The sequence below is a fragment of the uncultured Acetobacterium sp. genome (genome assembly GCF_927416815.1).
In the GTDB taxonomy this organism is placed as follows: domain Bacteria; phylum Bacillota; class Clostridia; order Eubacteriales; family Eubacteriaceae; genus Acetobacterium.
Map to the genome: position 1 here is coordinate 57,672 of NZ_CAKMJU010000030.1, position 57,671 is coordinate 115,342.

At 44.2% G+C, this 57,671-nt stretch carries 54 protein-coding genes, 5 tRNA genes and 1 other annotated feature (1 of these 60 only partly in view); of the genes, 45 read left to right on the forward strand and 14 right to left on the reverse strand.

The genetic code is table 11. The annotated features are described in order from the left end of the window. Positions 1–2,075, reverse strand: partial view of an ABC transporter ATP-binding protein gene (locus QZ998_RS05660; RefSeq protein ID WP_296558766.1) — the 5' portion only. Its footprint begins 160 nt before the window's first position; only the first 2,075 of its 2,235 coding nucleotides appear in the window; it begins with the start codon at positions 2,073–2,075; the stop codon falls past the left edge of the window. After that, positions 2,072–2,599: a MarR family transcriptional regulator gene (locus QZ998_RS05665; protein ID WP_296558767.1), complete on the reverse strand. Its 528-nt coding sequence runs from the start codon at positions 2,597–2,599 to the stop codon at positions 2,072–2,074. Before QZ998_RS05665 ends, QZ998_RS05660 begins: the two co-directional genes overlap by 4 nt. Before the next feature lie 186 nt (positions 2,600–2,785). Here QZ998_RS05665 and QZ998_RS05670 point away from each other — a divergent pair, with 186 nt between their 5' ends. The 4 genes from QZ998_RS05670 to QZ998_RS05685 are packed head-to-tail and all read left to right on the forward strand — an operon-like array spanning position 2,786 to position 5,547. After that, the gene (locus QZ998_RS05670) at positions 2,786–3,628 is read left to right on the forward strand and encodes an HAD family hydrolase (RefSeq protein ID WP_296558769.1); all 843 of its coding nucleotides are present in this window, start codon (positions 2,786–2,788) and stop codon (positions 3,626–3,628) included. A 10-nt stretch (positions 3,629–3,638) separates the two neighbouring features. Beyond that, positions 3,639–4,343, forward strand: coding sequence for an AzlC family ABC transporter permease (locus QZ998_RS05675; RefSeq protein ID WP_296558774.1), 705 nt, complete (start codon positions 3,639–3,641; stop codon positions 4,341–4,343). Then, positions 4,340–4,675 carry a branched-chain amino acid transporter permease gene (locus QZ998_RS05680; protein ID WP_026393457.1) on the forward strand — a complete coding sequence of 112 codons (336 nt, stop codon included), beginning with the start codon at positions 4,340–4,342 and terminating at the stop codon, positions 4,673–4,675. The genes QZ998_RS05675 and QZ998_RS05680 overlap by 4 nt, the downstream gene beginning before the upstream one ends. Positions 4,676–4,713: 38 nt before the next feature. Further along, entirely contained in the window at positions 4,714–5,547 is an 834-nt protein-coding gene (locus QZ998_RS05685) for a MerR family transcriptional regulator (protein WP_186894334.1), read from the forward strand. Positions 5,548–5,575: 28 nt separating this feature from the next. On the opposite strand, the gene QZ998_RS05690 is transcribed toward QZ998_RS05685, so the two are convergent. Further along, on the reverse strand, positions 5,576–5,932 hold the full coding sequence (locus tag QZ998_RS05690) for a helix-turn-helix domain-containing protein (RefSeq protein ID WP_296558776.1): 357 nt from the start codon (positions 5,930–5,932) through the stop codon (positions 5,576–5,578). A 137-nt stretch (positions 5,933–6,069) separates the two neighbouring features. On the opposite strand from QZ998_RS05690, the gene QZ998_RS05695 reads away from it, so the two are divergent. Together QZ998_RS05695 and tsaA are read left to right on the forward strand one after the other, a co-directional pair. Beyond that, positions 6,070–6,378, forward strand: a complete 309-nt coding sequence (locus tag QZ998_RS05695; protein WP_026393459.1) for a pyridoxamine 5'-phosphate oxidase family protein — start codon at positions 6,070–6,072, stop codon at positions 6,376–6,378. A 265-nt stretch (positions 6,379–6,643) separates the two neighbouring features. Next, entirely contained in the window at positions 6,644–7,120 is a 477-nt protein-coding gene (gene tsaA / locus QZ998_RS05700) for a tRNA (N6-threonylcarbamoyladenosine(37)-N6)-methyltransferase TrmO (RefSeq protein WP_026393460.1), read from the forward strand. 9 nt (positions 7,121–7,129) lie between these two features. Here tsaA and trmB read toward each other — a convergent pair whose 3' ends face one another. The 3 genes from trmB to QZ998_RS05715 all read right to left on the reverse strand — a co-directional run bounded on the left by trmB (position 7,130) and on the right by QZ998_RS05715 (position 10,531). After that, the gene (gene trmB / locus QZ998_RS05705) at positions 7,130–7,786 is read right to left on the reverse strand and encodes a tRNA (guanosine(46)-N7)-methyltransferase TrmB (protein WP_296558780.1); all 657 of its coding nucleotides are present in this window, start codon (positions 7,784–7,786) and stop codon (positions 7,130–7,132) included. A gap of 29 nt (positions 7,787–7,815) precedes the next feature. After that, complete coding sequence (gene abc-f / locus QZ998_RS05710; RefSeq protein ID WP_186894356.1) at positions 7,816–9,294, reverse strand: ribosomal protection-like ABC-F family protein; 1,479 nt, start codon at positions 9,292–9,294, stop codon at positions 7,816–7,818. A 331-nt stretch (positions 9,295–9,625) separates the two neighbouring features. Next, on the reverse strand, positions 9,626–10,531 hold the full coding sequence (locus QZ998_RS05715; RefSeq protein WP_026393463.1) for a radical SAM protein: 906 nt from the start codon (positions 10,529–10,531) through the stop codon (positions 9,626–9,628). Between the two features lie 175 nt (positions 10,532–10,706). Between QZ998_RS05715 and QZ998_RS05720 the strand changes: the two genes are divergently transcribed. After that, positions 10,707–11,852 (forward strand): transglutaminase domain-containing protein, encoded by a 1,146-nt coding sequence (locus tag QZ998_RS05720; RefSeq protein ID WP_296558781.1) that lies wholly within the window; start codon positions 10,707–10,709, stop codon positions 11,850–11,852. A 63-nt stretch (positions 11,853–11,915) separates the two neighbouring features. Here QZ998_RS05720 and QZ998_RS05725 read toward each other — a convergent pair whose 3' ends face one another. The 3 genes from QZ998_RS05725 to thrC are packed head-to-tail and all read right to left on the reverse strand — an operon-like array spanning position 11,916 to position 14,743. Beyond that, a complete protein-coding gene (locus QZ998_RS05725; protein WP_026393465.1) occupies positions 11,916–12,350 on the reverse strand; it encodes an ACT domain-containing protein in 435 nt (144 codons plus the stop codon). Between the two features lie 4 nt (positions 12,351–12,354). Next, a complete protein-coding gene (thrB, locus tag QZ998_RS05730) occupies positions 12,355–13,245 on the reverse strand; it encodes a homoserine kinase (RefSeq protein WP_296558785.1) in 891 nt (296 codons plus the stop codon). Continuing rightward, a complete protein-coding gene (gene thrC, locus QZ998_RS05735) occupies positions 13,238–14,743 on the reverse strand; it encodes a threonine synthase (protein ID WP_296558787.1) in 1,506 nt (501 codons plus the stop codon). The genes thrB and thrC overlap by 8 nt, the downstream gene beginning before the upstream one ends. A 150-nt stretch (positions 14,744–14,893) precedes the next feature. Between thrC and QZ998_RS05740 the strand changes: the two genes are divergently transcribed. Together QZ998_RS05740 and QZ998_RS05745 are read left to right on the forward strand one after the other, a co-directional pair. Continuing rightward, a complete protein-coding gene (locus QZ998_RS05740; RefSeq protein WP_296558789.1) occupies positions 14,894–16,147 on the forward strand; it encodes a homoserine dehydrogenase in 1,254 nt (417 codons plus the stop codon). 20 nt (positions 16,148–16,167) lie between these two features. Next, positions 16,168–17,376 (forward strand): aspartate kinase, encoded by a 1,209-nt coding sequence (locus QZ998_RS05745; RefSeq protein WP_296558790.1) that lies wholly within the window; start codon positions 16,168–16,170, stop codon positions 17,374–17,376. A gap of 152 nt (positions 17,377–17,528) precedes the next feature. On the opposite strand, the gene QZ998_RS05750 is transcribed toward QZ998_RS05745, so the two are convergent. Next, positions 17,529–18,353, reverse strand: coding sequence for an alpha/beta hydrolase (locus tag QZ998_RS05750; RefSeq protein WP_296558792.1), 825 nt, complete (start codon positions 18,351–18,353; stop codon positions 17,529–17,531). A 380-nt stretch (positions 18,354–18,733) separates the two neighbouring features. Here QZ998_RS05750 and QZ998_RS05755 point away from each other — a divergent pair, with 380 nt between their 5' ends. Continuing rightward, entirely contained in the window at positions 18,734–19,141 is a 408-nt protein-coding gene (locus tag QZ998_RS05755) for a hypothetical protein (protein WP_296558793.1), read from the forward strand. 187 nt (positions 19,142–19,328) lie between these two features. Here the strand turns inward: QZ998_RS05755 and QZ998_RS05760 are convergent, their stop codons facing one another. Beyond that, complete coding sequence (locus QZ998_RS05760; RefSeq protein ID WP_296558794.1) at positions 19,329–20,777, reverse strand: TrkH family potassium uptake protein; 1,449 nt, start codon at positions 20,775–20,777, stop codon at positions 19,329–19,331. Continuing rightward, positions 20,774–22,147, reverse strand: coding sequence for a Trk system potassium transporter TrkA (trkA, locus tag QZ998_RS05765; protein ID WP_296558795.1), 1,374 nt, complete (start codon positions 22,145–22,147; stop codon positions 20,774–20,776). Before trkA ends, QZ998_RS05760 begins: the two co-directional genes overlap by 4 nt. A 273-nt stretch (positions 22,148–22,420) precedes the next feature. Here trkA and QZ998_RS05770 point away from each other — a divergent pair, with 273 nt between their 5' ends. After that, entirely contained in the window at positions 22,421–24,085 is a 1,665-nt protein-coding gene (locus QZ998_RS05770; protein ID WP_296558797.1) for a GspE/PulE family protein, read from the forward strand. 9 nt (positions 24,086–24,094) lie between these two features. Next, on the forward strand, positions 24,095–25,321 hold the full coding sequence (locus QZ998_RS05775) for a type II secretion system F family protein (protein WP_296558799.1): 1,227 nt from the start codon (positions 24,095–24,097) through the stop codon (positions 25,319–25,321). A gap of 52 nt (positions 25,322–25,373) precedes the next feature. Here the strand turns inward: QZ998_RS05775 and QZ998_RS05780 are convergent, their stop codons facing one another. After that, entirely contained in the window at positions 25,374–25,658 is a 285-nt protein-coding gene (locus QZ998_RS05780; protein WP_296558801.1) for a hypothetical protein, read from the reverse strand. A gap of 428 nt (positions 25,659–26,086) precedes the next feature. On the opposite strand from QZ998_RS05780, the gene QZ998_RS05785 reads away from it, so the two are divergent. The 27 genes from QZ998_RS05785 to QZ998_RS05915 all read left to right on the forward strand — a co-directional run bounded on the left by QZ998_RS05785 (position 26,087) and on the right by QZ998_RS05915 (position 50,488). Further along, positions 26,087–27,280, forward strand: a complete 1,194-nt coding sequence (locus tag QZ998_RS05785; RefSeq protein ID WP_296558802.1) for an FprA family A-type flavoprotein — start codon at positions 26,087–26,089, stop codon at positions 27,278–27,280. A 41-nt stretch (positions 27,281–27,321) separates the two neighbouring features. Beyond that, positions 27,322–28,398, forward strand: a complete 1,077-nt coding sequence (mnmA, locus tag QZ998_RS05790) for a tRNA 2-thiouridine(34) synthase MnmA (RefSeq protein ID WP_296558804.1) — start codon at positions 27,322–27,324, stop codon at positions 28,396–28,398. 311 nt (positions 28,399–28,709) lie between these two features. Next, the gene (locus QZ998_RS05795) at positions 28,710–30,653 is read left to right on the forward strand and encodes a hypothetical protein (RefSeq protein WP_296558806.1); all 1,944 of its coding nucleotides are present in this window, start codon (positions 28,710–28,712) and stop codon (positions 30,651–30,653) included. A 12-nt stretch (positions 30,654–30,665) separates the two neighbouring features. After that, on the forward strand, positions 30,666–31,349 hold the full coding sequence (locus QZ998_RS05800; RefSeq protein WP_296558808.1) for a response regulator transcription factor: 684 nt from the start codon (positions 30,666–30,668) through the stop codon (positions 31,347–31,349). Positions 31,350–31,440: 91 nt separating this feature from the next. Further along, on the forward strand, positions 31,441–32,649 hold the full coding sequence (locus QZ998_RS05805) for an ATP-binding protein (RefSeq protein ID WP_296558809.1): 1,209 nt from the start codon (positions 31,441–31,443) through the stop codon (positions 32,647–32,649). Then, positions 32,646–33,785 carry an iron-containing alcohol dehydrogenase gene (locus QZ998_RS05810; protein ID WP_296558810.1) on the forward strand — a complete coding sequence of 380 codons (1,140 nt, stop codon included), beginning with the start codon at positions 32,646–32,648 and terminating at the stop codon, positions 33,783–33,785. Before QZ998_RS05805 ends, QZ998_RS05810 begins: the two co-directional genes overlap by 4 nt. Before the next feature lie 88 nt (positions 33,786–33,873). Next, positions 33,874–36,081 (forward strand): UvrD-helicase domain-containing protein, encoded by a 2,208-nt coding sequence (locus QZ998_RS05815; protein WP_296558812.1) that lies wholly within the window; start codon positions 33,874–33,876, stop codon positions 36,079–36,081. 25 nt (positions 36,082–36,106) lie between these two features. Further along, on the forward strand, positions 36,107–38,098 hold the full coding sequence (gene ligA, locus QZ998_RS05820; RefSeq protein WP_296558814.1) for an NAD-dependent DNA ligase LigA: 1,992 nt from the start codon (positions 36,107–36,109) through the stop codon (positions 38,096–38,098). A gap of 173 nt (positions 38,099–38,271) precedes the next feature. Then, a complete protein-coding gene (gatC, locus tag QZ998_RS05825) occupies positions 38,272–38,559 on the forward strand; it encodes an Asp-tRNA(Asn)/Glu-tRNA(Gln) amidotransferase subunit GatC (protein WP_296558816.1) in 288 nt (95 codons plus the stop codon). Between the two features lie 9 nt (positions 38,560–38,568). Further along, a complete protein-coding gene (gene gatA / locus QZ998_RS05830; RefSeq protein WP_296558817.1) occupies positions 38,569–40,041 on the forward strand; it encodes an Asp-tRNA(Asn)/Glu-tRNA(Gln) amidotransferase subunit GatA in 1,473 nt (490 codons plus the stop codon). A 3-nt stretch (positions 40,042–40,044) separates the two neighbouring features. After that, positions 40,045–41,481 carry an Asp-tRNA(Asn)/Glu-tRNA(Gln) amidotransferase subunit GatB gene (gatB, locus tag QZ998_RS05835; protein WP_296558818.1) on the forward strand — a complete coding sequence of 479 codons (1,437 nt, stop codon included), beginning with the start codon at positions 40,045–40,047 and terminating at the stop codon, positions 41,479–41,481. Positions 41,482–41,591: 110 nt separating this feature from the next. Further along, entirely contained in the window at positions 41,592–42,350 is a 759-nt protein-coding gene (gene rph / locus QZ998_RS05840; RefSeq protein ID WP_296558819.1) for a ribonuclease PH, read from the forward strand. A gap of 13 nt (positions 42,351–42,363) precedes the next feature. Next, positions 42,364–42,963, forward strand: coding sequence for an RdgB/HAM1 family non-canonical purine NTP pyrophosphatase (gene rdgB, locus QZ998_RS05845; protein ID WP_296558820.1), 600 nt, complete (start codon positions 42,364–42,366; stop codon positions 42,961–42,963). 57 nt (positions 42,964–43,020) lie between these two features. Beyond that, positions 43,021–43,506, forward strand: coding sequence for a metallophosphoesterase (locus tag QZ998_RS05850; protein WP_296558822.1), 486 nt, complete (start codon positions 43,021–43,023; stop codon positions 43,504–43,506). A 27-nt stretch (positions 43,507–43,533) separates the two neighbouring features. After that, on the forward strand, positions 43,534–44,439 hold the full coding sequence (locus tag QZ998_RS05855; protein ID WP_296558823.1) for an ABC transporter ATP-binding protein: 906 nt from the start codon (positions 43,534–43,536) through the stop codon (positions 44,437–44,439). An 8-nt stretch (positions 44,440–44,447) separates the two neighbouring features. After that, positions 44,448–45,230: an ABC transporter permease gene (locus QZ998_RS05860; protein WP_296558825.1), complete on the forward strand. Its 783-nt coding sequence runs from the start codon at positions 44,448–44,450 to the stop codon at positions 45,228–45,230. A gap of 143 nt (positions 45,231–45,373) precedes the next feature. Continuing rightward, positions 45,374–45,447, forward strand: a tRNA-Gly gene (locus tag QZ998_RS05865). A gap of 19 nt (positions 45,448–45,466) precedes the next feature. Continuing rightward, a tRNA-Arg gene (locus QZ998_RS05870) sits at positions 45,467–45,543 on the forward strand. Positions 45,544–45,576: 33 nt separating this feature from the next. Further along, positions 45,577–45,653, forward strand: a tRNA-His gene (locus QZ998_RS05875). 25 nt (positions 45,654–45,678) lie between these two features. Further along, a tRNA-Gln gene (locus tag QZ998_RS05880) sits at positions 45,679–45,755 on the forward strand. A 42-nt stretch (positions 45,756–45,797) separates the two neighbouring features. After that, positions 45,798–45,873: transfer RNA gene (locus tag QZ998_RS05885), tRNA-Lys, on the forward strand. A gap of 148 nt (positions 45,874–46,021) precedes the next feature. After that, the gene (locus tag QZ998_RS05890; RefSeq protein ID WP_296558826.1) at positions 46,022–46,762 is read left to right on the forward strand and encodes an alpha/beta fold hydrolase; all 741 of its coding nucleotides are present in this window, start codon (positions 46,022–46,024) and stop codon (positions 46,760–46,762) included. 1 nt (position 46,763) lies between these two features. Beyond that, complete coding sequence (gene msrA, locus QZ998_RS05895) at positions 46,764–47,303, forward strand: peptide-methionine (S)-S-oxide reductase MsrA (RefSeq protein WP_296558827.1); 540 nt, start codon at positions 46,764–46,766, stop codon at positions 47,301–47,303. 80 nt (positions 47,304–47,383) lie between these two features. Continuing rightward, the gene (locus tag QZ998_RS05900; RefSeq protein WP_296558828.1) at positions 47,384–47,752 is read left to right on the forward strand and encodes a YccF domain-containing protein; all 369 of its coding nucleotides are present in this window, start codon (positions 47,384–47,386) and stop codon (positions 47,750–47,752) included. A 132-nt stretch (positions 47,753–47,884) separates the two neighbouring features. Continuing rightward, the gene (locus tag QZ998_RS05905; RefSeq protein ID WP_296558864.1) at positions 47,885–48,916 is read left to right on the forward strand and encodes an ATP-binding cassette domain-containing protein; all 1,032 of its coding nucleotides are present in this window, start codon (positions 47,885–47,887) and stop codon (positions 48,914–48,916) included. Continuing rightward, complete coding sequence (locus tag QZ998_RS05910; protein WP_296558829.1) at positions 48,906–49,565, forward strand: methionine ABC transporter permease; 660 nt, start codon at positions 48,906–48,908, stop codon at positions 49,563–49,565. The genes QZ998_RS05905 and QZ998_RS05910 overlap by 11 nt, the downstream gene beginning before the upstream one ends. Positions 49,566–49,675: 110 nt before the next feature. Further along, a complete protein-coding gene (locus QZ998_RS05915) occupies positions 49,676–50,488 on the forward strand; it encodes a MetQ/NlpA family ABC transporter substrate-binding protein (RefSeq protein WP_296558831.1) in 813 nt (270 codons plus the stop codon). Between the two features lie 138 nt (positions 50,489–50,626). Here the strand turns inward: QZ998_RS05915 and QZ998_RS05920 are convergent, their stop codons facing one another. Then, the gene (locus tag QZ998_RS05920) at positions 50,627–50,938 is read right to left on the reverse strand and encodes a hypothetical protein (RefSeq protein WP_296558834.1); all 312 of its coding nucleotides are present in this window, start codon (positions 50,936–50,938) and stop codon (positions 50,627–50,629) included. Positions 50,939–51,160: 222 nt separating this feature from the next. Here QZ998_RS05920 and QZ998_RS05925 point away from each other — a divergent pair, with 222 nt between their 5' ends. From QZ998_RS05925 to QZ998_RS05950, 6 genes are all read left to right on the forward strand, one after another. Further along, positions 51,161–51,832 carry a response regulator transcription factor gene (locus QZ998_RS05925; protein WP_296558836.1) on the forward strand — a complete coding sequence of 224 codons (672 nt, stop codon included), beginning with the start codon at positions 51,161–51,163 and terminating at the stop codon, positions 51,830–51,832. 23 nt (positions 51,833–51,855) lie between these two features. Beyond that, entirely contained in the window at positions 51,856–53,475 is a 1,620-nt protein-coding gene (locus QZ998_RS05930; RefSeq protein ID WP_296558838.1) for a HAMP domain-containing sensor histidine kinase, read from the forward strand. Positions 53,476–53,552: 77 nt separating this feature from the next. Next, complete coding sequence (gene cobT / locus QZ998_RS05935; RefSeq protein WP_296558840.1) at positions 53,553–54,605, forward strand: nicotinate-nucleotide--dimethylbenzimidazole phosphoribosyltransferase; 1,053 nt, start codon at positions 53,553–53,555, stop codon at positions 54,603–54,605. Positions 54,606–54,651: 46 nt separating this feature from the next. Beyond that, positions 54,652–54,918 (forward strand) — a binding site (T-box leader). Between the two features lie 77 nt (positions 54,919–54,995). Continuing rightward, complete coding sequence (locus QZ998_RS05940; RefSeq protein WP_296558841.1) at positions 54,996–56,294, forward strand: phenylacetate--CoA ligase; 1,299 nt, start codon at positions 54,996–54,998, stop codon at positions 56,292–56,294. Positions 56,295–56,305: 11 nt separating this feature from the next. Beyond that, positions 56,306–56,743, forward strand: coding sequence for an ACT domain-containing protein (locus QZ998_RS05945; RefSeq protein ID WP_296558842.1), 438 nt, complete (start codon positions 56,306–56,308; stop codon positions 56,741–56,743). Between the two features lie 127 nt (positions 56,744–56,870). Beyond that, on the forward strand, positions 56,871–57,518 hold the full coding sequence (locus QZ998_RS05950) for a TetR/AcrR family transcriptional regulator (protein ID WP_296558844.1): 648 nt from the start codon (positions 56,871–56,873) through the stop codon (positions 57,516–57,518). The last annotated feature ends 153 nt before the right edge of the window (positions 57,519–57,671 follow it).

Consider the following 57,671-nt stretch of genomic DNA (forward strand, 5'->3'; position numbering starts at 1 on the left):
ACGATCAGCACGGTACTGTTGCCAGTGTACTCTTTTAAGGCTCGCCGTAGCGCTACATCGGTTTTATAGTCCAAGGCCGAAAAGCTGTCATCAAAAATGTAGATGTCCGGTTTTCGTACCAGCGCCCGTGCAATCGACAGACGTTGCTTTTGGCCACCGGAAACATTGCTGCCCCCTTGGGCAATTTCCCGCTCAAAGCCGTCCGGACTGCTCTCGATAAAGTCGCTAGCTTGGGCAACCGTGGCGGCAATGAGCAGGTCTGCTGCATCGGCGTTCTGATCGCCATACTTAAGGTTAGAAGCGACGGTGCCGGAAAACAGCACGCCTTTTTGGGGAATATAGCCGATTTTTTCGCGCAGATCGTGCTGAGTGACTTCCCGGATATCCAGACCATCAATTTTAACAGTACCTGAAGTGACATCGAAAAACCGTGGGATCAAGTTAATTAAGGTCGACTTTCCCGAACCAGTCGAGCCGATAAAGGCGGTGGTTTGCCCCGGCTTGGCGACAAAGCTGATATCAGAAAGAACATCTTCCTCAGCCCCTTCATAACGGAAATAGACATGGTCGAATTCCAGCGTGGTTTGAGCCTTCATCGGCATTTTTTTTGGTGTGACTGGATCGATAATGCTCGGTTTGACTGCCAGCACTTCCTGAATCCGATCACCGGAAACAGCGGCCCGGGGAATCATGATAAACATCATCGACATCATCAGGAAGGAGAAAATAATCTGCATGGCATATTGCATAAAGGCCATCATATCACCAACCTGCATGGCCGAAGCGGCGATTTGCTGAGCCCCGACCCAAACAACCAGGAGGGTGACCCCATTCATGATAAACATCATCGTCGGCATCATAAAGACCATGACCCGGTTTACAAAGAGATTATTGGCGGTGGTATCCAGGTTTACCGCATCAAAACGTTTTTCTTCAAATTTCTGGTTCCCGAAAGCCCGGACTACCATCAAGCCGGTCAGGCTTTCCCGGGTAACCAGGTTCAGTTTATCAACCAGTTTCTGGATTAGCTTAAAACGGGGCATGGCGACGGCAAAAACAATGCCAATAATCAGCATCACTGCGATAACCGCGACGACGATAATCCAACCCATCGAGGTGGTCCGTCGCAGCGCCATAATAATCCCGCCAATGGCCAGAATCGGTGAATAGATGAGAATCCGAATACCCATAATCAGCATCGTCTGGATTTGGGTGATGTCATTGGTATTTCGGGTAATCAGTGAAGCGGTTGAAAACTTATCAAACTCGGTATTGGAGAAGCATTGCACTTTGCGAAAAACATCCCGACGCAGACTTTGCGAAACTCCGGCGGCAATTCGGGCCGAAAAAAAGCCAACACCGATGGCGGCTGAAATAGCGATTAACGAAAGCAGCAGCATCATTGCGCCAATTTTTAAAATGTAAAGATTTTGAATCGCACCAACGTCAACTCCCAGTTCAGTATAGAATTGTTTGGTGAATTGGACGGCAGTCTGTGCCTGCATCGATTCCGGGGTCTGGATAGCCTGTTCCCGAGCCTCGTCAAAGGTGGCCGGGGGTAGCTGGGAGAGCATTGGCAGGGCCTCATAAATCTGGCTAAAATCCAGATCGGTCATGCTTTCGGTAGTGCTGGAATCGGTGGTGCCGGTATCCAGAGAACGCATGTAATTAATAAAAGTCCAGGTTGCTGCTCCGAAGATGGGATCCAGGGTGTCAAAGGTTTCAGCACTGGTATCTGTCAGGACATAAATCGACTCGGTTTCCAGTACCGGGAATTTTTCTAGCGTGGCTTGATAGTCGGGATTGGTGGTGTCACCCGGACTCATCAGCAGATAGTTATCTGCCACGGTTTGTTGATCGGCGGGGGGCATAAAGGTCGTCATCAGGGCATAGCCGTCTTCGCTGATGGCTTCCGGAGTCGCGTGTTCGATCCCGTTCTGCTGAATCCCCACGTTGACAATGTCAGACATGTAGTTGGGCAGATTCAGGTCGGAAATGGCCTGCACGAATAGCAGCGCCAGGGTGATGAAAAGGACCCCGAGATAGGGTTTTAAATAACGTGAGAGCTTGATCATGTTGTTTTCCTTTCTGCTTTTTCTTTTTGTTCCAGGTCGCATTGGCTTCGATCAATCTGATCAAAAGCACCCGCTAATTTGTCTAATAAAAGTACCAGGGCCAGGGTGTCTTCTTGACCTAGAAGGGTGGCCGCCTCATCATAGATTTCAAAACAGGAGTTCGATACATCGGTTTCCAGCTGGCGGCCGGCCTCGGTGAGGTTAACGTAAACCAGGCGGCGATCCTTGCTTGAAGCAATCCGTTCCACATAGCCATGCTTTTCCAAAGTTGAGATCGTTTGAGAAACACCGGGCATCGAAATGGCGGTTTCCCGGCTCAGCTGGGAGATTTTGACGCCGGGAGCCGAGGGGAGACCGTTTATTTGGGCTTCTTGTTCTTCCTCATCGTACATTTTTTTAAGGGTTATTAGCATAAAAAATTCATGGGGTTTGAGATCTTTCATCAGGCATTTGTGAATACGCCCCATGCTTGATTTCTTAATGCGATGAAAAGCCTTAAACAGTTCGTGTCCGTTTATATTCAATGATAGCTCCTTTCATAGGTTAATGTTTAAGTAGAATAATATTTAATCTAATTAAGTATTGTTAGTATAACTCAAAAATCTGAAGTTGCAAGAAAAAATTCAAATTGAAAAGGTTTAGCTAAAAAAATATGTTATAATAAATGCTTAAATTAAGAAAAATAAAGGAAATGGAGTAATTTTAAGACGATGTCAATAAAAATGATCGTAACTGATTTGGATGGGACCTTGTTAAATAATCGTAACACGATTTCAGATAAGAATATTCAGGCATTTAGAAACGCAATTAATTTGGGAATTATTCCGGTGGTGGCCACAGGGCGTATTGACAGTGAAGCCTTCTTTTTCGCTCGGACTATTGGAGCAACAGATTATCTCATTTCAGGTAGTGGCGGTATGATTAAGGATTATAAAAATGAAAAGATCATTCATAGAGTTGAGTTAGATAATGATAAAATACAAGCGTTTCTAAAAATTATTGAACCCTACGACGAAATATTTGCTCAGGCGTATACCGTCGAAGGCTGTGTTTGTACAGAGAAGTCTTTTTCATGGATGGATCGATCGGGGTGGGCAAAAGCTCATGTGGATGAATTCAAGGAAAAGCAGATTGTGGTAACGGATGTGCATGCCTATGTTGTACAAAAAAAACTGGGTATTAGTAAATTTGTCCTGTCCTCAAAGAATTATGCTTTGCTTGATGAACTGATGGAAAAAGTAGCTATGATTTTTGGAGTAGAAGTGGTTCGGCCGATGGACTATTGTGTGGAGTGTATTCCAACTGGGGTGGATAAAGGTTTTGGTTTAACCAAACTGTGTGAATATTTAGGGATTGATCTGGAAACGGTGATGGTGATCGGAGATAGCGACAACGATAAGGAAATGTTTGAGGTTCAGGGACCATTAAAAATAGCCATGGGAAATGCGCGGGATTCAATTAAAGAACTTGCCACCCACATTGTTGCTAGCAATGAAGAGGATGGCGTGGCTGAAGCCATTTATGAGTTTGTTCTTGATAATAGAGAAGCGTAAGCAGGTTGGTATGAAAAGAGAAACTTTAAAATATGCATTTATTCAAACCCTACCGGTTCTTTTCGGCTATGTTTTCATGGGCATGGCCTTTGGTATTCTGCTGGAAAAAGCGGGCTACAATTTTATCTGGGCATTTTTCATCAGTCTGATTATATATGCCGGTTCGATGCAATTTGTGTTGATTAGTATGCTGGGTGGCGGCATGGGTTTGTTATCGATGATTGTCCTAACTCTGTCGGTCCAAAGCCGTCATATTTTTTATGGCTTATCCTTTATTGAAAAATTTAAAGCGATGGGAAAATGGGGCTGGTATATGATTTTTTCACTTACCGACGAGACCTATTCGCTGCTGTGCGGGATGAATATTCCCAAAGAACTCAATCAGAAGCAGGTGTTTTTTGCCGTGGCAGCGCTGGACCAAAGCTATTGGATTATCGGCTGCACCCTGGGTGCGATTATTGGCAGCTTCATCGGTTTTGATACCACCGGCATCGATTTTGCCATGACCGCCCTGTTTGTGGTTATTTTCATTGAGCAGTGGTATAGTTATCAATCCCATCTGCCGGCTCTGGTGGGAATGGTTTGCGGGGTGGCATCACTGGTCATCTTTGGCGCCGGTGCTTTTATCTTACCAGCCCTGATCGCTTCGGTGTGTTTGCTGCTGGTCTTTAAAAACAGTATTAAACAAGGGGAGAATCAGGAGGTGTGTCAATGAGTTCGGATTTTTTAACACCTTTTTTAGTGATCCTAGTGGTCGCCGCCTGTACTTTTCTGACCCGCTTTCTACCCTTTGCCCTTTTTGGCGGTGGTAAGGAAGTTCCGGCTCTGGTTAAAAACCTGGGCGATCTGCTGCCACCGGCAGTCATTGCCATTCTGGTGGTTTATTGCTTAAAAGGAGTTAGCTTTATGGTACCGCCGCATGGTTTCCCGGAGTTTATTTCGGTGGGAATTGTGGCCTTGCTCCACATCTGGAAGCGCAACAACCTGTTGAGTATTGGCGGGGGAACACTGCTATATATGGTACTGATCCAAATGGTATTTATCTAGTCGGAAATAAAAGAGGAGACAGATGAAAAGAGGTCGTGATGTTTAAAATCGGTGAGTTTTCTAAATTAACCCAGGTATCGATTCGGATGCTTCGCTATTATGATGAAAATGATTTACTCAAACCGGCTCAGACAGATCCTTTTAGCGGTTATCGTCTTTATTCGGTGGAGCAAATTCCGCGGCTGCAAAAGATTATCTTCTTAAGAGATATCGGCTATACCGTTGCGGAGATCAAAGGTGCGCTGGAAAATTGGAGCGGCGATTTTATGGCCGATCAATTAAAAAACAAACAAATCGAAGTACAGCGATCGCTCGAACAAGAACAGGAAAAGCTAATCAAAATCGAAACAGCTTTGGACAGTATTAAAAAAGATGAAATCGGTATTCGCTACAACTTTACCATTAAGCAGATTCCTTCATACCCGGTTATTTCATTGCGACGGGTGATACCAAATTATTTTTGTGAGGATAAGCTTTGGCAAGAATTGACTGAACGTATAGAATTATCAAACAAAAGTAAAATTGAACTAGCAGTAACTGACCAGTGTTTTGCTGTTTATCACGACAATGAATTTAAGGAAGCCGATGTGGATGTGGAGGTCTGTGTGGTGGTTACAAAGGCTGTGGCGGTGGCTGAACCGCTGTGTTTTCGAAGGACAGAGGCGGTGGCGATGATGGCCTGCACGATGGTTTATGGCCCCTACGAAAATATCTCTGGGACTTTTCGCGCCTTGGCCTATTGGCTGACTGAACATGTCAGATATAGAATGAAAGGAAAAGACCGGCAGATCTGCCATCGGGGGCCCTGGAATGAGGAAAACCCGGCTCACTATCTGACTGAAATTCAGATTGAACTGGAAAAAGTAAATTGAAACATGGGGATAGTTTTTAGAGTATTAATCAGTTTTTTATTTCCTTGCCCCATGCAGAAAGACTTCCCAGAATTGGAATAAGACGATTCGTGTTTTTGGTTAATTCATACTCGACTCTTAAGGGCATTTCGTTGTATTGCGTGCGGAGGATGAGACCATCCGCTTCGAGTTCCTTCAATGAGGAAGCGAGCATGGTGTTGGTTAGGCCCTTAATTTTTTTTCTTAACGCATTATAACGTGTCGGCCCGTCGTTATACAGTGAACATAGGATGGGAATCTTCCATTTGCCGCCAATGATTTCAAGGGCAGCTGAAAGTGGGCATTTTTCTTGGCACGGGCAGACATTCCCGGAACATAAGGAAGTTGTGTTTTCAGAGGTAGTCATTTTTTTCTTATCTACTTTCTATTTTCGTATTTGATCATATTTTTTTGCGTAGTTTACAGGCATTTATGTTGGTACTATAATTGTATCAGGTAGTAATTACGGAGTCAATTGCTATACTAAACTTTGGAGGAATTAAAATGGTAATTAATGAGGAAATGAAAAGTGTTATCGAAAACTCGGCGTTCCTGACAATTGTAACAATGTGTCCAGATGGCAGCCCACATCCAATTATTGTTGGTGGTGGCACAGTTGAAGGGGACAATGTTTCGGTCGGAGTCTATGCAATGAAGGTTACACAGGAAAATATTAAGAAAAACGACTGTGCGATGTTGTTGGCAGCTCAAAAATTTGAGGGTGGAGCCAAAGGTTGTCGTTTTACCGGCAACGCAAAAGTTATTGACGGGAAATTTGTATTTACGGCAACAAAGGCAGAATCCCTTATTTAAATCAATGAGGATAAGACCGTTATAAAAAAAACCGCTGATTATGTGAGACCTTGATAGTCTTTGTAATCAGTGGTTTTTAATTGGGCACCAATATGTTAATGCGATTTTCAGGATGAAAAAGATTTTGATTTAGTTTTGCAGAGGTGCTTTCTTCCAATTATAATTATGATTTTTTTATAGTTATGATTTTTATTGACTCTCACATGGTGTCAGGGTCTATGATAAAAATATAAAAAATTGATAATATAACTATGGAGGTAAGCGAATGGAACAAGGTTACGTAAAATCAATTGGCACAATTCATGTTCAGGGTGGGAACGTCTTTATTGAACTGGAAGAAGCCTATCGTGAAGGGCTGGAAGGACTGGCTGGATTTTCGCACATCAATGTATTCTGGTGGTTTAGTGAGTTTGACAACGAAGAGGCCAGGAAGGTTCTCTCTGGACACCAACCCTATAAGCAGTCCCCGGAGGTGATGGGGGTATTTGCCACCCGATCACCGCTTCGACCCAATCCCATTGCCTTAACCCCGGTTTCTGTGCTGGAGATTAACTATCAGAAGGGAATCATCCGAATTCCATACATTGATGCCAATGATGGTACCCCGGTGCTGGATATCAAACCCTATACCCCCAGTTTGGATCGGGTAGAAAATCCCAAGGTGCCGAGCTGGTGCGATCATTGGCCTAAAAGTGTTGAAGGGTCCGGAAATTTTAATTGGGAAGATGAGTTTAATTTCTAAAAGTTAAGACTAACCGATTGTGGCAATTAAAAATTTAATCTTAATCCCCTCCTCGGCAAACATTTTTTCGTGCTCGGTTTCGATATTGCCGGGGTAGTCGGTGGCGTGAAGATCGGAGATCAGGGTTGTGACGGCAAATCCTGCTGCTTCAAAATAGTTGATGGAGTCGCCAAATAGGTCATCATTGTCGGTCTTAAAATAGATTTCGCCGTTTTCTGATAAGAGTTTTTTATATTTTTCCAGCTGTTTGCTATGAGTCAGGCGTTTTTTCTGGTAACGGCGCCGGGGCCAGGGATTACAGAAATTAATGTATATCCGTTCGACACCATCATCCGGAGCGAGAATCATATCAATGCGTTCAATATCCCAGGACATGATCTGGACATTGTCAATGGCTCGGTTCTTGTTAGTATAGGCCGATTCAATATTGCGTTTGGTCAAACCCAGCACCGCGTCAATCAGGTCAATGGCCAGATAGTTGATCTCTGGATGGCGGCTGCCCAACGCCGCAATAAAGGTTCCTTTACCGCAGCCCAATTCAATATGAAGGGGCTGCTTTTTTTTAAATAACGGTTGCCATTGCCCGCGATGATCCGGGGGATAGGCCTGAAAAAATCCGCAGGCCTCCAGTTCCGGACGGGCCCAGGGTTTTGGTCGTATATGCATGGTGTTGCTCCTTTGATAAATCGTTGTTTTTAGAGTTCTATAATTTTTGTCGCCACATGGTCAATAAAGGACCGGTCATGCTCGACAAAAATCATGGTTGGAGGGGTCTGTAACAAAAGTTCTTCAATCTGTATCCGGGAGAGCACGTCGATATAATTCAGCGGTTCATCCCACAAGTATAAATGGGCTGATTGACAAAGGCTGCGGGCTAAATAGACCTTCTTTTTCTGTCCCTCACTGAAGCTGCCCAGACTTTTTTCAAATTGCTCCCGGTTGAATCCCAGCTTTCGCAAAATGGTTTTAAACCGACTTTCGTCAATCCTTTCACCGTGGGAAAAATCACGGAGATCCCCGGTCAGCAAGTCGGTGTCCTGCGGAATTTGCGAAAGCTGCAACTGGCTGCCCAGCTCCAGACTGCCGGAGTAGCGGATCGGTTCGCCCAGTAGCAGTTTAAGCAGACTGGATTTTCCCGAGCCGTTCGGACCGACAATGGCAATCCGGTCGCCCTGGTTGATCTCGAAACTTAAATTTTCAAGAATCGGTTGATCACCATAGTAAAGGGACAGATTATTGGCTGAAATCAGCCGGTTTTTTTGATAAGATCGGGGTCGGATCTGGAGCGCATCTGCCCAGTCAATGTTCTTCAGCAGTTTTTCTTTTGACTCAACACTTATTTGCTGGCGTTTTTCCAGCGACTTCGATCGTTTCATCATTTTGGCCGACTGATGGCCGATGTGGCCGCGGTCGGGACGAAGACCCGAAACCCGTTGGCCGTTTTTTGACTTCTCAACGGCATTAGACCAATTTTCAGTGCGCTTGGCGGCGGTTTTTAATTGTCCAATTTCTTGTTTGAGTTTCTTATTCTGATTGAGTTCAAACTGATCCTGCCGCTGTTTGTTAAAGAGCCAGGTGGAATAGTTGCCTTTCTGGATATCAATGTTCATTTTATTAATCGACAAGACGTGATCCACGCAGTTATCCAGAAAGGTGCGGTCGTGGGAAACCAGAATAAAACCCTGCTTTTTATTCAAATACGCACTGACGATTTGACGGCCTTCCAGATCCAGATGATTGGTGGGCTCATCGATTAACAAAAATTGATTCGGTTTTAAAAACAAGACCGCCAGTAATACCTTGGTTTGCTCGCCCCGGCTCAGGGTTTCAAAGGGCCGCTCCAGCAATTCCGGATCCAGGTTCAGCAGTGACAGTTCCCGTTGCAATTCCCACAGCGGATAATCATCATAAATCGCATCGACAATGGTCTGAGTTAGTTGGGAAGGATCCTGAATCGCAAAGGGGAAATACTCAAAATCGACCGATGCAGCGATCACCCCGGCATAGTCATAAAGACCCATCAGAAGTTTTAGAAAGGTTGTTTTGCCGCGGCCATTTCGGCCGATAAAGCCTAGTTTCCAGTTGCTGTCAATGGTAAAAGAAACATCTTCAAAAATGTTTTCGTAACTGCTTTCGTAATTAAAGCTTAGGTGTGATATGGAAATTTGTGACATCATTGTACCTCCGTTGCCAAGCCTGATGAGAGCGACTTGGACACTAAAAAACCGCAAGAAAATTATCCTGCGGCTCAATGATGGACAGCCCAAAAAATCCATATAAAAGGAGTTAATGATGCTAAAGAGGCAGTGCTTTTCTTGTAATTTTCTTGCTTAAGCGCACCAAAACAAGAGGTTTAACCTCGGGCTTTGAAAACACTTTCCAATTGTTGGTTAGCAAGATAAATTACGCATCCTCTTTACTCCTTTTCGTATTTTGATTACAGTCTAACATTTTTTTCAAAAGAATTCAATCCCAAACCGTGTAATTAGTATTTAATGTAGAATCTTATGAAGGTGTTAAAAACGAAACCTGTTCTTCTGACGGGGGATAGACTTTTAGTTTCGCCTTAATCGGCTTGCTGTAGCTGTTGGACAGGCCAAAGGACTGGCGCAGGGGATTGAGTCTGCCGTAGAGCTCGTCCTTATATTCTTTGGGAGCACCGCCTTTTTTGTACAGGTTCCACAGGGTGTCATATTTTTCGGGATAGCTGGTTTTAATGAAGTCGAAAAATGCTGGTTTGGTGGCCCCGCGCAGGTAAAGGGCGCCGGGCAGCACATAATCGATACCAGCATCCTGGCCGGCTTCAAATAAGGCAGTCAGGGTTTCGGAATCATCGGTGAGGGTGGGAATAATCGGCATCAGATGGTGACCGACGGAGGCATTGGTTTTTCTGAACTGTTTAAGCATCGCAAAGCGGGCCCGGCCCGATACCGCGCCGGGCTCGATTTTTTTTCGAATCGTTTCATCTAAAGTCGTGACCGTGGCCGCCACATTGATGTAGGTAATCCGGGACAACTCATCAATCAGGTCATAATCCCGGAGCACCAGGTCCGATTTGGTTGAGATAATCGCCGGCGTCTTATATTTGATCAGCAGCTTTAATATTTCCGGCATCAGCTGATACTGGGCTTCCGCCGGTTGATAGCTGTCGGTGACACCACCAATATTGACGATTTCCCGTTTCCAGGTTGATGAAGCTAGCTGTTTTTCCAGAACTTCAACGACATTGGTCTTGACCGAGATATTAGTCGAGAAATCAGCAAGACCGGTAAAACCATGGGTTCCCATGGCATAGCAGTACCGGCAGCCATGGCTGCAACCGCGGTAAATATTTAAATCCCAGCCATAAGGGATTTTTCGCTTTAATTCATGCAGGGCAGTTGAGCAGGTGATCTCGTGATACGTTGACATATCGGCCTCCTTAAGATTTCTTTATCCTTATTAAGTATATGTCATAAAAGTTTAGGGTGTCCATAAGAATTTGTGGTAAAATTATTTACTGTTTGGCATTAAATCTCTGAAAAAAATACAGATGTTTAAAATAAAGGGTAATAAATAAAAGAGACCACACAAGGGGGCAACAGACGTGAGCAATCATAAGGGAAGAAAAGTAGTCGCTGTCATCATTATTTCGATGCTCATTATTTTACTGGTAGCAGCCGGGGCATATCTGGCATTGGAAGATCTGGTCGGGAGTATGGATATCCAGTCGTTTTTCGATGATGCCGAAGCCCAGCAGAATGAAGAAATCGCGGCAAGTCAACAGCAGGCCTTTGATGGTTATTCTTTTCTCGAGGATAATGAAAAGCAGGCCTATGCCAGAGTGGTTGGAATGCTGACGGATTTTGATACCGAAGTAAAGGTAAATGGGGTCAACACGGAAGAAATTGAGCGGGTCCTGGCGGCCATTGATTACGACTATCCGGAAATATTCTGGGCCGGCGAATTTTCTTATTATTTTGACGAAGGCGATCAGAAAGTCAGCAAGGTAATGGTCGAGTATCCTTACGACGAAGCCGAAAAAGAGCGCCGACAGGCCGAAATTGAGGCAGCCTTTCAGGAATATAGTGGGGGTCTGAAAAATGGCATGAGCGATTATGACAAAGTCAGATATGCCTATGAATATGTAATTAAAAACACCGTTTATCAGGAAGATCTCGAGGATGATCAGAACATTTACAGTGTCTTTGGGAAAAAAGGCTCGGTCTGTGCTGGATATTCAAAAGCCATTCAATATCTGCTGAAACGAACCGGAATTGAGTGTTCCTATGTAGCGGGTGAGGCCATCGGCCAGGGTGCCCATGCCTGGAATATTGTCCGGGTTGACGGGGAGTATTATTATCTGGATGCGACCTGGGGAGAATTTAACATCGAAGATAACAGTGAGCCGGAAAAGAGCATCTTCTATGACTATTTCTGTGTCACCACAGCGGAACTTTTGAAATCACATCAACCGGATCAGAGCTTGATTGAATATCCGGAATTCACCGCCACGGCGGCCAATTATTTTGTCAAAGAAAACAAACTCTATGATCTGAACAAACAAAGTGAGGCGAATCGCTTTGTGGGCGATCTGGAAACAGCGCTGAATTCGGGAGAAAAATATTTTCATTATGCGATTATCGATGCCAATACTATCAGCGTCGCCGAAGACCTGATGGATGAAATTCTGGGGTCCTACTACTGGTTTTCCAGTGAGGACAGTTTGTCGAATACGATCGAGCTTTATTAAAATGGGAACAAAATTCAAAGTTATCAAAAGCCCCATTCTGATTTTTCAGAATGGGGCTTTTGTTTATTCCATCGCAATCAGGTGAACGCCGTGAACGCCATCCAGGGCTTCTAGCATCGCCATCAATTCATCGATAGTTAAGACCAGATCTTTGCCGTCCAGGGTCACAATCACAATGGCGGCCTGGTTGATGGGGATATCCTGATGAATGGTGATAATGCTGGTCTGGTGATCCCGGAGAATATTCAAAATATTGGAAAGGATTCCGGGCTGGTCATCCAGCTTAAAAGAAAGGGTGAACTTCCGGCCATAGTTTTCTGAAGGGGTAAAAATATAGTCCTTATACTTATAATAGGTGCTGCGGCTGATACCCACTTTTTTGACGGCGTCACTCACTGATTTACACTGAGAGGACTCCATTAAGATCCGGGCTTCCACCACCTTGGAATAATAATCGGGCAGTATTTTTTTATTAACAATCAGATAATCTTTAATCATCGGCTTAACCTCCCAAAATCTGAACACCAGTATGATCAGGCGCCAGGGGAATGATCTGCCAGCCCGGTGCTTTTTCTGCTAAATAGGCCTGCATATCCGGCTCAAAACCATGGTTAGACACTGAATTTATAGCCAGAATCGTCGGCCCGGCACCGCTGATACAGGTGTTAAGGCAGCCCATTTCCCGGGCTTTTTTGGTAATGACATCATAGTGGGCAATCAGTTTTTTACGATAGGGCTGGTGCAGGCGGTCCTTCATGCACAGCTTTAAAATGTCCTCAGAACCGTTGGCCAGGGCCAGATAGGTCATGGTGGCCCGGGGCAGATTGTGGGTGGCATCGCTGAAGCTGATTTTTTTAGGCAAAACCTGGCGGGCATCGGATGTCGATAAGGGAAAGTCCGGCACCAGGGCGTAGAACTCATAACCGGGATGAACCTGGCTCTTGATATGGACGTTCTTGCCGTGATCGTTCATCGACACTACCAGACCGCCGAAAATGGCCGGGGCAACGTTGTCGGGATGGCCTTCCAGTTCCACGGCAATGTCAAACAGTTCCGCCGTTGACAAGGGTGATCCAATCAGGGCATTGGCGCCAAAAAGCCCCCCGACGATACAGGTGGCTGAACTGCCCAGACCCCGGCTGATGGGGATATCCACCTCAGTATGGATATAAAGACCCTTGGGGTGGTAGCCCACTTTTTTAAACACCTTCTGCATTGAACGGTAAACCAGGTTGGTATCGCTTTGATACTTCCGTTCAACGCCCCGGATCGTCAGCTTGCCGTCATTTTTTTCTTCAAAACTGAAGGTATTATAAATCGACAGCGCCAGGCCAAAGGCATCAAAACCCGGGCCGATGTTGGCACTGGTTCCCGGCACCCGAACCTTAATCATTTTTGTCCACCTGATCTTTTAAGAATGCAAGAACGGCCTGGGACATTTCGGTTTTATCACATTGAACATGATGCTGATTGGCTTTTTTGTCCAGATCTTTTAATGGCAGGGGAATAGTGGTACCGGTTTTTTCCGCCAGAACTGTTAACAGTTCATAATCATTACAGTCGCAGTCACCGAAAATGCTTTCATAAACCGAACGGCCAAACTTGTAAGGGCTGGCGGTGGAGACAATCACGGTTTTAGTGGCATCGCCGGTTTCGTTAAGGTAGTCTTCGTAAACTTTGTTGGCAACGGCTGTGTGGGGGTCCATCAGATAATGACTTTCGTCAAAGATGGCTTTAATAGCGTGGGCGGTTTCGGCTTCGTCGGCAGTACCGGCATAGAAAAGACTGGTTTTTTCCATCAGCGTTTTAGAGGCCTGATAAGTGCCCTGGTTTTTAAGCTGTATCATCAGATCGCTGACGGCATCGGGATCAGCACCGGAAACATCATAAAGCAGTCGCTCCAGATTGCTGGAAATCAGAATGTCCATGGATGGCGATGAAGTTTTATAAAAATCTCGATTACGGTCATAGTTGCCGGTCTTAAAAAAGTCGGTCAAGACTTTATTGGCGTTAGATGCGCAGATCAGCTTGTTAATCGGTAACCCCAGCAGTGAGGCGTAGTAACCGGCCAGGATGTTGCCGAAATTTCCGGTCGGGACAACAAAATTTATTTTGTCATCCTGCTGGATTTCGCCCCGCTTAAGCAGTTCATAGTAACTATAAAAATAATAAACAACCTGAGGTAGCAACCGGCCGATATTAATGGAATTGGCCGAGGAAAAGATCACATTGGCTTTAGCCAGTTCAGCCGCCAGTTGGGGATCGTTGAGGATTAGCTTAACGCCATTCTGGGTATCGTCAAAATTGCCGTCGATTCCCACCACACAGGTGTTGGCGCCGACCTGGGTCAGCATCTGTTTTTCCTGAACGGTACTGACGCCATCCTTGGGATAAAAGACAATAATGCTGATATCGGGAACATCGGCAAAACCTTCCAGGGCCGCCTTGCCGGTGTCCCCCGAAGTTGCCGTTAAGATCATAATTTTCTGCTGGTTATTGACGTTTTTCATGGACTCTACCATCAGATATGGTAAAATAGTCAGAGCCATATCTTTAAAGGCACAGGTGGGCCCGTGAAAGAGTTCCAGAAAATATCGGTCTTTGACCTTTTCCAGAGCGACCGGTTCTTGTTCTTCAAATTTACCGGAATAATAAGCGCCCTGAATCGAATCATCAATTTGCTTGGCACTGAAATCATCAAGAAAAGCTGAAAAGATCGCGTTGGCCATCTCGCCGTAGCTTTTTCCGATGAATTGCGTTGGGTCTAAATTAATTTGATCAATAAAGTTGGGGACAAAGAGTCCACCATCCGGGGCCAATCCTTGCAGGATGCCCTGGGATGCAGTAACGTTGATGTCTTTGGATCGCGTGCTGTTATAGCCTTTTTTCATGTAATTCCTCCAAAAATTTATGGTCTGTCAGGAAAAATCTTGAAAAAATCTTCCCTGGGGGGTATTGAATAACCCCTAGCTATATGATAGAATGTTTTCACTGAAAAAACAAGTGTTTTTAGAATAAATACATATACGAGGTGAATTTTATTGAACATTGCACTTTTAGGCTTTGGAACGATTGGTTCCGGGGTCTATGAACTCATCAATTTAAATAAAGGTAAGTTTGCTGGTAATTTTACCGATATGGAGTCGAGGAAGTCAAGCCCGGTCATTACTAAGGTGCTGGAACGGGATGCGTCCAAGGATTTGGGTGATACGGTTGGAAAAATTGTGACCCACCCCAGTGAAATTCTGGAAGACGACAGTATTGGTTTAGTGATTGCCCTGATGGGTGGCATGGACTTTGAATATGAAATGATCAAAGAATGTCTCCGAGCGGGAAAACATGTCGTTACCGCCAACAAGGCGGTCATTTCCGAGTACTTCCAGGAATTACAGACACTGGCGCAGGAAAATGGCGTGGTGTTGCGTTATGAGGCGTCTGTCGGCGGCGGGATTCCGATCATCGGCAGTTTGAAAGAAGAAATGAAAATCAATCGGGTTACCGAAATCAAGGGGATCCTGAATGGAACCACCAACTTCATCCTGTCCAAAATGACCGAAGAAGGAGCCGATTTTGGCGATACCCTGGCCCTCGCCCAATCCATCGGTTTTGCCGAAGCCGATCCCACCGCGGACGTTGAAGGTTACGATGTATCCCGTAAGCTCTCAATTCTCTCATCGATGGCCTATGAAAGCATTATCCGTGATGAAGATGTTTATAAACGGGGAATTACCGACATTCGGGCCGCTGATATTGAGATGATCGGATCGATGGGTTATGTGGTCAAGTATCTGGGACATTCCATTCTTGAAGAAAAAAATGTCTATACCACGGTGGAACCGGTGCTGTTTAAAGAAGCTTCGATCATGAGTAACGTCAACAGCGAGTTCAATATTATCTCCATCACTGGGGATATCATCGGTGAGCTGCAGTTTTATGGAAAAGGCGCCGGAAAAGACGCCACCGCCAATGCAGTGGTAGGAGACGTCCTTTATATCCTCAATATTGTCAGCGAACAGAACTTGCCCAAACCGCTGCGGCTTAACCGCAAGCTCATTAAAATGGGAACCGAAATTTTTACAGGCAAATATTATTTAAGAGCCAATCTGGGTAATAAAGAAATGCTAGATCAGGTACTGACGGCAGTTGAAACGGTGGCCGCACGAAAAACCGTCATTGTTAATAAAAACCAGGTTTATGTGGTGACAAACGCGATCGCCGCCGATGATTTCAACAAGATGGCAGAAAAATTAAAGGAAACGGTGCCTGAATGTTTTTATGCCCGGATCTATGAATAAGGAAAGAGTGACTGAGGTAAATGCAAGATTTAATCGTACAGAAATATGGCGGCTCGAGTGTCGCCAACGTGGAAAGAATCAAACGGGTTGCTGGTCGGATTATTGAGACCAAGGAAAAAGGGAAAAAAGTTGTGGTGGTAGTTTCGGCTATGGGTGATACTACCGATGATCTCATTGAACTGGCTCAAAAGATTAATGAAAACCCGCCCCATCGGGAAATGGATATGTTGCTGGCAACAGGCGAACAGGTTTCTATTTCGTTGCTCGCGATAGCCATCCAGGCGATGGGTCATGATGTGGTAAGCCTGACTGGTGCCCAATGCGGAATTGTCACATCCAGTGTTCATAAACGCGCCCGGATCAATGATATTCATACCCATCGGATTGAAAATGAACTGGCAGCTGGAAAGATTGTTATTGTCGCCGGTTTTCAGGGAGTCAATGAAAACAAAGATATTACCACCCTTGGCCGCGGCGGGTCCGATACGTCGGCAGTAGCGGTGGCGGCCTCATTAAAGGCTGAACTGTGTGAAATCTATACCGATGTCGACGGGGTTTATACCGCCGATCCCCGAATTGTTGAAGAGGCTTCAAAAATCGATGAAATCTCCTATGAGGAGGTTTTGGAGATGGCCAGTACCGGAGCCAAGGTACTGCATCCCCGCTCAGTCGAAATGGCAGAAAAATTCAAGGTGCCACTAGTAGTACGATCAAGCTATAATTATAACGAAGGAACCATTATTAAGGAGGAAGTTATTATGGAAAAAGTATTAGTTCGAGGGGTATCTCTTGATGAAAATATCGCAAAAATCTCAATCTTTGAAGTGCCGGATCAGCCGGGGATTGCCTTTCGATTGTTCAGTGCGCTGGCAAAAGCCAATATTCATGTGGATATGATTGTCCAGAATGTCAACCGGACTGCCGTTAACGATATTTCTTTCACCATTGATGTCGATGAACTTCAGGAAGCCGTTTCGGTGGCTCAGAAATTTGCCTTTGAGGTCAATGCCCAAAAAGTCGAGTATGATCAGGGCGTTGCCAAGCTTTCAGTGATCGGCACCGGAATCGTGGCTAATGCCGAAATTGCCTCCAAGTTCTTTGAAGCGCTGTTTGAACTGGGCATCAATATCCAGACGATCAGCACCTCGGAAATCAAGATTTCCTGTCTGATTGACAAGGAACGTGGCAAAGAAGCAATGGTCCACATTCATAAAAAATTTGATATGTAATTTTAAAAAAGCTCTGAGATCGTTTGATAACAACGGTTTCAGGGCTTTTGATTTTAAAGATATTTGGTTTTACCGATTGATTTACCCATTAAGATATTTTTATTGTGAAGTGGTTGGCGATAACAATTCATTATTCAGCAGAGGCGCTTTTTCTAATTCTGAACAAAAGCCAAAAGATCGCTATTGAGTTGATCGTTATGCGTATAGGCAAGACCGTGAGGCGCCCCAGGGTAGATCTTCAGGCTGGCGTGCTTGATGATCTTTGATGAGGCGAGCGCTGCCGCGCCGATGGGGACAATCTGATCATCATCGCCGTGAATGATTAGCGTTGGCACATCAAACTTCTTGAGATCTTCAGTGAAATCAGTTTCAGAGAAGGCCTTGATGCAGTCGAAGGTGTTCTTGCTGCCTGCTTGCATTCCCTGAAGCCAGAATGAGTCGATCATGCCTTGGGAAACCTTTGAACCGGTCCGATTAGCCCCGAAGAATGGGCCGCTGGCGAGATCTTTGTAGAACTGCGAACGGTCGGTAACGGAGTTGTGGCGAATCTCGTCAAAAGCTTCAATTGGCAAACCATCGGGATTAGCGGCGGTTTTTAGCATCAGCGGGGGGACAGCGGCAATTAATGCGGCCTTGGCCACCCGCTTTGTGCCGTGGCGTCCGATATAGCGGGCAACTTCACCACCGCCGGCGGAAAAGCCAATCAGAACAACGCTCTTCAGGTCGATGGCTTCGATGACTTCCGCGAGGTCATCGGCATAGGTGTCCATCTCGTTACCATCCCAGGGTTGGCTTGAGCGGCCATGGCCACGTCGGTCATGAGCGATGCATCGATAGCCCTTTGAGCCCAGGAACAGCATCTGGGATTCCCAACTGTCAGCATTAAGTGGCCAACCGTGGCTAAAGACGATCGGTTGGCCGGTACCCCAGTCCTTATAATAAATCTGCGTGCCGTCTTTCATCCTAATCATACTCATTGTTTTTCCTCCTGGTTTACTTTAAATAGCTGATACAACTTTAGAACTTTAATACATAGTGTCGTTATAAGATTTGCTATTATTTGATAATTACCCTTAATAATGGCCCTCAAACAAAACCTAATCTAGCGATGGCCTAAATCGTAGTTTAGTATCGTTAAAGTTTGCACATCTAAAACAGCAAAACTGAGCATTTATAAGTTATTTTGTTTATCTTAAGGAATAAAGGGGATAATAAGAATATACGATATAGTAAATAAATTTGAAATGAGTAGCGTATTAAACAAACAAAATTTGCGGATGGTGTAGTTAACGGTTATTGATTAGCTATAAAACAAAAAATAACGCTTAAGATGAGTTGTTATGGTAAGTTTTGTACCTTGAGTGAAGCGAAAGGGATGTTTATAAGCATGAAAATTAAGGATAAAAAAGTGTTGGTCAGAGAACGTTGTTCATATGGAGACTATGTTGAAGGTTTTCGTCTAAAAGACGGTTGGATTAAAGGTAAAAAGTACGAGGGTAAAAAAGTTATCGCGGAAGGTGATTTTTTTAATGGCTTGCTATTCGAACAGGGTAAATATTACCATAAAAATGGAGAGGTTCGAGTTAAAGGGAATTTAAAAGGCTATATGGAATTTGATGGTTTTGGAAAAGAGCACTATGAGAACGGAAATGTCAAGTATGAAGGTGAATATCGTTGCAGTGTCTGGAATGGAGAAGGAAAATATTATGATCAAGCCGGGAATCTGCTCTATCAAGGGTTGTTTGAAAATGGAACACCTGCTTAAAAATGATTGTTGATAAGTACTGCTAAGAATTTTAAATAATAGCAAAAACGAAAAATGGGAATCTGAGATTAGAAAAACGACTTTCAAATCAGTGATTTTTCATTCGAGATGTAAAAATAGTTAGAAAAAAAACCCCTGAAATCTTACCTATGGTTTCAGGGGTTTTTTAACTGGAAAATTTGACAAGCTATCCCCGCCGCCAAGTTCTGGGACTAAACAGCACCAGAATTGGGAAAATTTCCAACCGGCCCATAATCATAACCAGACTGAGAGAAAATTTGGTTAGATTATTAAAGCCAGCGTAATTTCCCATTGGCCCAACCATATCCAGGCCGGGACCGATATTGTTAAAGGTTGCCGCCACAGCAGTAAAAGCAGTTGTAAAATTGGGTGCCGATAGCGAGGTGATGAGTAGAAAGATGACAAACATAAAAGCGTAGGTGATCAAATAAACACTGGTCTGACGGCTGAGAATCGGGCCGATCGACTTGCCTTCAAATAAGATCGGCAACCGTCGGTTGGGACTGACATTGACACGGATTTCCTGGATGGTTGTCTTAATATATATGGCAATCCGGCTGACCTTGATTCCGCCAGCTGTCGAGCCGGCCATTCCCCCAACAAACATCAGAAACAGGAGAATGATCTTGGAAAATACCGGCCAGGTATCAAAATTAGCCGTTGCGTAGCCGGTGGTCGTGATAATGGTGGCAACCGTGAAAAATACATCTCGAACAAGCAGGCCAATTGACGCATACAAGTGGCGGATATTCAGGCAGATCAGTAGCACCGCAAAAGCGATAAAGCCCAGATACCACTGAAGCTCTTCATTCTTAAAAATATTTTTCATTCGCATAAAAAACAAGGCATAATATAAATTAAAATTGATCCCAAAAAGAATCATGCTGATGGCCAGCAGGTAATCGATATAAGTGCTGTTGTAATAGGCAATAGAGGCCGCCTTATTACTGAACCCCCCGGTACCGGCGGCGCCAAAGGCATGGATAAAGCTGTCAAAGAGGGGCATGCCTCCCAGCTTTAGTAATAGCACCAGCACAGCTGTCATTGATAAATAAATGACATAGAGAATCCGGGCGGAACTTCTTAGCTTGGTTCGCACCTTACCGAAGGTCGGGCCGGGAACTTCGGCGCGCATAATAAATACATCGCCAGATTCGATTTTTGGCATAACCGCCAAAGCCAGCACCAGAACTCCCATTCCACCAATCAGGTGGGTAAAGCTTCGCCACCACAAAAGCGAGTGGGGAAGTGCTTCCACATCGGTTAAGATACTGGCACCAGTGGTCGAAAAACCGCTGGCAGTTTCAAAAAAAGCATCGATGAGATTGGGGATGGCGCCGCTTAGTAAGAATGGCAGACTACCGAAAAACGACAGTGCGATCCAAGATAAAGCAACCAGCACCAGGCCTTCTCGAGCAAAAAAATCAGTATTCAGGGGCTTGCGAAAACCGATCAGGAGCCCGGAAACACCAGTAATCGCAATGCTGAGAAGAAAAGGGAAGATGCCGGACCAGCCTTCTTTATAAATCAGTGCAACAAGCAGTGCCGGAATCATAAACAAGGCATTGATAAACAGAATCCGACTGAGAACGTAACGGATCATTTTTCGATTCATAGGCGGCCTCGTTTTTTTTCAAAAATATCATCGATGTCCTGGAAATTTTTGTGTTTAGTGGTTACGACAATGACATCGTCGTGGGGTAAAATCTGACTGCTGCCTTTAGGATAGATAATTTTCCCATCCCTGATAATACAGGCGATTAGCAGTCCGGGCTTGGTGTGCAGGTCGTTCAGTGGAATCGCTATTTCGCAGCAGGATTCCTTAACCTTAAACTGTAAAACTTCAACCCGACCATCTAGCAAGCGGTAAAAGGCGCTGACGTTAGAACCCTGAGAATTTTCGATCGATCGAATAAAACGAATAATATGGTTGGCGATCAGTCGCTGGGGCGTGATAATCGATTGAAGCCCAACATTATCCAGCACCTTTAGTAAATCAGTACGATTTACCTTGGTAATTGTTTTTTTGACCCCCATCCGTGAGGCATAAATGGAAATTAAGATGTTTTCCTCATCGACTCCGGTTAAGGCGATAACTGAATCATATTCAGAAAAGTGTTCTTCATTTAGAAAGGCTTGTTTTGTACCATCACCAAATATAATTTCAGTTTGGGGATATTTAATCGCAAGCCGGTCAGCGTTAGCGGCATCAATTTCGATAACCTTGATAAACATCCGCATTTTTATCAGCCGGGCTAAAAGATAATCAGTCAGTTTGCCGCCGCCGATAATCACAGCCGAGTTAAGTTTAGCCAGATCGGGCTGGCAATGCTTAGAGAAAACCCGAACCTCGCCAGGACTGCCGGTAACCATGACATGATCGCCGGCTTGAAGGATCATTTCGCCGTCTGGAATCATCACCTGATCATCCCGGATCACAATACAGATGACCACTTCGCCGAAACGACTGTTGTGTTCTTTGAGCATTAAATTAACCAGCGGCGTGCCTTCTTTCAGGACCACCTCAATCATATTAACGCGGCCGTGTTCAAAGGTTTCGACATGCAAAGCAGAAGGAAACAGGAGTGTGCGGGTTATTTCCTGGGCAGCTTCCAGCTCCGGATTGATTATCAAGGTGATCCCTAAGATTTCCCGCAGAAAGGTCATTTGTTTTGAATATTCCGGGTCACGAACCCGGGCAACGGTAAATTTAGCACCAAGTTTGCGGGCGGTAATTGCGGCAATAATGTTTGTTTCATCATTACGAGTGACTGCAATAAACACGTCACAGCTATCGACCCCAGCTTCTGTCTGAATGTCAAACATGGCACCATTGCCGTGAATGCCGCTGATGTCATAGGAGTTGATAAATTGATCGAGGCGTGTTTCATTGAGTTCAATGAGCATGATATTGTGATTTTCCCTGGCAAGATCACTGCAGAGCACTTCACCAACCTTGCCAGCACCGGCAATTACGATGTTCATAATATATCTCCTGATCTAAATCGTATTAAATAGTTGTAACTCCGCTCATTATATATAATCAGGGTGTGATTTGCAATAGCAGTATTTGGCCTTAAGACTTGAACCAAAGCAAGCGAATAAGATGCTGAAGAATAAAAAGCATTTTTGATAGATATGATTGGGTCCCAAGTCAATTTCGGGCTAAATGCAAGCCAATAGTGCTGGATATTTTATTACAAATCATTTATACTGCAATCATTGACAAACAAAAAAGCCCAGTCATTAGGAGGTGTGATGAAGGAAAATATGTTGGTTTTGGAAATGCTTCTCAAAAACAAGATGATCACCCGACAGCATATAGCTGAGCGAATTGATGAAGCAAAGCGGACAAAAGAATCGATTTTAGATGTGCTGGTAAGAGATCGGATTATCACAGCGGCGGAAATTGTACAGATTTTTCATAATGAGTGGGGATTTGAAGCTTATGATCCCCGCAAAGATGTGATTGATCCCCGGGCTTTGAGCTTATTTTCGAAAGAACAGGCCAGGAAGTATCTGATTTTTCCATTAGATCAGCAAAATGATGATCAACTGACCGTGGTTATGGCAGATCCATCGGATGAAGAAACGATCCGAAGTATTAAGCGAATTGCTGAAAAACGACTAAAAATATTGGTTGCCGAAAAGGGTTGTGTTGAGGATTTAATTGACAAATACTATCACCAGCAGTATGCCAATCAGGAAAGGGCAGATTTAATAACGCATCGAGAACAAAAACAAGCCAGGCAGGAGCCAACGGTAATCAACCTTGTAAACGATCTGATTGACGAGGGTGTTTCCCGCGGTGCCAGTGATATTCATGTGGAAGCTTTTTCGCAAAAGGTGCAGGTGCGGTTTCGCATTGATGGTACCTTAAAAACGATTGGTCGGATAAGTAAAGAGTCGTGGCGGGGCGTGATTACCCGCCTTAAAATACTGGCAGGCTGCGATATTGCCGAGCATCGGCAACCCCAGGATGGTGCATTCACAACCAATCATGAGGGTCGCCAGATTGATGTGCGTTTATCGATTATTCCAACCATTCACGGGGAGAAGATCGTATTACGCCTGCTAGATCAAAAGAAATTTCTGATATCAGTTGATGAGCTGGGATTCTCCAAGCAACAAAAACAGCTGTTGAAAGAAATAACGGAAGCACCTCATGGCATGATTCTGATTTGCGGACCAACAGGAAGTGGAAAATCAACGACGCTATATAGTCTACTTAATGGCATGGATCCTCGAACGCAGAATATTATCACCATTGAAGATCCGGTGGAGTTCCAAATGGAAGATATCAACCAGATTCAGGTAAGCGAAAAAACCGGACTTAATTTTGCCAATGGCCTGCGAGCTATTTTAAGACAAGACCCCAATGTGATTATGGTCGGCGAAATCCGCGACGAAGATACCGCCGAGATGGCCATTCGAGCCGCCATCACCGGGCATTTGGTATTATCTACCCTTCACACCAACAATGCCATTGCCTCGATCAATCGTTTGATGGATATGAAGATCCCCTTGTATCTCTTGTCGGCGACGCTAAGAGGGGTAGTTTCACAAAAACTGGTCAAGCGGTTGTGTCCCAATTGCCGAAAAAAAGCGCAGCCAACCGAGCTAGAAAGAGGATTACTGGGAATGCCGGATCAGGACTTTGAGCTTTTTTTTCCGGTCGGCTGTTCCTTTTGTCATGGCAGCGGTTATCATGGGCGAATTGCAGTTCAGGAGGTGCTTAAAATCACCAGAAGGATCCGTGAGGCGATCGATCAAGGTGAGGATTATGATAGCATCCGAAAAGTCGCCATTGCCGAAGGCTTTAGACCCATTGAGGATGCTTTGAAACGGCAGCTGTTATTGGGAGAGACCACAATTTCGCAGGGCATGGAAATTTTGGCCTTCGAAAATGACTGGCATCGATAGGGTGGCAAAATGGAAAAACAGTTTACTTATAAAGCAAAAGACCAGCGGGGTGAGACCGTCACCGGAACAATGGCAGGCCAAAGCCGCCGCGAGGTAGCGCTGATTCTGCAAACTCAAAATCTGATTGTACTGGAAATTGGTGAAAAAAAGAAGTCACGGGAATTATTGAACAAAGAAATTAGCATTCGGATTGGAACGGTAACCGATGGTGAGTTGAGCCGATTCTGCAGACAGTTCCATATCATGCAAAACGCCGGAATCCCGATTTTAACATGTCTGGAGCTTATCAGTGAGGAGACAAAAAACAAGGGGTTTGCCCAGGACATTTCAGGGGTATGTCATCAGATCAAATCCGGAGCCAGTTTATCCCAGGCGATGACCGTTTATCGCAAGTCGTTTCCAACTTTATTCGTTTTTATGGTGGAAGCAGGAGAAATCAGCGGAAATCTCAATGACATCCTCTTGAAAATGGCAGCGCATTATCAAACAGAAGAAAAAAACCGGGCGCAGCTCCAGCAGACCCTTTTTTATCCCATGATCCTGAGTATTGTCTTTGTGTTAGTGTTGATTTTCTTAATTACCACGGTCCTGCCGACCTTTGCCGACATGATTTTGATAATGAATGCAGACCTGCCCGGGCCAACGCGGTTTCTGATGGGATTGAGTCACGCCTTAAGTACCGGATGGCCAATGATGATCTTAATATCGGTCGGGCTGGCGGCAGGGTTTACCTGCTTAACAGAGATCGACTCGGTCGCAAATTTCAGGGATTGGCTAAAAATAAAGCTGCCTTTAATTGGAACCATTAATCACCAACGTTATCTGGGCAGAATTGCCGCAACCCTGGGAATGCTTCTGGAAAGCGGGATCGATCTTCTGGCGGCATTAAAACGTTTGGAAGGAATTGCCGATAATCGGTATATTAAAGGTGAGTTGATCGTTCTGCGGGAAAAGGTAACCAACGGAAAAAGCTTGAGTCAAAGTATGGCAGAAAGTGATGTAGTACCCAGTCTTTTTTGTCAGCTGGTTGCCATTGGAGAGGCATCCGGAGCTCTTCCGGAAGTGCTTTGTACCTTGAATCTGATTTACGAAGATGAAATTCGCAGCCGCATCCAGCTGCTGAATACCTCGCTGGAACCTCTTATTCTGCTAATTTTCGGAGGATTGGTGTTATTTGTTTTGGCAGCGATCATGTTGCCAGTTTTTGAGATATATTCGGCTTACTCCAGTATCTAAAAGACGGACTTACTCAAGCATGCTGAGTAAGTCCGTCAATATCGTACATAAATTAATTATGATTGTCTCCGGATAAAATGGCGTGACACTCGTTGTAGTAGAATTTTTTTGCATCGCTTACGGTTAGTTCATCGAAAAGATGATAGAGTGTGATTGCCAGCGTTTGAGTCGTTTTGATGTCCAGATTTGTGCGTTGGCATGTTTTTAAAAAGTATCCCAAACAGGCTTCCTTACTCCAGTCATCGCCGCCCAGGAATAATCGACGTAATTCTTCTTTGATTTCTTTCTCGGTCCATTGTGAATCGCTTGAAGAGACAGAATCTTTTGTTTCAATCATTTTACCAGCTCCTTTCACTTCAGATAGATATTTGGTCTTTGTCATTATAGCACAGCATCAAAAAAACTGTAAATGGAATGGAGGGTAAAATTTCGCAAGTCTTTTTATTAAATAACAAAGGCAGTAAAAGGAAAAATAATTAGAATAATGCATAAAAAGCAAAAAAAACACTGGATTTTTGAAATGTAATCGGTTATAATAAATCCATGGTGTGAAAACGTTTTAATTTCCTTTCTTAATTTTCTTAAAAAAGAGGTGTGTCGAGCATCTCTTTTTTATTTTTTGCCGGATACCACAATCTAGGTAAGAACACAGCATAGCCATTTTCTCTGGATTCATTCCGGACTATCTGTTTTTTTCTCTTGAAATATTTTCAATTTAGGGTTATATTTAAAGTCGAGAAAAGATAAGGAAAGTGGGGAAATAATATGAATGCAGTAAAAATCAAAGACGATATTTTTTGGGTAGGCGTGAATGATTATCAGACGACACTTTTTGAAGGTCTATGGCCAATCGATCAAGAAGGCGTTTCTTATAATGCTTACGTAATCAATGATGATAAAGTAGCTATCATTGATACGGTTAAGACCATCAAAGCGGATGAATATATAGAAAAAATTAAATCCATTATTGGAGACAAAAAGGTCGACTATCTGATTGTCAATCATATGGAGCCAGATCACTCGAGTGGGATTAATGATCTGCTGGCCGAGTATCCGGATATGGTCATTGTCGGAAATAAAAAAACCTTCCCGATGATGAACAATTTTTATAAAATTACCGAAAATCTTCACGAGGTAGGTGAAGGTGACACCCTTTGTTTGGGAAAACATACCCTCCAGTTTTTCATGACACCGATGGTTCATTGGCCAGAATCGATGGTTACCTATGATACGAACGATCAGGTGCTTTTTTCGATGGATATCTTTGGCAGTTTTAAAGCCCCGGTTGGAAGCATTTTTGATGACGAGAATGATCTGGCAGGCTTTGAAGAACCAACCCGCCGTTACTATGCCACTATTGTTGGCAAGGTAGCCGGACAGGCGTTGAAAGCACTTAATAAGCTTAGTGGAATCGAAATTGGAACGATTTGTCCATCTCATGGTTTGATTTGGCGGGATAATCCCAAATATATTTTGGATATGTACGTCAAAATGAGTGCCAAAGAAACCGATCCCGGAGTTGTCATCGCCTATGGTTCGATGTATGGTTGCACCCAAAGAGCAGCAGAAATATTAGCCATTGCCTTAAAGCATGAAGGGGTCAAAGAGGTGAAGCTTTATGATGTCGCCAAGACGGATATTTCATATATCATCTCTGACATCTGGAAGTATAAGGGTTTGTTTTTAGGAGCACCATCTTATTATGGTCAGATTTTTCCTAAAATGGCCAATCTGCTTTATAAATTGGGAGAAATTAAAGTTGATAATCACAAGGTTGGATTTTTTGCTGATTACAGCTGGAGCGGCGGAGCTGATAAAAACTTCAATTATTTTATTAACGAGGCAAAGGTCGATACCATTGATGAGATCCTGATGATTAAGGGAACCCCAGATGAGCAGGATATCATTGATTTAAATGAATTAGCCAAAAAAATGGCCCAAGAAATGGTTGTACAATAGCAAATAGTTGAAATGGTAAAAATCAGAGGGGGAAAACATAAATGAAAATCGTTGTGGGCATGTCAGGAGGGGTTGATTCATCGGTTGCTGCATTATTGTTAAAGGAACGTGGTTATGAAGTCATCGGTGTCTTCATGAAAAACTGGGAAGAGCAGGATGAATCGGGGGTATGTACCGCCACGGAAGATTATGATGATGTGCGACGGGTGTGTGATGCTATTGATATTCCCTACTATACAGTGAATTTTGCCAAAGAATATTACGACTCTGTTTTTTCATATTTCCTGGAAGAATATAAAAAAGGACGAACACCCAATCCCGATGTGCTTTGTAACCGGGAAATAAAATTTAAACGATTTTTGGATTATGCGCTCAAGGTGGTAGGTGGTGATTATTTGGCCACCGGTCATTATTCTCAAATTGATTTTGTCAACGAACAGTACCGATTAAAACGAGCCTTTGATCACAACAAGGATCAAACCTATTTTCTCTGTCAATTGGGGCAAAAAGAGCTGGCTGATGTATTATTTCCGATTGGCCATCTTTCCAAAGACGAGGTTCGTCAGATAGCGATCAAAAACAACCTCGTTACCGCCAAGAAAAAGGATTCAACGGGGATTTGCTTTATTGGCGAACGGAATTTCACCAAGTTTCTCAGTCAGTACCTGCCGGCTCAGCCAGGAAAGATTGTCGATCTGGCTGGTCAGGTAAAGGGAAGCCATCAGGGTCTGATGTACTATACCCTGGGGCAGCGAAAAGGCCTGGGGATTGGCGGTGAAGGAAGCGGAGAACCCTGGTTTGTAGTCAAGAAAGATTTGAATAAAAATGAATTAGTGGTGGTTCAGGGAGAAGGCCATGCGGCCTTGTACTCAAAAGCCCTGGAAGCCACCGAAATGAATTGGATCGGTGGTTATCCCCCGGCCAAAGAGTTTAAGTGTACCGCGAAATTCCGGTATCGTCAGTCCGATCAAGGGGTAATGGTTCGAGTGACTCAGGATCGCATCTACGTTGAATTTGATCAACCCCAAAAAGCGGTAACCCCGGGACAGGTAGTGGTTTTGTATCAGGCCAATATTTGTCTTGGTGGCGGAACCATTGATGCCGTTGAGATGATATAATAAGCCCGATTTAATTGATAAAAGAGCAAGCTTAATTTAGCTTGCTCTTTTATTTTTTTTGAGTAAAAAGCGCGGTTTTATGGTAAACTATAGTATGACATCAAGATAATGGGTGAAGCCTGTAAAAAAGCATGAGAAAATTCGTGAATCTAGAGAAAAGTAAGCAGGACGATAGGGAAGGATTATAAATAATGAAAACACCGTGCAATAAATGTGGAAAGACAATCGGTTTTTTTGATAGAAATTATAAGATAGATAATGAAAAATTAAACATAAAATATGATGGCCTTTGTGGAGACTGTAACAACGTCTTGAAAAAAGGTATTGAAAAATTAGATGACATGTACCAATGGATGATTAATAATCTTAAAAAAAATAAGGATGTTCAAAAAAATGGGATGGTTTCAGTTGAGGCAGATCTGCTGATTCTACTCGCAGTTGAGGCGCTCTTTTCGGTGGCGCCGGACTACTACGATTTAGATTCTCCGCTTAATCAGACCTTTATTCGAGCTAAAGAAAGTCGTGGAGTCGATCGGCAACGGGATATCGTCCGGATTGTCCATATTCTGCTGCTTTATGGGTTTGAACCCAATTTAATTGAACAGGGGCTCGATACTACCCGTAATTTTATTGCCTATATGATCCAGAATGAACAGTTTCTGGAAGAGGTGGAAGTCAATTGCGGAGTTGAGGACGAACTGATCAAAGCGAATGTGTTTTTAAGCCGACGGGGTCTGATCATTGACACCCTAGATAAGCCTAAACTGATTTACATTTCCATTCCCAGCGATGTCCTGGTAGACTATCAGGTACAATCCTCGGAAATCATCAATGAAGTGATCCTGAAAAATGTTTTTTATCCCTGGGATAAGAAAAAAAAGGTGGTTCTGACCCTTGTTTCAGAAAGTGTCTTGTTTTCAGTGGCCAACGCTATTGATCGGTTCAATCAGAAGACGGGTAAGCTTCAGGACAAGCTCAAAAAAGACAGTCTGGAATATTTCAATGACCAGGTTGTCGAAGATCTGGGAAAAATAAAACCGGGTGAATTCATTGAAGCAATCCATTTGGATTGTTTGCTTTTGTGTATTGTCAAAAATTTAAAAAGTCAAAAGATGTTTTCGATGGGGGCGTTGTTTGACCCCAAAGGCACCGCGATTGAGCTGCTTTGGGCTTATTATCGACAAAACTTAAGAAATATGGGGATTGACAACAACGAGAAAATTGTCACCTACCTCCTTAAAAATTGCCTCTACACGGAAGGGTTTCATATTAAACATGGCAATAAACCCAGTGATAAAGGTTGGGGTTTTTTTACAACCAAGGGCTATATTATTTACTTTAGACGAAGTCGGCAGGTGTTTTTTATCTATACTGAAGCCTTTCCCAATCCTCTTTATCATCCCTGCAATCGGGTGACCTATGAGGACAAGCAGTATTTGCAGCTGATTATGAACAATGGTCGAAGTTTGGGAGAAGAGCAACGCGAACTGGATGAACTGATCTTTTACAGTGACGAACCGGAGACCATTGCTCAGATGGAACGGTTTTTTCAACGACATAACCTTTATTATCAAATGGAAACCTTTCTCAAAAAGCAGAAAGAAGTTCAGCGAAAACGCGATAAATACCTGCAGGTTCAACGGATTATCAATCATATTTTTAATGATTTCGGATTTTTGCCCTACTGTATCTATGATGAGTGGTACGTGATTCAAACTGAACTAAAAAAGGACGACATCCTACTAAATAAACTGATCGATCCTGATGCTGGCTTGAGAAAAAATTATACCCTGGGTCAGATCACCTATGCGCCGAAAATTATCGAAGCCTTCAATCAGGGGGCAGAAGCTGTTCAGAACTCACTAAATATTGTCGAGGATTCGGTGGCTAGGGCGATTTTATGGGTTGCCTTTAAGGAGGCCGTCACCGAGACCCTGTCTCAGGAATGGGTACGGATTGCTGGGGAAATTCTTGATAAAGAAGATAATGCCCTTTCGGCATTTTTCAAGTACGTCAATCTCAAAAATATCGAGCCGGATAAGGTTTATTTCATGGGATTATTCATTTACCATCTGATGGATCGGGAAATCCTGCAGTCGGATAATTTTCTGGAGAACTATGAGGGTGCGGTACGGATTTTCCTTGAGTGCCGTCGGGTCATTGAAGAACCCAAGTTCGAGGGAACCATTCTTCCGATGGACAAACTGTTAGAAGAAGTATTTCCTGAGAAAAAGAAGCAAGAGAGCAACCTATAGAGGAGAAAAACGATGCGCGTTCTTTTAGTTGAGGATGAAAAGCCCCTGGCTGCGGCACTGGGGAAGATTTTTGAGAAAAATAAAATATTAGTCGATGTTGTTAATGATGGCATTGAAGGAAAAATACTCAGCGAGAATGATGTCTATGATGTGATTATCCTGGACATTATGCTCCCGGGGATGACTGGTTTAGAAATTCTGCGATCGATCCGGGAAGCAGGAAAGAATGTTCCGATTCTTTTATTAACGGCCAAAGATGACACCAAAGACAAGGTCAACGGACTAAATATGGGCGCTGATGATTATTTGGTTAAACCCTTTGTGACCGAAGAGTTAATAGCCCGGGTAAGAGCCCTGGGTCGGCGACCCTGGGAGGTTTATCAGGATAATGTGATCCACTTTTCAAACATTTCGCTAAATATCAATTCAGGGGAATTGTATGTTGATGAGATCTTAAACAGACTGACTGCCAAGGAAGCCCAGTTGCTGGAAATGTTTATTCGCAATCCCGGGATGATTATCTCAAAAGAACAGATTTTGGACCGGATCTGGGGGGTTGAGAGCCTGGCGATGGAGAACAGTGTTGAGATCTATGTCCATTATTTAAGAAAAAAGCTGGATTCCTCTCAAGCCTATATAAAAACCATCCGCGGATTGGGTTACGTTTTAAAGGAGAAGGAGAATGCTAAGCCTTAACAAGCTTCGGATCAACCTCACGCTCATGAATACGGGAGTCCTTATCGGACTCCTATTATTTATTTCCATTTTTCTATACGTCGTTTTAAGCATGGATGTTGAAACAAATGTGAATAATAATCTCAAAATATATTGTTCGCAGCTGGCCAACGAAATTGAATATCTGGAGCGACAGGAAGCGGGCCAGGAGGTTACCGAAGAAGAAAAACAGGGTTATTTTGAATATACCCGCAGTCTTGTTCAAAACAATATCTCCTATGTGATTTTCGATCAACAGTTCAGGGTTCTGGATCAGTCTTATTCGTTACCGCTTGAAGAAGCAAAGCTAGTGGATATTTCGAAGCACTATTTCGAAGGTAATAAAGAAAAATATTCGATCAGCAACTATAAGCATGGCGACAAGGATTATAAAATTTGCACCTATGCAGTGGTCAATAAAAATGGTGAATTAAAAATTGTTCAAGGCATGAAAAACATGGCGTCGGAACGATCACTGTTGGGAAATGCTCAGGAAATGGTCGGATTTACCATTTTGATCGGGGCTTCATTGTCCTTTTTGGGGGGGTATTTTTTGTCTGGTCGGTCCCTGATCCCGATTAAAAAAAGTGTCGAAAGACAACAGGAATTTCTGGCCGACGCATCCCATGAGCTACGAACACCGATTGCCGTGATCCAGACAAATCTGGAAGTGGTCAAGGCCAGCGCTGATGAAAGTGTTGAAAGTCAGCTGATTTGGATCAACAATGCTTATGACGAGATCCAATGGATGCAGCATATTGTCGAAGATCTGATGTTTTTAGCGCGGGCGGATTCTGGCGATATGATGGTACAGCAGGAACCAATCGATTTAACCTATTTAATCAAGGTGGTTTGTGAAAAAATGGCGCCCTTAGCCGGGAAAAAAGGAATTGCTTTTATTAATAAGCTAGACGATGATCTGGTCATCATCGGTGATGAAAAGCAAATTACCCAGTTGCTAATTATTCTATTGGACAACGCCATTAAATACAGCAGTGAAAATACTACGATTCGGATCATTGGGAAACAGACCCTTCAGGGCCTACTAGTGGAAGTGATTGATCAGGGGATCGGAATTCCTAAAGATGAGATTAACAAGGTAACCCAACGGTTTTATCGGGTTGACAAGGCGCGTTCCCGAACTGAAGGTGGAACCGGCTTGGGATTGTCAATAGCCAATTGGATTGTCGATGGACACCATGCTGGAATGATTATCGAGAGTGAAGAAAAAAAGGGAACCAAGATTACATTGAATTTTGACAAGGGGGTAGAAAAAAAGTGAGCAGCTTAAAATTTTACGGCGATGAGATTATTACCGGACCGGGCAGCCTGGAGGCCATTAAAAAAGTCATGGGACAACGGTTTTTTATTGTAACCGGAAAGACAGCCTTATTCAGAAATGGGACAATCAAACGAGCCGAAGCATTTTTAAAAGAAAGTGACAAGGATTACGACATCCTCAGCGGTATCGGAGCAAACCCCAGTGTGTTAGATATAGAAGCGGGTCTGATTAAGATGAAGGAATTTAATCCAGACGTGGTGATTGCCATCGGTGGTGGTTCGGTTCTGGATGCGGCCAAAGTCATGACGCTGATGTGCGAGTACGAGGGGTTAACCATTGATGCAATAAAAAACGGCCAGGCACCGGAAAAACGGGAGCGGGTTAAGCTGGTAGCGATTCCCTCAACCTCCGGAACGGCATCCGAGGTCACTCGGGCGGCAGTGATTACCTTCCCGGAAGAAAATATCAAAATAGGCCTAAAAACCAAGGCTTTTATCCCGGATCTAGCTATTCTGGATGGGGAACTGGCTCTGTCGATGCCGCCCACTGTGATGGTCGAATCGGGAATGGATGCCTTGACCCATAGTCTTGAAGCGTATATCAATAAAAACGCTGATGACTTCACCAAAACGATTGCAAAAGGAGCAGTGGAAGGTTTGTTAAAACACCTGCGCCAGTCCTTTGAAATTGGTGATATCGAAAGCCGGCAGCATGTCCACAATTTTTCTTGTCTGGCCGGATTCGCCTTTCAAAATGCCGGTCTGGGAATGGATCATGGCATTGCCCATGCCTTCGGGGGGCGTTTTGGAACTAGTCATGGACTGCTTAATGCGATTGCCCTGCCTTATGTGCTGGAATATAATGGGCGGGATCCTGCGGTAGCTGAGGATCTGGAACAGCTATCCCGGTTAATCGGAAAAAACATTATTGAAGAAGTCAAAGATCTCAATAAAACCTTTAATATCCCCAACTCCTTTAGTGCTGCGGGCATCCCGGAAGAGGAATTCAAAACCCACTATGATGAGTTGCTAAAGCATTCACTGATGGGCTCGACCCAAAGAAATCCAGTCACAATGGATGCGGCTGAAATGGATAAGGTTTTGACAAGCATTTATTATGGAGAAAAGAAATTTTAGTCAAGATACAAATGAGAAAGATGCAAAACTGAACCAGAAGTTCTCAGCACTTTGCAATTAACGATGAAATAAATATTTAGGAGAACACATGAGTTTATTAGACGGGTTAAACGCTCGACAACGAGAAGCAGCAGAAACCATCGATGGGCCACTATTAATATTGGCAGGGGCCGGATCAGGAAAAACACGAACCATTATCCATCGCATTGCCCATATTATTGAAACCGGACAAGCATGGCCGTCGCAGATTCTGGCCATCACCTTTACCAATAAAGCCGCCGGAGAAATGCGCGAGCGGATTGCTAAAATGAATATTCAGGACAGTAAACGAATTTGGATGTCAACCTTCCATGCCATGTGCGCCCGAATCATGCGTACCCATGCGCAATGGTTGGGCTATGATGACAATTTTGTCATTTATGATATGGATGACCAGAAGCGTTTATATAAAAGTCTGATCAAAGAATTGGATCTCAATGACAAGTATTTTACCAACCAGTTTTTAGCCGGCGAAGTCTCTAGAGCCAAAAATAACTTTGTCAGCCCGGAAGCCTATATAAAAGCAAATTCGGGAGATTTCAGAAAAGAACAGGTCGGACTTTATTATAAACGCTACCAGGAAAGCTTAAAAGCAAATAATGCCATGGATTTTGATGATCTGATCTACAATACCCTGGTATTATTCAAAGGGTTTCCAGAAATTCTGGAACAATATCAGAATCGCTTTAAATATATTATGGTTGATGAATACCAGGATACCAATCATAGCCAATACGAATTGGTCAATATGCTGGCAGCTAAAAACAAAAATATTTGTGTCTGTGGTGATGACGACCAGAGTATTTACGGTTGGCGAGGAGCCGATATTAACAATATCCTCGATTTTGAGAAAGACTATGCCAATGCCAAGGTGGTCAAGCTAGAAGAGAATTATCGCTCAACCCAGACCATTTTAGACTGTGCCAATGGCGTTATTGCCCGAAACACCGGTCGTAAAGAAAAGGCGCTGTGGACAAATAATGACGGCGATGAAAAGATAATGATCGCTTCCTTTAACCAGGGTTATGATGAAGCCCGGTTTATTGTTGATGAGATTAATGAAAATATTAGCAAGGGTAATGGGATCTACGGGGATTTTGCGATTCTCTACCGAACCAATGCCCAGTCTCGGCTGTTTGAAGAAGCGCTGATGCGGGCCGGTTTGCCTTTTCAGTTAATCGGCGGCACCGGGTTTTACTCTCGGGTTGAAATTAAAGATATCATTGCCTACTTAAATGTCCTGAGCAATCCCAAAGATAATATGGGCTTTATGCGAATTGTCAATGTCCCCAAGCGGGGGATTGGTTCAGCCACGATTGAAAAAATTGCTGAATATGCTAATTTTAAAAGCTTTAGCTTAATGCAGGCTTTTCATCATGTTGAAGAAATTCCGGAACTGAGCCCCAGTGTAAAAAATAAGGTTCGGGCTTTTAGCGAACTGATGAAGAAATTGGAAGCGCTTCAGGAGAGTGCCAGCTTAAGCGAGTTGATTTCGGCAGTGATTGAAAAAACCGGTTATCTGGAAATGCTCGAAACCGGAAAAATGGATAAGGGTGAAAGCCGCTTAGAAAACCTCCAGGAACTGGTATCTTCAGCGACAGACTTTGAAAAGAATAGCGACGACCTCAGTCTCACCGCCTATCTGGAAACCGTTGCCTTGTCATCAGAAACCGATAAGTACGATGGCGACCTCGGTAAGGTGCTGCTGATGACCCTTCATAACGCTAAAGGTCTGGAATTCCCGATTGTCTTTATTCCCGGTCTGGAAGAAGGGATCTTCCCCCATGGCCGCGCGATGGATTCGCCAGAGGATATTGAAGAGGAACGGCGGATCTGTTATGTCGGAATTACCCGGGCGATGAAACGCCTTTATATTTCCTGGGCAGCTGAAAGAACGCTTTACGGACGTCGCCAGCTCCAAACCCCTTCGCGATTTTTAAAAGAAATGCCAGAGCAGGTGTGCGTCGAAAATAAACAACGTTACGAGCGCAAACCGGAAATTGATATTGAAACCAAAAAGAATAAAACTTTTTCCGAGCGTGTTACCCAGTCAAAGGTAGCGATCCGCAGAAATAATGCCAATGCGGTTAACCTTCATAACAATCCGACGGAAACTGCTTTTGGACTGACCGATAAGGTTAAGCATAAGAAGTTTGGTATTGGTACCGTGGTTGAAGTAAAAAACAATATGATTTCGGTCGCCTTTCCGGGGGTGGGGATCAAAAAAATGGATCCGACTTTTGTCGAAAAAGCTTAGTAAAATATAAGGATAGGAAACGCGTATGAGCAATACCCGAATTAAAGATTTAAGAAAAAAAATAGCAGCATACAACAGAGCCTATTATCTCGATGATGCACCCCTGGTTTCCGACTATGATTATGATCAGCTGATGCAGGAACTGATTGCTTTGGAAACCGAAAACCCGGAATGGATCACCCCGGATTCGCCGACCCAACGGGTTGGCGGAAGCCCTTCAGAAGGCTTTGACAAGGTCGTTTACAGCCGTCCCAAACTGAGCCTGAGCAATGCCTTTGAGGCTGGTGACCTCCGCGATTTTGACCGCCGGGTAAGGCAGATCTGCCCCGCGGCCAGCTATGTGGTGGAATATAAATTTGACGGGCTAACGGTGGTGCTTAACTATCAAAATGGTGTGTTTGTTCAGGGCGCCACCCGGGGTGATGGCGAAGTGGGAGAGAATGTTACCACCAACCTTAAAACCATCCGAACCATCCCGCTACGTCTTTCGGAACCGGTAACCCTAGAAGTTCGGGGTGAGGTGTTTATGGGCAAAGCCGATTTTGAAAAACTGAATCAGCGTCGTCTGGCAGACGACGAAAGCCCTTTTGCCAACCCCAGAAATGCGGCCGCCGGATCCTTGCGGCAATTAGACCCCAGGTTAACGGCGTCCCGGCCACTAGATATTTTTGTCTTTAATCTGGAAGCGGTAGATGGTTTTGAACCAAAAACTCACATCGAGACCCTCGATTATTTAAAAACCTTGGGTTTTAAAACCAGCGCAGTCAAGACCTTTAGCGATATCGAAGCGATCATTGACTACTGCAGCCTGATGGAAGCAGAAAGACGTAATCTGCCCTTTGATATCGACGGTCTGGTGATTAAAGTCGATGAATTGTCCGATCGGGAGTTGCTCGGTAATACCTCAAAAAGCCCCCGCTGGGCGATCGCTTACAAATTTGCGCCAGACCAGGCAATTACCACCGTGGCTGCGATTACTGTTCAGGTTGGCCGAACCGGTGCCCTGACCCCAGTGGCCGAACTTGCGCCGGTATCACTAGCGGGGTCGGTGATCTCCCGGGCAACCCTCCATAATGAAGACAATATTAGCGCAAAAGATATCCGCATTGGCGATCATGTGGTGATCCAGAAGGCGGGTGATGTTATTCCGGAAGTCGATCACGTGGTGTTTGAAAAGCGATCGGGAAACGAGGTTGTTTTTCAAATGCCAAAACGCTGTCCGGTTTGTGATGAACCAACCTTTCGGATTGCCGGGGAAGCGGTGACTAAATGCCTGAACATGGCCTGTCCGGCGCAGCTGTTTCGAAAACTGGTGCATTTTACGTCCCGCGATGCGATGAACATCGAAGGGCTGGGAGCGGGCGTGCTGCGGCTGTTGATGGACGAGAAACTGGTAATCAACCCAGTCGATATCTATCATCTGGATGAGAAAAGAGCGCAGTTAGTCACTCTTGAAAAGTTGGGCGAAAAATCGGTCGACAATCTTTTGGCCGGTATTGAAGCCTCTAAAAAACGGGAATTATCGCGGCTGATTTTTGCTTTAGGAATTCCCCTGGTCGGTGCCAGAGGTGCGAAAATCCTGGCAGACCATTATCAAAATATGGAAAATTTGGTTCTGGCTCAAGCGGACGATCTCAAAGCGATTTTTGAAATTGGCGAAAAAATGGCCACCGAGATTGTCGATTTTTTCCAGACGCCTACTAATATTGAAATTATCAGAGGGTTAGAAGCCGCAGGTTTGAAGATGACTCAGGAAACCCGATTGGATTCTCAGACCCTTGCCGGTAAGACCTTTGTGCTCACCGGCACCCTGCCCACTCTCGACCGACGTGAAGCCAAAGCGCTGATCGAGACCAATGGCGGGAAGGTAGCTGGAAGCGTCAGTAAGAAGACCGATTTTCTCTTATCCGGTGAAAAATCCGGGTCTAAATATGAAAAAGCCCAGTCGCTGGGAATTGCAATAATTGATGAAGAAGCGTTTTTAGGCCTTGTCACGGGTGGTCGGTTTGATCTATAATGAAGGGTGATTTTTAGAATCAGACTGACAGCTCCGACTGTTAACATAGAAAATCAGCCTAGTGTTTATCTTAACGAAGTGCGTAAGAGTAGTGCGTAAGAGTAGTGCGCAAAAAGTGCATAAAGAAATGATTAAAAAAGGTAGAAAGTCAACAGCAAAGAAAGGATAACAATATGAGTTTAACACGAGAAGATGTCACCTACGTGGCCAATCTTGCCCGTTTGGAATTTTCCGAGGATGAAGTGACAGCGTTAGCCGAGCAACTGGGTGCAGTGCTTAATTATGCCGAAACCCTCAGCGGATTGGATACCTCTAAAATTAAGGCCACCGAACATGTGCTGGCGGTTCAGAATGTCTTTCGGGAGGACGAAATCAAGTCCTGCCTGACTAATGAAGAAGCTTTGGCTAATGCACCGGAAAGCGAAGCCGGGTGCTTTAAGGTTCCCCGGGTTATGGAATAGGAGGCAATAATGGAATTATATCAAAAAACCATCCATCAAATAAATGACCTTCTGGATAAAAAAGAAGTCACGGTTACGGAGGTAACCCAAGCGGTGGTTAACCGCATTAACGCAGTTGAAAAAGCGACCGATGCTTATCTCAGTCTCCAGACCGATGACGCTTTGGAAGCGGCTGCGGCAGTAGATGCCGAGCTGTCCGGGCGAGCCCAAAAAACTCCCCTAGAAGGAATACCCTACGGTCTCAAAGACAACATGTGTACCAAGGGGATCTTAACCACCTGTGCCTCAAAAATGCTTTATAACTTTAATCCTCCTTATAATGCTGCGGTTTATGAAAGACTTAGCGAAGATGGCGGTATTTTGTTGGGAAAAACCAATATGGACGAGTTTGCCATGGGTTCTTCGACCGAAAATTCAGCCTATAAGAAGACCCGCAATCCCTGGGATTTAAACAAGGTGCCCGGCGGATCCAGCGGCGGATCAGCGGTTGCGGTGGCCGCCGATACGGCCTTTTACAGCTTGGGTTCAGACACCGGCGGATCGATCCGTCAGCCAGCCTCTTTTTGTGGGGTGGTGGGGATGAAACCAACCTATGGTCTGGTTTCCCGTTATGGTCTGGTGGCCTTTGCATCGTCGCTGGATCAGATTGGACCCTTCACCAAGGACGTGCAAGACTGCGCCCTGGTGTTAAATGCCATTGTTGGCCATGATAGCAAGGATTCCACCTCTCTCAATCTTAAAAAAATTGATTATAGCAAAAACCTCAAGCAAGGGGTTAAGGGGTTAAAAATTGGCGTGGCCAAAGAATTTTTCGGCGAAGGTTTGCAACCGGAAGTCCGCAAAAGCCTGGAAGATGCCATGGCCATCTACAAAACCCTGGGGGCTGAAATCGTCGATGTGTCCTTCTTACATCTGGATTATGCCTTATCTGCCTACTATATGATTTCATCGGCTGAAGCCAGCTCCAACCTGGCCCGTTACGATGGCATTCGTTATGGTTTCAGAGCCGAAGAATACAATGACCTGATTGATCTTTACAAGAAAACCAGAAGCCAGGGTTTTGGCGACGAGGTTAAACGACGGATCATGCTGGGCACCTATGCCCTCAGCTCCGGTTATTATGATGCCTATTATAAAAAAGCGATGCAGGTGCGAACCATCATCAAGGCCGATTTTGATCAGGTCTTTGGCGGTTGCGATGTGCTGTTGACGCCAACGGCGCCGACTACCGCCTTTGGGATCGGTGAAAAAACCAGCAATCCGCTGGAGATGTATTTAACCGATATTTACACCGTACCGGTTAACATTGCTGGGATTCCCGGACTTTCAATTCCCTGTGGCTTAGACAACAACGGAATGCCGATTGGGATGCAGCTGTTGGGACCGATCTTAAGTGAAGAGACGCTGTTAAAAACCGCCTGGGCCTTTGAGCATGAATCAGGCCTGGCAAATTTAAAAGCACCATTGGGAACGGAGGTCTAAATCATGGAATATGAAATTGTTATTGGAATGGAAATCCATATTGAGTTAGGCACAAAAACAAAAATATTCTGTTCCTGTCCGACCGAGTTTGGCCAGGATGAAAACACCCATACCTGCCCGGTTTGTCTGGGCATGCCCGGGGTGTTACCGGTATTAAATGAAAAAGTGGTTGAATACGCTACTCGCGCCGGATTGGCGCTTAATTGCGAAATTGCTCACTTTAGCAAGATGGACCGAAAAAACTATTTCTATCCGGATTTGCCCAAAGCCTATCAAACCTCCCAGTTTGATTTACCCATCTGTACCGGTGGCGTAGTCGGCATTGAAGTGGATGGGGTTAAAAAAGACATCGGTATTACCCGCATTCATATCGAAGAAGATGCCGGCAAGTTGCTTCATGAATCCGCTGACGGAACCCTGCTGGATGTCAACCGCTGCGGTGTGCCGCTGATTGAGATCGTCACCGAGCCGGATCTGCGCAGTGCTGAAGAAGCCCGCGCTTTTGCCGAAAAGGTCAGAAATATTCTGGAATATACCGGTGTCTCTGATTGTAAAATGGAACAGGGCTCGATGCGTTTTGACGTAAATCTGTCGATTCGGGAAAAAGGTTGCGATGTACTGGGAACCCGTACTGAAATGAAAAACTTAAACTCCTTCCGGGCGCTGATCCGGGCGGTTCAATACGAAAGCAAACGACAGATCATTGAGCTTAAAAAAGGTCGCACGATTATTCAGGAAACCCGGAAATGGGATGACACCAAAGGCACCTCATCTTCGCTGCGAAGCAAGGAAGAAGCCCACGATTACCGTTATTTCCCAGAACCGGATCTGGTTCCGATCGTCCTGGAATCGGCCTACATCGAAAAAATTAAAAGCGCACTGCCGGAATTACCGGAAGCTAAAAAACAGCGCTATATTGATGAGTATAAATTACCGGAATACGATGCCGGAGTGTTGACCACCACCGGTGTGACCGCCCGATTTTTTGAAGAGGCGGTGGCGCTGTATAACGAACCCAAACAGATTTCTAACTGGATGATGGTTGAAATTCCGCCCCTGTTAAAAGAAAATGAACTCAGTATGGAAAATATTTCGATTACTCCGGCGCAATTGGTGGCCTTGCTAAAACTGGTCAAAAACAATGAAATCAGTGGAAACACCGGTAAAGAAGTTTTAAAAGAAATGTTTTCTACTGGCAAAAACCCCGGCGATATTGTTAAAGAAAAGGGTCTGGCACAAATGAGTGACAGCGGCGAGCTGGAAGCGATCATTGAAAAAATCGTTTCGGACAATCCCAAATCGGTTGAAGATATTGGTGCCGGCAATGAAAAAGCTTACGGTTTCTTAACTGGTCAGGTGATGAAGGCCACCAAGGGAAAAGCTAATGCTCAGGTCGCCAACGAAATTATTCGGGCTGTTGTAGCCAAACATTTGGCATAAGACGATAGGATGCTTAACAGAACGAAATAAACATAAGAAATTTTGACTAAGGGATTACTGCAAGACTTGTGGTAATCCCTTAAAAAATAATAGAAACATAAAGGAAAAAGATGGAAAAAATTGAAGCAGTAAAAGCGATAGAAGCGATTGGTCAACGAATTGACGGCCGCGAAGCCGATGAATTACGACCCATGATTGTCACCCGAAACTTTATTAAACATGCCCAGGGATCAGTGTTGATCGAAGTCGGTGATACCAAGGTCATTTGTACCGCTATGGTTGAAGACAAAGTGCCGCCATTTTTAAAAGGTCAGAAAAAGGGTTGGATTACCGCCGAGTATGAAATGATTCCCGGGTCAACTAATACCCGCAAAAGTCGCGATCGAAATCGCGGTAAAATCGATGGCCGAACCATGGAAATCCAGCGCTTGATCGGCAGAAGTCTGCGGTCTGTCATCGACCTTTCAATGTTGGGGGAGCGAACCATCTGGATTGACTGTGATGTGATCCAGGCCGACGGTGGAACCCGGACAGCGGCGATTACCGGTTCATTTCTGGCGCTTCATGACGCCTTGTCAGATCTGATGGCAAAGGGAAAATTAAAAGCAATGCCAATCACTAATTTTGTTGCCGCCACCAGTGTCGGGATTTTTAAGGGCGAAGCCATTGTTGATCTGTGTTATGAAGAAGATTCAAACGCCGAGGTTGATATGAATATGGTCATGACCGAAGCCGGCGAAATCATCGAAATTCAGGGAACCGGTGAAGAACGTCCCTTTAAAAAGGAAGAACTTCAGAAGATGTTAGAACTGGGCGAAGCAAGTATCAAAAAAATCATCGCCTTCCAAAAAGATACATTACAGGATTAACGGGTAAGTTATAATGAGAACAATACTTTTAGCCACTGCAAATCAGGATAAGGCCAAAGAATTGAAGGCGATGTTGGGAGTGGATTTTGAAGTCCTGACAATGAAGGATTTTGGGATTGACATTGACATCATTGAAGACGGTCTTAGCTATGAAGCGAATGCTTTAATTAAGGTGCGGGCCTTACAGCCATATGTGATAGGAAAAGACCTGGTCATTATGGGGGATGACTCCGGCCTGTCGGTGGATTGCCTTAATGGGGCTCCGGGAATTTATTCGGCTCGCTACGCCGGTGACAATGCCAGTTATACCGACAATAATAAAAAGCTCTTAAAAGAAATGGCAGATGTGCCGGAAGATCAGCGGGGAGCGGCGTTTATCACCGTTATCGCGATGATTCTAGCCGATGGACAAGAGCGATGCTGTGAAGGTCTGGTCCGAGGAAAAATTGCCTTTGATTATTGCGGAGCAGGCGGATTCGGCTATGACCCGCTGTTTATTCATGAGGAGTCTGGCCGGTGCTATGGAGAGATGACCAAAGCAGAAAAAAATCAGCTCAGTCACCGGGCGGTTGCGGTCGAAAAGGCTCGGGAAATACTGAAGCAGGTGCTTTAACAAGGGGTTCAATGTGGCTACTTTAGTCAAGCAGAAAAATAAGGGATGGGGGAGAATATGAAAATTGGCGTAATGAGTGATAGCCATGGCAATCTGAAAGCGGTCAAACAGGCCACCGCGGAAATGGGGCAGGTGGATGTCATCATCCATTTAGGAGATTATGTTGAAGATGCCCTCTATCTGCGAACGATCACGAATATCCCCGTCCACATGCTAAAGGGAAATTTGGATTCGTTTGCTAAAGATGGCAGTATCACGCTGGAGATCACCTTGGGGGGAGTTAAATTTTTCGCCTGTCATGGTCATAAGTACGGGGTCAAGAATGATTTGCACCGCCTTTACTATGCCGGGTTGGAAAAAAATGCCCAGGTGATTCTTTATGGCCATACCCACCACGCTTATAGCGAAGATGATGGCCGTATTCTGATATTAAACCCTGGTTCGGTGGGGGCACCCAGAATGGGTGATCCCGAAAGCTATGGACTGATTACCATTGAAAATGGTGCAATTGACGCAAAAATCATCCCGCTTTGGAATGACTGACAGAAATATCGAAAAAGGAGCGACGCAATGCTGAGTATCAAAGATGTATCAATGACCTATAAAAAAGGAAACAAAGAGGCCTTAAAAAACATTAATTTAAAAATTGAAGAAGGCGAATTTACAGCCTTACTGGGGCAAAATGGGGCAGGAAAAAGTACCCTGATCAATATCCTGGCGGGTAATGTCAAAAAGACCCGGGGAGAAGTAAGTATCGGCGGCTATAGCCTCGACAGAAATGAGCTTGAAACAAAAAAAATCATTGGCATTGTACCTCAGGAAACTGGCTATGATTTTGTGTTTACCGTCGATGAAGCGCTAAAAAAACAATCCGGCTACTTTGGGATCAAAGATAACAAGGCGTATATCGACGAAGTTTTGGAGGCCTTGTATTTAACTGAAAAAAGAAGTGCCAGAATTCGGGATCTGTCCGGGGGGATGCGACGACGGTTTTTAATCGCCAAGGCACTGGTTCATAAACCTAAAATTCTTATTTTGGATGAACCAACAGCAGGAGTCGATATTGAAATGCGGCATACCTTGTATGATTTTCTGGTTAAGCTCCATGAATCAGGAACGACCATTATTTTGACCACCCACTATATTGAAGAAGCTGAAAAATTGTGCAAACGGATTGTAATAATCGATGGCGGAAAAATCATTGCCGATGAGCCAAAAGAAGAGCTAATGGATGCGTTTTCCCGGGAATCGATCATTGAAGTTAGCTTCGAGGATGAGCTGAATCTGGCTGATTTTGATTTTCTTAGTGACTATCACCCGCATATCGAAGACAAAACCAGGCTCCAGCTGAAGGCTTCAAAAAAGGACTTATCGAAAGTCTTTCGACAACTGTCAGAGAAAAATATGGAATTCACCAACTTGGTGGTCGAAAGACCAAAGCTGGAAGATGTTTATTTAAACATCATTAAACATTAGGAGGGGATATGAAAAATAGAATATTTTATAACAGAATTGGATTTTTAACCCTCTTAAACAAGGAGATCCACCGGTTTATGAAGGTGCCGGTGCAGACGGTTCTGGCGCCGCTGATTGCGAATATCTTATATATGTTAATCTTTGGTGGGATGCTGCAAACCAGAGAAGTCGGGATTGAAGGGATCAGTTATCTTAATTTTCTGGTGCCCGGCTTAGCAACAATGGGGGCGATTTTTGCTTCTTTTCAAAATCCGGCGTTCTCAATGATATCGCAAAAATTTCAAAATACGATTCAGGATTTAAACAGCTATCCGATCTCAATCACTGAAAAAATTCTAGCCTTTGTCTTTGGGGGGATGTTCCGCGGGGTTTTGGTCGGCTTGCTAACCTATGCGGCAACAATTTTCTTTGTCGGTTATGAAGTCGAATATCCACTATTTTTCTTACTGGCATTGACGGCAACATCCTTTGTCTTTGCATCACTGGGTTTAATTGTCGGACTGGCATTGGATAACTTTGAGAAAATGAATTTTGCCTTGGCGATTATTATCACCCCACTAACCTATTTAGGCGGTGTATTTTTTGAAATTTCAAAGCTGCCTGGTATATTATCGGCGATCAAATACATCAACCCCATCTATCCACTGGTCAATGTCTCTCGATACACCTATATTGGGGTATGCGAGGGCAATATTGTGATTCATGTTATTTTAACAATGGCGTTGGTTATCAGTGCATTTTTAGTTGCAGCACATATTTTTAAAAAGGGCGTGGGAATTAAAACGGTTTAAGTCATTTGATTTTTTGATGACGGATATCGGTAGGCTCGTAATAGAATAAAATCAAAAAAATAATCATAAAATAAAATCATAAAAAATAGTTGACAACTCTTGCTATTTAAAGTATACTAACACTTGTCTCTAAGAGAGGCAATGCGGGTGTAGCTCAGTGGTAGAGCCCTGGCCTTCCAAGCCAGTCGCGAGGGTCCGATTCCCTTCACCCGCTCCATTTTTGCGAAAAGAATTGAGCGCCTGTAGCTCAGTAGGATAGAGCAACGGCCTTCTAAGCCGTGTGCCAGGGGTTCGAATCCCTTCAGGCGCACCATTTTCAGTAGATTTACGTATGTTTTATATCGTGGTGGGTATAGTTCAATCGGTTAGAGCGTCGGATTGTGATTCCGGAAGTTGTGGGTTCGAGTCCCATTATCCACCCCATTTTCTATATCATTATTACTTTTATAGGGGTATAGCCAAGTTGGTAAGGCACCAGATTTTGATTCTGGCATTTCGTAGGTTCGAGTCCTGCTACCCCTGCCATTTTTACCGGGCAGAGAAGACAGAAAAACTAAATTATAGCATGACCCATTAGCTCAGTTGGTAGAGCATCTGACTTTTAATCAGGGTGTCGGGCGTTCGAGTCGCCCATGGGTCACCATTTGAAATCATAACCGCAGCGATTGCGGTTTTTTTTATTTTTTGAAGAATGTTGAAATGACTTAAGTGTTGTTTTATAACGGGTTGGGGTATAAAATAGAGCAAATCGATATTGTCGTGTCACTTCGGCATAAAAGGAGCAGTTAGCGATGAAGCAAGGGCAAATCTTAATACGGATTATTAAAATATTGGGAATGGTAGTGGTCGCTTTCGTTATTATCATATTGACCTATCTGGGTGATTATTACCATGCCGATCAAACCGCCCATGATGCCCTGATCGCAAGTGAGCAGGTCAATGTAAGAGAAGCGCAAAACCTGACCATTTTTACGCCGACAGCAGGACAGGATAAAATGGGTTTTATCTTTTATCCTGGCGGCAAGGTTGAAGATATTGCCTATGCCCCGCTGATGCGTTCGCTGGCGGAACATGGTTATTCGGCAGTGATTGTCGGGATGCCCTTTAATCTGGCCGTATTTAATGCTAACGGTGCAGATAAGGTAATGGAAACCTTGCCGGAAATAGACCAGTGGATCATGGTTGGCCACTCCTTGGGCGGCGCCATGGCTTCGGACTATCTGGCCGGACATGATGATCAGGTGGCAGGGTTGGTTCTATTGGGTGCTTATCCCAATAAAACGATCGCTCAGAGTAGCCATCCAGTGCTGAGCCTGTACGGCAGTAAAGATCAGATTATCGACCAACAGGGCTTTGCAGATGGCCGCAATAAGCTGCCGGTCACGGCCAGTTATCACGAAATAACTGGCGGCAATCATAGTGGCTTCGGCAATTATGGAGAACAGGCCGGCGATGGGATCGCCTCCATTTCATCGGTCGAACAGCAAGCGATAACAATAACAAAAATTATCGAAATCTGGAAAGGAAATTGATATGGAAAATAACAAAACAGAAAACATCAAAGAAATCGTTTTGGCGGGCGGCTGTTTCTGGGGAACGGAAATGTATTTTAAAGCCATTAGAGGGGTTGTCAAGACGGAGGTAGGTTATGCCAATGGCAAAACTCAAAACCCCACCTATGAGGACGTCTGTCATGGAAATAGCGGGCATGCCGAGGTAGTCAAGGTGATTTATGATAATCAGGTAATCAGTCTGCCATTTTTGTTAAGTATGTATTTTGAAGTCATCGATCCGGTGGCAGTCAATCGTCAGGGGAATGATGTCGGGAGCCAATATCGCACCGGGATTTATTACTTAGATCCCACCGATGAAGCGGTGATACTTAAATCAGTCGATCAGTTAAGACGCGAATATGGGGTGCCGCTGGCGATTGAGGTATTGCCGCTTAAAAACTACAGGTCTGCTGAAGCCTACCACCAGGATTATCTGATCAAGAATCCCGGAGGTTACTGCCATATTGGCAACCGTGAGTTTAAAAAAGCAGCGGTAGCCCGGGATCCATCTTTAAAATAACAGTCGGTGATTAAAAGCTGACGCAAAAGCAGTTGCTTTCACAAGCAGCTAACAAAGAGACTTTGGAAAGAGGGAAAAGTATGAGCATCATTGGTAACATTATCTGGATTATTTTGGGGGGATTGATTATGGCAGTCGCCTGGCTTTTAGCTGGCATTCTTTGCTGCATTACCATTATTGGGATACCCTTGGGATTACAGGCTTTTAAAATGGCGCAGTTGGTCTTTTGGCCATTTGGAAAAACGGTAGATTATTCAAACATGGGAACCGGTTCGGTGATTCTAAATATTCTATGGATTTTGATCTTTGGATGGGGTCTGGCAGCCGCATCGGCGATTCTGGGGATTATTTATTGCATTACCCTGATTGGGATACCTTTTGGACTGCAGTGGTTTAAATTTGCCAAGCTGGCACTGTTTCCGTTCGGCGCACAAATTAGAGATATTTAAGTAGGCGAGGGCGCTATTAAGCTTGACAAGAAATTGAAATCGATACTATAATAAACAGTGGGTGTGTTATACCCGCTGTTTTTTAAGATGATTTTGTTATTTAAATTTGTTGATCGTAGGAGGGTAAGGAACATCGAAACAAAAAAGACGTCCCAAAAACCCATCATTGAAATAAAGGCTCTGGGGAAAACCTTTCGTCCCAAAAGTGGCGAAGTAAAAGCTTTAGAAGGCATTAATCTGAGCATCAACCAGGGTGATATTTATGGCATTATTGGTATGAGCGGGGCAGGTAAAAGTACCCTGGTACGCTGTATCAATCTGCTTGAAAAGCCCACCAGCGGGAGTGTCTTCATTGATGGACAGGATATATCAAAAATAACTGAAAAAGAACTGCGAACGGTGCGTTACTCGGTTGGGATGATTTTTCAGCAGTTTAATTTGTTAATGCAGCGAACCGCCGAAAAAAATATTCTCTTTCCCCTGGAAATTGCCGGGGTCGACAAAGAAACGGCCAAAAAGAGAACCGCTGAATTGTTGGAATTGGTGGGCTTGCCCGATAAGGCGAAGGCCTATCCTTCGCAGTTGTCCGGGGGACAAAAACAACGGATTGCAATTGCCAGAGCCCTGGCCAATAATCCTAAGATTTTATTGTGTGACGAGGCCACATCGGCGCTGGATCCATCGACAACCAATTCGATTCTCAAGCTGTTAAAAGAAATTAATCAGAAATTGGGGATCACCATTGTGATCATCACCCATGAAATGAGCGTGGTGGAGCAGATTTGCAGCCATGTGGCAATTATCGATAAAAGCAAAATTGCCGAAGACGGCGAGGTCGAAGATATCTTCCGAAACCCGAAAACCGAGATTGCCAAAAAAATGATCTTTTCTGAAGGCGATCAGGGGTCGGTTATTATGGGCAGAAACACCTATCGGGTAGTGTTTGATGAAAAATCCTCTAGTGATTCGGTGATCGCAAAAATGATATTAGAAACAAAATGCCTGGTCAATATTCTCCATGCTGACATGAAAAATATTGATGGTTTCGCCTTTGGACAAATGGTGATCCAGCTGCCGGAAGATGAGCTGAGTGTCGCCCGAGCCGTTAATTACCTGCGATCGCATCAAATTACGGTTGAGGAGGTGGGCACCCATGTGGGATAGTTCAATGACGACACTGATTGTGCAAGGAACCTTTGAAACCCTATATATGACATTGGCGTCAACGCTTTTGGCCTATATCATTGGCTTGCCAATGGGCGTATTGCTGGTCACCAGCGATTCCGAAGGAATTGTCCCAATGAAGTGGCTTAATAAGATGCTTAACATTGTGGTCAATATTACCCGGTCGATCCCGTTTTTGATCTTGCTGATTGCGGTGATCCCTCTGACAAGGCTGATTACCGGAACAACTATCGGATCTACCGCAACCATTGTACCGCTAGTGATAGCCGCAGCGCCGTTTATTGCCCGGTTGGTAGAATCGTCCATCAAAGAGGTAGATTATGGGATTATTGAAGCCTCGCTGTCAATGGGAGCCAGCCCGATACAGGTGGTGACGAAGGTGATGATCCCAGAGGCTAAGCCCTCGCTAATTATCGGCGCGGCCATCGCGACCACAACTATTTTAGGCTATTCGGCGATGGCGGGGATTGTCGGTGGTGGTGGCCTGGGGGATATTGCCATCCGCTTTGGCTACTATCGTTATGAAACCGGTATGATGGTGATAACCGTGATATTGCTGGTTTTAATCGTTCAGCTTTTTCAAGAGGTTGGTATGAAAATTGCCCAAAAACAGGATCGAAGAAAATAAGTGTTTTTCTGATCGGGAGACGATTTGGGTTGACAGCAAACAAAGTCCATGTTATATTACATATTGTTCAACTAGGAATTATATGAAAGAAAATAAAAAAGGAGAAGATCATGAAAAAATTAGGTTTAGTAGTATTAATCAGCGTTCTCGGTTTGGCCTTATTCACAGGCTGTGCAGCTAAAGGCACAGATGATAAAACCATTGTTGTTGGCGCCAGTCCAACCCCTCATGGAGAGATTTTGGCGGTAGCGGAGGAAGTTTTAACGGAAGCGGGCTACACCCTTGAGGTGAAAGAATTCACCGATTATGTGCAACCAAATTTAACCCTGGAAAACAAAGAGTTGGATGCCAACTTTTTCCAGCATCTGCCATACTTGGAAGACTTCAATGTGAAAAACAACACCGAGCTGGTGAGTGCTGGTGCGGTTCACTATGAACCATTGGGCTTATACCCAGGTAAGGTAAAAACCTTGGATGCCATTGTTGATGGATCAACGATTGCCATTCCGAATGATACAACAAATGAAGCCAGAGCCTTATTATTGCTTGAAACAATTGGCTTGATCAAGGTTGATCCTAAAGCTGGTTTAGAAGCAACCCCAAAAGACATCATCGAAAATCCTAAAAATCTCGTTTTCAAAGAACTGGAAGCGGCGCAGCTAGCACGATCACTACCCGATGTTGATTTAGCCGTGATTAACGGAAACTATGCCATTGAAGCAGGATTAAATGCCGGCACCGATGCCATTGCCAAAGAAGAAAAAGATTCGTTAGCAGCTCAGACCTATGCCAACATTGTGGCAGTACGAGTTGGAGATGAAACGAGTGAAAAAACATTAGCACTGATGAAAGCATTGCAGAGCGAAAAAGTAATCAGCTTTATCGAAAGTAACTACCAGGGTGCTGTTGTACCGATGTCTTAGTCATAATTTTTGGAAACGTCTCAAATTGAGGCGTTTCTTTTTTAAACTGAAAATTTTCACGAAATAGAGTTGTATAGATTTAAAAAGACCCAATAATCGTCTGTGATTATTGGGTCTTTTTAAAGTAAGTGTGGATGATTAACGGGTTCTTCCGCCATGACGCATGCCAGTTCCGTCTTGAGGACGAGTACCACCACCGACATCACAAACACCATCGCCGTCTTCATCGACAAATGCTCCGCCACCAGCGCCGTAGCCAGATCCGCCAGTGCCAACAGGGTTTCCAGTGAGGTCACAAAGGCCATCACCGTCAGCATCACCAGTGCCCTGACAATTGCCATATGGTCTTTCACCACCGCTTCCTTGTCCATTGCCGTTAGCGGCAAAGGTTGTGCCTGCGGTTACCAACAACAATGCGAGTGACGTTACTAAAATCAATTTTGCTTTCATTGTTAACTCCTCCGTTTTTTATTGTATTTTGTTGATGTCTGTATTATATGATGGCTTTATGTCATTCGTGTGTCAAAATGAAAAACAGAAGACAGTTACGAAAATCATGTGATAAAATAAGAAAGAAGAATATGACTTGGCAGCGCGGTTAATTATGACACGATCTTGTCATAATGATGTGGTAAACTCTTATCAATAAGAAGAAAATGGAGGCGTATGTCTATGAAGGGTATTCGTATTCTGGTGGCTGAAGATGAAGAGAAATTGCGAGAAATCGTCTTAAAATATTTAAAGAAAGAAGGTTATGACGGTTTCGGGGCAGCAGATGGCGAAGCGGCACTTGACTTATGGGCCAAAAAAAAACCGGATTGCATCATTCTTGATGTTAACATGCCGAAGATCGATGGGTTTGAGGTGTTAGAAGAAATCAGAGAAACCGACAATGTGCCAATAATCATGTTGACTGCCCGAAGGGAAGAGGCTGATAAAATTCAGGGCTTTGAAGTTGGTGCCGACGATTATGTGACTAAGCCCTTTAGTCCCCGGGAGCTAATGGTGCGCATCAAAGCCTTGTTAAAACGAAGCGGGGTTGCCACCACGAAGAACAAGCTTGAGGTCTGTGGGATGCACTTAAATGCAGAAGAACGGGAAATAACCATCAATGACGAAGTTATTAACCTGACCCAAAAGGAATTTGAAGTGCTGATTTATTTTATCAATCATCACAAGCTGGTCTTAAGCCGGGAACAGATTCTCGATCGGATCTGGGGTTTTGATTACGAAGGTGATCTTCGGGTGGTAGACACCACCATCAAGCGGTTGCGTAAAAAAATGAAAGAAAAAGGAGAGTGCATCCAAACCGTCAGAGGGCTGGGGTACAAGTTTAAAGAATGAGAATTTCGATTTTTTCCAGACTGATGCTATATTTGGGAGCCTTCTTCCTGATGCTTTGCTTATTGACTTATTATGTTCTCGGTTCTTATTTTGAAGTGTATTATACCCAAAAGAGGACGGCAGTTTTAATTGAGAAAACGAACCAGGCTGGGACAATCTATAATCAGAGCGGTTTAACCGCAGAACTTCAGGCGTTTATTGATCTTGCCAAAGAAGAAGGGATTGTCATTCAAATCATTCAGAAACAATCCGGGGCAGACCCAGTTTCTTGGGAAAGTGTGACGCCGTATCAGCTAATGGTGAGTCAACTAATTGCGAGAAATGCTAAGAATCAAGCGGATAACTGGGCAAAAATTACCATTGAAAAAAAATATTTAGCGGCGCAAAATGAACATAGCGGAGCAGGAAAGCAGCCAGGCGCGGGCGCCGGTACCGGCAATAGCTTGAGTAACGGTTCGGGATCTGGTAATGGAGCAGGATCAGGTAGCGGTCCAGGAAGTGGCGGCGAGCATGGCATGGGTTTTGGTGCTGGTCAACAGAGAAGCCTTGAAAGTCAGGTGAAAGAGCATCAGCAGGGTGAGAGTTTTGTCATCGTTCTGGGAAACAATGATCAGTTGGTCGAGTGGTTGACTCATAAGGTGGTGGCTGCTGATGAGTCTCAAATTATTGGACGCATTCCCCTTTATTCGGTTCATGAGGTCATTGACATTGTAGAGAATTTTCTGTTGGTTTTCTTAATGATCATTTTTACTTGTTCACTGCTCTTTGCCTACTTTTTTTCACGCGGGATTTCAAAGCCGATTGCTTCATTAAATCACATTTCCCGGGAAATGGGTAATCTCAACTTCACGAAAAAATATCAGGGAACTAGAAAGGATGAGATCGGTCAACTGGGTGAAACCCTCAATCATATTTCAGATGAGTTAGAAGGGGCGATTCTAAAACTCCAGGAAGAGTTGACAAAGGAGCGTACCTTTGAAAAGATGCGGCAGCGTTTTACCGCTCAGGTATCACATGAAATCCAAACTCCCTTGGCAGTAATTAAAAGTTATGCCGAAGCCTTGGAAGACGGGATCTTGGAGAATGGTGAGGAAGAACGGGAATACTTTGTGACGATTCAGAAAGAAGCCGACAAAATCAGCGCAATCGCCAGTGATCTGCTGGATCTGGCGCAAATCGAATCGGGTGCCTATCAGCTCAAAAAAGAAAGCGTTTACGGAGGTGCGGTCATTGCTTCAGTGGTTGAGCGGTTTGTCAATACCTATCCGGAAAAAAATATTGTTTTTGATAATCACTGTGAACCAGAAATAAAAATGATCATCGATCGCAAGCGAATGGAGCAGGTTCTTTATAATCTTTTAAACAATGCGATTAAACATGTCAGTCCCGCCGATGGAATGATTCGAGTTGGCTGTGAAATTCAAGAAAAAGAGTGGATTGTTTCTGTTTATAATGTGGGTAAGTCGATTCCGAAAAATGAGATCAATCAGATCTGGGAATACTTTTATAAGGCTCAGTCGGATAAAAAAGGCACTGGCTTGGGTCTGGCAATCGTCAAAGGCATCATTATCTGCCATGGCGGCAAGGTGGCTGTGGATAACCGCGATAAGGGTGTGTGGTTTGAAGTAAGGCTGCCGCTGTAAAACTTTAAAATTTGAATTTTCAAAGTGCTCAGATATGTTATAATGAGAAAAAACAGTTAAGTTGACAGGAGTATGGAATGAGTTTATTAAATGAAACACTAAAAAAAATTAAACCACTTAATGAGGAAATGATGAAAACCGCTAAGGAGCGAGTCGACTTTTTACTTAAGCCGGTGGGCAGTCTGGGTACACTAGAAGAGATAGCGGTGCAGTTGGCTGGCATTACCGGTGAAATGTATCCGGACGTCAGCAAAAAAGCGATGCTAGTTTTTGCCGCCGACCATGGCGTCTTTGAAGAAGGCGTTGCCGCCGCGCCCCAGGAAGTTACCGATCTGATGGCGCAGATGATCGTAGCTGGCAAAAGCGGGGTTGCTGCCTTAAGCATGCAGGCAGGAGCCGATATCTTTGTTTGTGATGTTGGTATGAAATCGGATCTGGAAGCAAAATCAAAAATTCTCGACAAAAAAATCAGAAAATCAACATCGAATATGCGAAAAGGTCCGGCGATGTCCCGAGAAGAAGCCATACAATCGCTGGAAGCAGGAATCGATGTGGCGCAACGTTCGATCGATAATGGCTACAATATTCTCGGAACCGGTGAAGTGGGAATCTCCAACACCACCGCCAGCGCTGCCATCATCGCCGCCCTTAGTGGTATTGATCCGGGGGAACTAACAGGTGCCGGAGCCAATCTGTCGGAAGATAAGCAGGTTGTCAAAGCCCAGGTGATTCGCGATGCCATTGCCCTCAATCAACCTGATAAAAGCGATGCCATCGATGTGCTGGCAAAGGTCGGCGGATTCGAAATCGGCGCCATGGCGGGAGCAATGCTGGCCGGAGCCGCCAACCATATTCCGGTTTTAATTGATGGCTTTATTTCTACCGCCGCGGCCGCCATTGCCATCGGGATTGATCCCAAGGTAAAAGGCTATTTAATCTGTTCCCATGCTTCGGCTGAAAAGGGGGCTGCCTTCGCGTCGGAATTTATCGGGGCCAAACCATTTCTTAACATGGGTATGCGCCTGGGTGAAGGCAGCGGTGCGGCGATTGCCTTTAATATTGTCGAAGCAGCCCTGTACATGAATCGCGAAATGGCAACCTATGGCGATGTTGGCCTGGGTGTTGTTTAAAAAACTTGACATTATTTTACGGTTAGTAATATAATAATTAAAATATTTAAAAACTATGAATGAGGAAAGTAGTTTTCGTTGGAGTCTTCAGAGAGTTGGTAAGGCTGGAAGCCAATGGCAATAACGTAAGTGAAGTTCCCTCAGGAGTTGATTAGCTGAACCGGCGTGAATAGTACCGTTATTCATTTAAGCATTAGGCAAATCCGGTGTCTCTCACCGTTAGAAAAAGCTAGAACAGAGTATTTATGTTCTAAAAAGGTGGATTAGTAACTAATCAAATTAGGTGGTACCGCGAGTCAGACTCGTCCTTTTCAATAAGGACGGGTCTTTTTATTTGCAAGAGATTTACTTGCAAGACGATAAAATGAAGAAGAAAATTTGGAGGAAAAAATGTACTGGAATAAGAGCTACGAATGCATGCCAAGAGAAAATTTACAGGAACTGCAATTGGAAAGATTAAAGCGAATGGTCAATCGAATCTACCATGATGTTCCTTTCTATCGGAATAAGTTTCAGGAAATTGGGTTAATGCCGGAGGATGTCAAATCCCTGGATGATCTAAAAAAGCTGCCTTTTACCACGAAGGTAGACTTACGGGATAATTACCCCTATGGTCTTTTTACGGTGCCGATGGAACAGATTGTTAGAATCCATGCATCATCCGGCACCACCGGTAAGCCAACGGTGGTGGGATATACCCGCAATGATATTTCGATGTGGTCTGAATTGATGGCGCGTTCATTGGTCGCCGCTGGAGCAGGACCTCATTCGGTGATCCAGAATGCCTATGGTTATGGGCTGTTTACCGGTGGTTTGGGAGTCCATTACGGGGCCGAAAGACTTGGTGCCTCAATCATTCCGATCTCCGGCGGAAATACCGCGAAACAGATCATGATTATGCAAGATTTTGGCTCAACCATATTGACATGTACCCCGTCTTATGCTATCTATTTAGCAGAGGTGTTGGCGGAGTCGGGAATTGATCCGGCAAGCCTTAAGATTCGGGCTGGTATTTTTGGAGCCGAACCCTGGTCAGAAAATATCCGTAAAGAAATTGAGAAAAAACTAAAAATCAAAGCCTTTGATATCTATGGCTTATCAGAAATCATGGGGCCGGGAGTTGCCATCGAATGTGAAGCCCAGGATGGCCTGCATGTTTGGGAAGATCACTTTATTCCGGAAATTATTGATCCCGTTACATTAGAGGTGCTGCCTTACGGTGAACAGGGCGAACTGGTGATTACCACCATTACCAAAGAGGGGATTCCGATTCTGCGTTACCGAACCCGGGATATTACCACCATCAAACCGGAACCCTGTGCCTGTGGCCGAACCCACTTACGAATCAGCCGACTCCAGGGGCGCTCCGATGATATGCTGATTATCCGTGGCGTTAATGTCTTTCCAACTCAGATTGAAAGCGTCCTGTTAGAAATCGGCGAAGTGGAACCCCATTATCAACTGGTCGTCAGAAGAGACGGCTCTTTGGATACCTTAGAAATTAAGGTCGAGCTCAGCGAAGCCTTATTCTCGGATCGGATCAGCAATCTTGAGAATCTCGAAAAACGGATCAGAGATCGGATCCAGTCAATTATCGGAGTCAGTGCCAAGGTCTCCCTGGTAGAACCCAAAAGCCTTCCCCGAAGTGAAGGAAAAAGCCAACGGGTTGTGGATTTAAGAAAGATTTAGGAGAAGAAAAAATGATACGACAAGTTTCCATTTTTATCGAAAACCAAGAAGGCCGACTAAATAATGTGCTAAAAATTCTGGCCGAAAATAAGATCAACATTCGGTCACTGAATATTGCCGATGCTACTGACTTTGGAATTGTGCGTTTGATATTGCAGGAAACCGAAAAAGGCATCGAGGTTCTTAAGAAGAATGATATCATCACCACAGTAACACCGGTTTTAGCTGCTGAAGTTGCTGATGATCCCGGTGGACTAAGTAGGCTGGTGGATGCCTTGACCCAAGCGAAAATCAACATCATCTATGCCTATTCCTTCCTGCCTAAAAAAACCGACAATGCCATCATTATCATTCGGGTTGAAGATGAGGTTCAGCAGAAAGCCATTGAAACCCTGGAAAAGGTTGCTCAGATAAATCTATTAGACCGCGAAACCTTATTGCTGAAATAATTTTGCTTTTTAGGGTAAATTAGAAATATTCGTAATTTTGCTATTGACATTCCGTAAAACTTTTCGTAAGATCAAAGGTATCAATTAAATGTAACTAATAAAATGATTGATACAGGAAAGGCAAACCATGGCGAAGTCAAGAAAAGGAACCCAAACCAAGAGCAATATCATAACGACTGCAAAGGTGTTATTTTATGAGAATGGCTATAACAAAACCGGCATTCAGGACATTGCGGATCACGCCGATGTGAAACTGGGAACCATTACCTATTATTATAAAAAGAAAGACGATATGATCACCGATATTTACAATGTTTTCTTTTTGGCATTGTATGATTATGTTTCATCGGTATCGGAGAACCTTAATCTCTATACCAAGTATTGTTATTCCCTGGTGCTCTATTATGAAGCGATATTAAATGATGAGCGTAACAAGACTCTTTATTATGAGGTGCTGGTAAAAAATGTAAATCCCCACGGACGAACCAACATTACCAATACCCTCAATCGATCCTGCCTGGATTTTCTCAATAAAAACTACATTGAGGCGGATCTCGAAGTCATCGCTCGCTCAGAATATGGTGCTCGAAAAGAACTTTTTATCGATTTCTATGAAAAGAACATCAAGTTTACCAGCCGGGCAATGATCTATTTCTTTATTAGGAATTTGTTCAGACTGATGAACCTCGACGGCGAAATGATCGAAAACACCATTCAGCAAGGCTTTGAATTCTCAAATAAAAACAAACCGGAAGGGATTAAATTTTTAATCTAAAGCATTTTTTAAGGGCAGCAATCCAAGCGATGCTGCCTTTTTTGCGATTTAGATTACGACAACAGGTGCGGAACTGTTTGTAAGAATTTCGTAAGGAAATTCGGAGTTGTTTTGACAGAAGTTTGTGTTAAAGTTAAATCAGGATGAAACAGA

Coding starts and splice junctions, on each gene's coding strand:
- QZ998_RS05675 (WP_296558774.1), top strand. CDS start 3,639: ATGAAAAGAGAAACTTTAAAATATGCATTTATTCAAACCCTACCGGTT.
- QZ998_RS05800 (WP_296558808.1), top strand. CDS start 30,666: ATGCGCGTTCTTTTAGTTGAGGATGAAAAGCCCCTGGCTGCGGCACTG.
- thrB (WP_296558785.1), bottom strand. CDS start 13,245: ATGATTAAGGTTCGGGTGCCGGGAACCAGTGCCAACATCGGCCCGGGT.
- QZ998_RS05770 (WP_296558797.1), top strand. CDS start 22,421: ATGAAGGAAAATATGTTGGTTTTGGAAATGCTTCTCAAAAACAAGATG.
- rdgB (WP_296558820.1), top strand. CDS start 42,364: ATGAGAACAATACTTTTAGCCACTGCAAATCAGGATAAGGCCAAAGAA.
- QZ998_RS05685 (WP_186894334.1), top strand. CDS start 4,714: ATGTTTAAAATCGGTGAGTTTTCTAAATTAACCCAGGTATCGATTCGG.
- cobT (WP_296558840.1), top strand. CDS start 53,553: ATGAGTTTATTAAATGAAACACTAAAAAAAATTAAACCACTTAATGAG.
- QZ998_RS05805 (WP_296558809.1), top strand. CDS start 31,441: ATGGATGTTGAAACAAATGTGAATAATAATCTCAAAATATATTGTTCG.
- QZ998_RS05775 (WP_296558799.1), top strand. CDS start 24,095: ATGGAAAAACAGTTTACTTATAAAGCAAAAGACCAGCGGGGTGAGACC.
- QZ998_RS05890 (WP_296558826.1), top strand. CDS start 46,022: ATGAAGCAAGGGCAAATCTTAATACGGATTATTAAAATATTGGGAATG.
- thrC (WP_296558787.1), bottom strand. CDS start 14,743: ATGAAAAAAGGCTATAACAGCACGCGATCCAAAGACATCAACGTTACT.
- QZ998_RS05725 (WP_026393465.1), bottom strand. CDS start 12,350: ATGATTAAAGATTATCTGATTGTTAATAAAAAAATACTGCCCGATTAT.
- QZ998_RS05680 (WP_026393457.1), top strand. CDS start 4,340: ATGAGTTCGGATTTTTTAACACCTTTTTTAGTGATCCTAGTGGTCGCC.
- QZ998_RS05900 (WP_296558828.1), top strand. CDS start 47,384: ATGAGCATCATTGGTAACATTATCTGGATTATTTTGGGGGGATTGATT.
- QZ998_RS05915 (WP_296558831.1), top strand. CDS start 49,676: ATGAAAAAATTAGGTTTAGTAGTATTAATCAGCGTTCTCGGTTTGGCC.
- QZ998_RS05670 (WP_296558769.1), top strand. CDS start 2,786: ATGTCAATAAAAATGATCGTAACTGATTTGGATGGGACCTTGTTAAAT.
- rph (WP_296558819.1), top strand. CDS start 41,592: ATGGAAAAAATTGAAGCAGTAAAAGCGATAGAAGCGATTGGTCAACGA.
- QZ998_RS05945 (WP_296558842.1), top strand. CDS start 56,306: ATGATACGACAAGTTTCCATTTTTATCGAAAACCAAGAAGGCCGACTA.
- trkA (WP_296558795.1), bottom strand. CDS start 22,147: ATGAACATCGTAATTGCCGGTGCTGGCAAGGTTGGTGAAGTGCTCTGC.
- QZ998_RS05855 (WP_296558823.1), top strand. CDS start 43,534: ATGCTGAGTATCAAAGATGTATCAATGACCTATAAAAAAGGAAACAAA.
- QZ998_RS05950 (WP_296558844.1), top strand. CDS start 56,871: ATGGCGAAGTCAAGAAAAGGAACCCAAACCAAGAGCAATATCATAACG.
- QZ998_RS05785 (WP_296558802.1), top strand. CDS start 26,087: ATGAATGCAGTAAAAATCAAAGACGATATTTTTTGGGTAGGCGTGAAT.
- QZ998_RS05860 (WP_296558825.1), top strand. CDS start 44,448: ATGAAAAATAGAATATTTTATAACAGAATTGGATTTTTAACCCTCTTA.
- abc-f (WP_186894356.1), bottom strand. CDS start 9,294: ATGTCACAAATTTCCATATCACACCTAAGCTTTAATTACGAAAGCAGT.
- gatC (WP_296558816.1), top strand. CDS start 38,272: ATGAGTTTAACACGAGAAGATGTCACCTACGTGGCCAATCTTGCCCGT.
- trmB (WP_296558780.1), bottom strand. CDS start 7,786: ATGCATATACGACCAAAACCCTGGGCCCGTCCGGAACTGGAGGCCTGC.
- QZ998_RS05920 (WP_296558834.1), bottom strand. CDS start 50,938: ATGAAAGCAAAATTGATTTTAGTAACGTCACTCGCATTGTTGTTGGTA.
- QZ998_RS05780 (WP_296558801.1), bottom strand. CDS start 25,658: ATGATTGAAACAAAAGATTCTGTCTCTTCAAGCGATTCACAATGGACC.
- QZ998_RS05715 (WP_026393463.1), bottom strand. CDS start 10,531: ATGTCAACGTATCACGAGATCACCTGCTCAACTGCCCTGCATGAATTA.
- QZ998_RS05815 (WP_296558812.1), top strand. CDS start 33,874: ATGAGTTTATTAGACGGGTTAAACGCTCGACAACGAGAAGCAGCAGAA.
- QZ998_RS05745 (WP_296558790.1), top strand. CDS start 16,168: ATGCAAGATTTAATCGTACAGAAATATGGCGGCTCGAGTGTCGCCAAC.
- QZ998_RS05850 (WP_296558822.1), top strand. CDS start 43,021: ATGAAAATTGGCGTAATGAGTGATAGCCATGGCAATCTGAAAGCGGTC.
- gatB (WP_296558818.1), top strand. CDS start 40,045: ATGGAATATGAAATTGTTATTGGAATGGAAATCCATATTGAGTTAGGC.
- QZ998_RS05760 (WP_296558794.1), bottom strand. CDS start 20,777: ATGAATCGAAAAATGATCCGTTACGTTCTCAGTCGGATTCTGTTTATC.
- QZ998_RS05940 (WP_296558841.1), top strand. CDS start 54,996: ATGTACTGGAATAAGAGCTACGAATGCATGCCAAGAGAAAATTTACAG.
- QZ998_RS05925 (WP_296558836.1), top strand. CDS start 51,161: ATGAAGGGTATTCGTATTCTGGTGGCTGAAGATGAAGAGAAATTGCGA.
- ligA (WP_296558814.1), top strand. CDS start 36,107: ATGAGCAATACCCGAATTAAAGATTTAAGAAAAAAAATAGCAGCATAC.
- QZ998_RS05750 (WP_296558792.1), bottom strand. CDS start 18,353: ATGAGTATGATTAGGATGAAAGACGGCACGCAGATTTATTATAAGGAC.
- QZ998_RS05690 (WP_296558776.1), bottom strand. CDS start 5,932: ATGACTACCTCTGAAAACACAACTTCCTTATGTTCCGGGAATGTCTGC.
- QZ998_RS05910 (WP_296558829.1), top strand. CDS start 48,906: ATGTGGGATAGTTCAATGACGACACTGATTGTGCAAGGAACCTTTGAA.
- msrA (WP_296558827.1), top strand. CDS start 46,764: ATGGAAAATAACAAAACAGAAAACATCAAAGAAATCGTTTTGGCGGGC.
- QZ998_RS05695 (WP_026393459.1), top strand. CDS start 6,070: ATGGTAATTAATGAGGAAATGAAAAGTGTTATCGAAAACTCGGCGTTC.
- QZ998_RS05930 (WP_296558838.1), top strand. CDS start 51,856: ATGCTATATTTGGGAGCCTTCTTCCTGATGCTTTGCTTATTGACTTAT.
- tsaA (WP_026393460.1), top strand. CDS start 6,644: ATGGAACAAGGTTACGTAAAATCAATTGGCACAATTCATGTTCAGGGT.
- gatA (WP_296558817.1), top strand. CDS start 38,569: ATGGAATTATATCAAAAAACCATCCATCAAATAAATGACCTTCTGGAT.
- mnmA (WP_296558804.1), top strand. CDS start 27,322: ATGAAAATCGTTGTGGGCATGTCAGGAGGGGTTGATTCATCGGTTGCT.